This is a genomic window from Weizmannia agrestimuris (assembly GCF_943193165.1).
Classification (GTDB): Bacteria; Bacillota; Bacilli; order Bacillales; family Bacillaceae_C; genus Weizmannia; species Weizmannia faecalis.
Genome location: NZ_CALPDC010000011.1, coordinates 1 through 56,180, shown reverse-complemented (window position 1 = coordinate 56,180; position 56,180 = coordinate 1). Strand labels below are relative to the sequence as shown.

Genomic DNA, 56,180 nt, shown 5'->3' with positions numbered 1-56,180 from the left:
GCAAGACCTTTGCCTGTACTGGCAAAGGTCTTGCTTTTTGTCTTTACAGGAAATTGTCAAAAGTGGCACTTCACTGATCACGCCGGTACGCGTCTTGGACCGGAATGCCGCTTTTGATCTGTAAGGGCAATGGTTCCGGGTGCCGGCAAAGGAGGACTTTGTGGAATGGATTTATCAATGCTATTCGAATATGCATGGGTGTTATGCGTATTGGTCGGACTGGAAGGAATTTTAGCTGCGGATAATGCGGTCGTGATGGCGGTGATGGTCAAACATCTGCCGCACGCGCAGCAAAAAAAAGCGCTCTTTTACGGGCTTCTGGGCGCATTTGTATTCCGGTTCACTGCCCTGTTTCTCATTTCGTTTCTTGCAAACATATGGCAGATTCAGGCTGTCGGGGCCGCTTACTTGTTTTTTATTATGATCCACCATTTTGTAAAAAAGCACCGGGAAAATGGCCCAAAACTTGCCGAAGCCGCATCGAAGCCGGTTTCTTTCTGGATGACCGTTTTTAAAGTGGAACTCGCCGACATTGCGTTTGCCATTGATTCTATGCTTGCAGCTGTGGCCATGGCTGTGACGCTGTCCCCGGCCGGCTCGTTTCAAATTGGGGGAATTAACGGCGGACAGTTCAGCGTTATGTTTTTAGGCGGGGTGATCGGACTGGTGCTAATCCGCTTTGCTGCCAACCGGTTTGTCCGCCTGCTGGAAAAATATCCGGGCCTTGAAGATGCCGCTTTTCTGATTGTCGGCTGGGTCGGGGTGAAATTGCTCGTTTTTACGCTTTCACACCCGGGCGTCGGGCTGATTGATGAACATTTCCCGGAGTCTGCTTTGTGGAAACTGATTTTCTGGGCGGTGATGCTTGCGATCGCAGCGGGCGGCTATTTTTTCTCCGTCCGCAAAAAAAATCGCAATAAAGAGGCGCAATCCGCCGGGAAATCGGGTAAAAAGCAGCAACAGATGTAAAAAAACCGGCAAAGCAGGCGAATCCCGCTTTGCCGGTTTTTCTTTTATTCCGGATTTTGCCCCAAAAGGCGGGACTGGGCCTCGCGCACGAGCCGTTTTGTCATTTCTCCGCCTACCGATCCGTTTGCCCGAGATACGGTATCCGATCCGAGCTGCACGCCAAATTCTTGCGCTATTTCATACTTTACTTGGTCCATGTATGCCTCAATCCCCGGTACCAACAATTTATTGCTGTTTCTCGCCATCATCATTCTCCTTTTTTTAAAAAATTGGCTCCTCTTTCTGCCGCCCGTATTGCGGCTTCAGCCTTTATGAATAGTATCGGCTTGCAGGAAAGAATTATGTTTGGAAACAGTTGTATTTGCATGCACCCTGAGCCGGTTTTGACAGATATTGCAGCCATAAGGGCGGTGGTGCGCGGGCATGCTAATGATGCAGGCAACCTGAAATGGAGGGGACGGCATGGCGAAACGAAAAGCGGAATTTGATGCAGCCGCGAAAAATAACAAAACCCCGAAAGAGAATCTGGCTGAAACAGCTTTCTCCACGGAATTTGCCCGCGGGGAAGAAGCGGTGAAAGGGGCAAACCGGAATTCAAAAAAAGGCAGGAAAGGGCGTTCATGAACCGCAGGAAACAAAATGTCCGGGAAGAAGCGGGGCTGGAATTCGGGGACATCAATGCCGGGAAGATATATGAAATCATGGCTGAAAGCGGAACCGGCAAAAAAAGAAAAAATGCAAAAAAAAATAAAAAATGAGGATGGCAGCCGCCATCCTTTTTTGCGGAAATGGCAGCAGGAATTCCCCCGTTGGACCACGAATTATCACCATATCATCCATCTTGCCAATTTCATTTGACATATCTTCTCAAAAAGAATATGTTCTTAAATAGCAGCTGGAAACCCTTATGCAGCAGACTTTTCCAGACATTTGTTGTGAACAGAAATATCATAAATTCAGGGGCATGCTTCTTATGAAGAAGGGGAGAACAAATTTGGGAACAGATCAGTTTATGAGCCAAAAGAAAAGGGGACTTGTATTAAGAGATCATGAGCAGCTTTACCGAACCCTTTTTTTGGAAGCAATGGATGCAATTGTATTTTGGGATCAAAACGGCCAGATCCTGTTGGCGAACGAAGCCGCTTTAAAAATTTTCGAGTGTACAATGGAAGAGTTTGTCGGGAAAAAGCTGAGCGATTTTGTTTATGTCGAAAACGGTGGGAATTGCCGGAAGTTCGACAGGCTAAACCAAATCCCGGCGGCCCGCGAAGAACTGCTGTTTAAAATGCCGAACGGGCAGCTGAAGCATCTCGAGTTTACATCCCGGTATATTAGCGCGGAAAATTACCATATGACCATTTTTCGCAACGTGAGCAGCCGTTACAAGATGGAACAGACGCTGCGGGACAGCGAGGAACGGTTCCGGAAAGTGTTCGAAGGATCGATCGACGGGATGGTCTTATGGAACTGGGATTTGAAAATTGTCGATATCAACCCTGCAGCTGCAAACTATTTCGACTGCAGCCGGGAAGATGCGATCGGGAAGAGAATCCAGAATTTATTGCTTACCAATGACGAAAAAATGCAAAAAGATTTTCTCCGCCATCTTTTTCAGTTAAAAGAGAACGGGACGGCAGATTATTTGTTTACTGCTTCAAAAGCCAATGAAACGAAATATTATGAGATTACGTCAAAAGGGAACCTGACGTCAAATATGAATTTAACGGTCATCCGGGATATTACTGAAAGAAGGGCGATGCAGGAGCAGCTTCGCAAATCGGATACCCTGAATATTGTCGGGGAGCTCGCGGCCGGCATTGCCCACGAAATCCGCAATCCGATGACGGCTTTAAAAGGTTTTATCCAATTGCTGCAAAACAGCATGAAAGAGGAAGAGCATTCATTATATTTTAATGTGATTACATCAGAACTGGCGCGGATTGAAGCGATTATTACCGACTTTCTGGTGCTGGCAAAGCCGCAGGCCATCCAGTTCCAAAATCACGATGTCCGAAAAATCATGCGCGATACAATTGGTTTGCTGAACGCCCAGGCGCTGATGCACAATATCCAGATTTCCTGCCACTTTGACGAGGGACTTCCGGATGTTTATTGCGAAGGCAACCAGATCAAGCAGGTCTTTATCAATATTATTAAGAATGCAATAGAAGTCATGCCGGATGGGGGAAAAATAGATATCGCGATTTGTTACGAAAAGGAAAAAGGGCTTGTCCATACGAGCATCCGCGATGAAGGGGAAGGTATCCCGGACGATAAAATAGAAAAGCTGGGCGAGCCGTTCTATACGACAAAAGAAAGAGGAACCGGACTTGGTTTGATGATCAGTTATAAAATTATAAAGGAGCATAAAGGCTTCATTCAAGTTCAAAGCAAAGTGCGGGAAGGCACAACTTTTCATATCTTTCTTCCCGTGCACCAGGAAGCAGGTGATGAAAATGGCTTTTATTTGGCTGGAAAGCCCAATCGGACCTTTAACAGTAAGGGCGAATGAAAGAGGCATTACGGCCGTTTCTTTCGGCAAAACAGATGAAGAGGGCATGCCGGAACCCCGCCACCCGCTGCTTCTGCACGCAGCCAGTGAACTGGAAGCGTATTTTGCAAAGAAAAGAACCCATTTTGATGTGCCGGTTTTTGTCTCCGGCACTCCCTTTCAAATGGCGGTTTGGAAAGCGCTGAAACAAATTCCGTATGGAGAAACGTGCTCGTATCAAGACATCGCCGAGGCGGTCGGGAACCCGAAAGCCGTGCGGGCCGTCGGGCAGGCGAACCGGAAAAATCCTGTTCCGATCCTGATCCCCTGCCACCGCGTGATCGGAAAAGACAAGTCGTTAACAGGCTATGCCGGGAGCCGCATCGATCAAAAAGCATTCCTGCTCCGTCTTGAAGGGGCGATTGTCTAAAAGGGGTATCGTTTTTCAAAGTCCCGCGCGGCCTTAAAGTTCAACTTTTCTCTCTTTTGTTTTTCCATTGCAAAAATTTTTCCAAATCCGGGGTCACTTGCGTCAGAAGAAAAGCGAGCACGGCGGTATCGTCAACAAGGCCCGCACCGGCAAGAAAATCAGGGATGATGTCAATGGGAGATACGAAATAAATAAGGCCGATTACAATCATGAGAATCGTCCGGTACGGAACAGTGCGGTATTCGCCTTTTGCCCATGCCCTGATCAGCTGGAAAAGGATGCGGATTTTACTCCACATATTGGCGAGCGTGATTTTGTTGGAGAGCGCTTTTTTCTCCGCACGGTTAACCAGATCGCCGGTTTTTCCCCGGTCATTTAAATACTGTTTTGCTTTTGAACGAAATAACCACCCGGCTGCTTTTGCCAGCAGAAAATTTTTAGCCATCTGCTTCACTTCTTTCATGTCTTTTTCTCTTTTATTTTTCCACTGCATGACCAAAAAAAACATAGAGCTGTAAAAAACGGGTGGTTTTTTCGGGAGATGTGAAAATTTTTGGTGAAAATTTTGTCTAATATTGCGATTGTATTTACATTTCCGTCAAGACCTGCGATACTACTTTAGTAATGGTAAAATAAGCAGGATGGGGGCAGGGCTTTTGCGCCTTTCCGGCTTGCAGCGCAACTTTTGTCACGATGCCATCAAGCGGAAAACCGGCAGTATCATCCGCCATTTTCCATGTGTAACACCTCACATTTTTGAAGCATAATCGGGGGATAACAATCATTCAATAGAAAAAGAGAACTAAAGGAGAATTTTGAAGTGGACACGCACATGTTAGAGGAGAACAAGTATCTGTACAGGATTCAGAAAAAACGCCAGGAAATGATGGAACTTGGGAAAAAACTGGGCCTGACGCATGAGAAAACGGTTCAGTGCAGTCAGCAGCTGGATTCGCTCATGAATGAGTATGAAGCCTATCGGAAGCAGTACAATACCCGGTCATCCGAAATGGTGATTATTCGGGAAATGTCATTCATATTGTATGAAAAAGTGCAGCGGCTCAATTTGGCTGAAGCGAGAAAAACGCATAAAGCCATGCAGATTGTTTAACGAACAGGGGAACTGCTTCCAACCTTTTGCATCTTGATTTTGCTCCTTTGAGTGCGGATGAATCCCTGATCAATATTCCGGATGAATATGTTTCCCGCCTTTTTGTTTGGACTGGTTTTGTGCCGGGGAATAGAACCCGACCTTCTTCCGATTGATTACAACAATCAGGTTTGGACTGCGTTCGATCTATTTACAGGCATAAAAAAATCCGGCAGACGGCCCGTGTTGTCCATCTGCCGGAATGCATAAAACCGGCATGGGCTGTGTCCGCATGCCGGTTTTTGCTTTATTTTTCCGCGATGACAATGTCGCCTTCGCGAACTTCCGCTTTTAAGTTTTTGCTTTCCGGATGGTCGAGGATAAAGTCGGCGATCCGGTCTTCGATTTTTTCCTGGATGACGCGGCGGATCGGGCGTGCCCCAAATGCCGGGTCATAACCGAGTTCGGCGATTTTTTCTTTCGCTTCTGCTGTCACGTCAAGTGTAATCGCTTGTTCGTTCAGCGTTTCATCCAGTTCACCGAGCATCAGGTCAACAATTTTAACCAAATGTTCTTTTTCAAGTGGTTTAAATTCGACAATATTATCGAAACGGTTCAGAAACTCCGGTTTGAAGAAGTCGCCGAGCGAATCGAGAATATTCGATTCTTTGATCGCTTCGCTTTTAGCAAATCCGACTGTTTTATGCTTAAATTGGGTGCCGGCGTTGCTCGTCATAATGATGACGGTATCTTTGAAGCTGACCGTCCGCCCTTGGGCATCGGTTAAGCGCCCGTCATCGAGAATTTGCAGGAACATGTTCAAAACATCCGGGTGCGCTTTTTCAATTTCGTCGAGCAAAATAATGCTGTACGGGTTGTGGCGCACTTTTTCCGTCAGTTGTCCGGCATCTTCATAACCGACATAGCCGGCAGGTGCCCCGATCAGTTTCGAGACGCTGTGTTTTTCCATATATTCGCTCATGTCAAGCCGGATCATTGCATCTTTCGTGCCAAACAGTTCTTCTGCGAGCCGTTTCGTCAGTTCCGTTTTTCCGACACCGGTCGGGCCGACGAACAGGAACGAACCGATCGGGCGACTTTGCGCTTTCAGGCCGGCACGCGAACGGCGGATTGCTTTCGCTACTTTCCGGACGGCTTCTTCCTGGCCGATCACCTTTTTAGCAAGGTTTTCTTCCAGATGCTGCAGTTTTTTCGCTTCATCCGCTTCGAGTTTGCCGACCGGAATACCCGTTTTCTTTTCGACAATTTCCTGAATTTGCGTGACATCGACAACCGGTTTGGCTTCAACTTGGCCGGAAGTAGCCAACTCGTTCAGTTTTTGTTCTTCTTTTTTCAATTCGGCTGCTTTTTCATAGTTTTCTGTTGCAAGCGCAGTTTGTTTTTCCTGTGCAATTTCAGCAAGCCGTTTTTGGATATCTTCTTTGCTCGGAACCGCAATCGTCAGGTTCAATTTCGAACCGGCTTCATCCATCAGGTCGATTGCCTTATCCGGCAGGAAGCGGTCCTGGATGTAGCGGTGCGACAATTTCGCACAAGCTTCAAGCGCTTCATCGGTATAGGCAACGTGATGGTAGTTTTCATACCGGTCTTTTAAGCCGCGCAAAATCATGACGGTTTCTTCAAGGGTCGGTTCATTGACTTGTACCGGTTGAAAACGCCGTTCAAGTGCGGCATCTTTTTCAATTTGCCGGTATTCTTTCAAAGTTGTCGCGCCGATCACCTGGATTTCGCCGCGGGCAAGCGCCGGTTTCAAAATGTTGCCAGCGTCCATCGAACCTTCTGCAGAACCTGCGCCGACAAGCAGGTGAATTTCGTCAATAAACAGAAGTACGTTTTTCCGTTGTTCGAGTTCGGCAATCAATTTTTTCATCCGTTCTTCAAATTGACCACGGATGCCCGTGTTTGCAACAAGTGAAGCTACATCGAGCAAGTAAACTTCTTTATGCCGCAGTTTTGCCGGAACTTGTTTTTCAACAATTTTTAAAGCGAGCCCTTCCGCAATGGCGGTTTTCCCGACGCCAGGTTCGCCGATTAACACCGGGTTGTTTTTATTGCGCCGGTTTAAAATTTCAATGACGCGGGCGATTTCTTCATCACGGCCTATGACAGGGTCGATTTGCCCGGCCCGTGCAGCGGCGGTCAGGTTGCGGCCGAACTGGTCAAGTAGTCCGTTGCCACCGCCTTGTGTTTGCGTTTGTACGGTTTGTTTCGCGCCGTTCGGCTGGAATCCGTTGGCATTCATTTGGTTAAAGAGGTCGTTGAATCCTCCGAATCCGAAGTTTCCAAATCCGTTATTCATAAACATGCCTCCCCAGTTGTTTTCGAATTTTGCACGTTCTTTTTGGTAGCAGGACTGGCATAGGTTCAATGTTTTTTGGTTTCCGTTCACATTTATATGCATTCCGATCGTCGCTTCGTTTTGATGGCATTTGTCACATAACATCAAACATTCCTCCTTTGATCGGTTTGATTTTGACTATCTTTGACTAATGAGATTGAAAAACAATCAAAGCGTTTTGATTTGCTTTGACCTTGATTGGGAATGAGTATAGCTCAAAATTTCACAAGATGCAAATCTTTTGCATGCACCTCTTTGATGCATTTTGGCCTTTCCAGCACAATGGCAAATTTGTCTTATGCTGAAAACAAGTAAATGACATCTGCGTATCACCTTTTGACTATCTTTGACCTTTCTGATATCAGTATACAACAGCGCGGTCCGAAAATCAAAAGATCTGCATTTGCCATTAACGCTTATCAGCCAATGGTGTTATCTTTTCTTTGACCAACTTTGATCTTTGCCTATAGTATAGGACAACTTTTTTTGCTTGTAAAGGGGTTTTTGACTTTTTTTGACCAATTTTTTACCGGCGGAAATGAACCGGCCGGGCTATTTTAAGAAAGCGGGACATAGGATAGTAACGGAGCTGACAGGTTGTCTTATTTTTTCTTAAAGGGGTGCAGGCGTTGAATAAGTGGGGCGGTGCTGTCCAAATCGCAGCCGTTTATATTGGAACGGTCATCGGAGCGGGGTTTGCAACAGGGAAAGAAATTACCGTTTTTTTTACACAGTTTGGGCTGTATGGATTGCTTACCATCTGCCTTTCAGGGTTTTTGTTTATTTTCTTTGGTACGAAAATGATGGAAAAAGCGATCGATTTGCATGCGGATTCCTATGAAACTTTAAACCGGTATTTATTTGGCAAAAAAGCGGCCGGTTTCGTGAATGTGATGATGATGGCCATGCTTTTCGGGGTTTGCGGCGTCATGCTGTCCGGTGCGGGTGCTGTTTTCGAGGAGCAGCTTCATATTGGGAGGGAAATAGGGATTTTATTGACGGTGCTTCTTGCCTTTCTTGTCATGTGTTTTGGCATCAAGGGGCTGCTTGGCGTCAACACATTTGTTGTGCCGTTGATGCTTTTGTTTAATTTTCTGCTTTTGTCGCAGTCCGTCCAGTCACCCGGTTTTTTTCAAGCGCTCATGGCCCGGCCGGAAAGTGTTGATATGCCCCGTGCGCTTCTCCGCGCCCTTTCCTATGCGGCTTTGAATTTGGCGCTCGCGCAGGCGGTGCTTGTCCCGGTTGCGGCGGAAGTGAAAGATAAGGAAGTCGTCCGTGCCGGCGGGATACTGGGCGGGCTGTTTTTAACGCTCATCCTGATTTCCAGCCATTTGTCACTGGTCACGCTGCCGGACGTTGCCCAAGTGGAGATTCCGATGGCGCATATTGTGAAAGCGAGTTTTCCGGGCATTTATTTTATTTATGTTCTGCTGATTTTCGGGGAAATTTTCACTTCTATTATCGGGGATGCCTACGGGCTTGAGCGGCAAATGCAAAAATATATCCCGATGAAAAGCGGTTTGCTGTACGGGTTGATTTTTTCCGCCATTCTGCTGATCAGCAGCTTGCATTACGGCCCGCTATTATCGGTTTTATATCCCTTGTTCGGCTATTTCAGCCTTGTTTTTATGATGGCACTCGGAATAAAGACGATTCGGGGGTGACCGGTAAGGCATTCAAAACAGCTTTGCGCGGTTGTTATGCATTTGTGGCGGGCAAATGCCGAAAAAAGCCGTCCCCCTGCTTAAAAAATCGGCAGGAAGACGACAAGCAGCAAATCAAAGGTAAGATGCGACAAAATTTGTGCAGACAGGCTCCGTTTTTTTGCATACAGCAGCCCCCAGAAAATCGAACCGGCAAAAGCGGCAATGACCATGATTTTTAATCCGCAGTAAAAATAAACGGATGCGTTCAATACGGCGGAAATCAAAATCGCATATTTCGCTTCCATCATTTTCATGAGCCGGGCCTGGACAAATGAACGCCAAAAAATTTCTTCTCCGGGGATGAGAATCAGGACAAGCGCTAAGTAATGCCAGAAGGATTCGGGCGAAAAACGCCTGTATGCGCGGGCGACTTCATTGTCAAGCCCGCCCGGCAAAAAACCGAGTACTGTATTGCCAATTCTGAAAATAATATAGAGGAGAAAACCCGAAAAGATGCCATACAACAGCAATTGAAGGTACGGAAGCTTTTCGTGTTTTTCTGATTTTCCAAGAAAAACCGTGTAACTGATCAAAAACAGCATTGCTCCGGAATATAAATACCAAAAAACGGAGGTATCCCGAAACGTAATATATAGCAGAAGGTGGGCGATCAAGATACTTCCGAGAAGCTTTGTATCCACCATGTTTTTTGCCACCGCCAATGCGCTCCTTTCTTAAGTTCGCAAACCGCCGGCAAAAAACCGGGAAGGGCCAAAAAAAGAGATCCGGCCCCGCAGTCCGGCCTTCGCGGCATTGGGTCAAACAAAAATACAGTGAATATTTTAGCAGAGAAATAGGGAAAAAGGTATCCGGGAAAATAATGTTAAAAAATTCACAATCATAGAAACGGCAGTAAAAAAACCGGCATGTGCCGGTTTCTTACTGCGCGGTAAGCGTTTGAATTAATGTAAAGCCGAGTGGATAACCTGATAGTTTTTATGATTGACCACTGTTTTTTCATCAAGCTCCAGTTCCTGATAGTTTTCCATATAGGTTAAATCCACGATGACCGAGTTCTCGTTCACCTTTTCGACAATTCCTTGAAGCCCATCTTTAAATTCAATAATGTCACCAATTTGTGCTTTTTTCATTGCGGTCCTCCCGTAAGAAAGTATTGTAACCAGTTTGCACTATTTTTCTGAAAAGTTCAAGGCGAAAGGAACAGAAAAATACAAATCGGGCCGGTTTTAAAAAATCGCGAAAGCAAACAAGTAGGCGGCAGGAAGAATGTGGTACAATACCGGGTGGGGTGGTCGTATGTTGGAAGAAGAAATCAGACAGGAAATCAACCGGCTTCGCAACAGGGAAATCGAAGAATTATTCGTCAGCCGTGAAGATTTTATGGACTTCCGGAAAGTGCTTATTGCCGAGGAAGACTTTAAACATTTTAAGGGCATTGCCTTGCGCGGCGGGAATGTCCGCTATATTTATTTGGACGAGCCGGAAATCTGACTGGGGCATGCATAATTTTGTGCATTTTTAAGCAAAATGAAGTCAACTCTGATGATTGTTTTATTTGGAAAGGCATGTTATTCTATTACGGGGATTTTGTTTTTCCCGCACTGTGCAATATTTGTCATTTTTTTGATCCGGCCGGGGACATGCGTGTTCCCGGTTTCGGGCGAGGCGTGTTTTTGGCACGGATGGGCCGCGCGGACTTTGAGGGAGCAGCCTGCTGAATAACCGGGGATGAACGGTGTTTGCAGGTACCCGGCATCGCTGCGGTTTTTTTCAACCCTCGTTTGCAAAATTTGTCATTTGTATGAAGATGGTTGATAAATATTGACGAAAAATGTACAGTGCATTATTTTTAGAACTATATTATAGAAAAGGAGTCGTTCTACCCATGGCTGAAAAACAATTTAAAGTAACAGCAGATACAGGAATCCACGCACGTCCTGCTACATTGCTCGTACAAACGGCAAGCAAATTCGATTCAGATATCCAATTGCAGTACAAGGATAAGAAAGTGAACCTGAAATCGATCATGGGGGTTATGTCCCTTGGAATCGGCAAAGGCGCCGACATTACCATTTCTGCAGAAGGCAACGATGCACAAGATGCATTGAACGCTTTAGCTGAATTAATGAAAAAAGAGGGTCTGGGCGAATAATGTCAACCATTTTAAAAGGTATAGCAGCATCCAACGGGATTGCCATCGCAAAAGCATATCGTCTGGTAGAACCGGATTTGTCTTTTGAAAAAAGGTCTATCCAGAATGTTTCGGATGAATTGAAACGCTTTGATACTGCTGTGTCTGAATCCAAGTCTGAACTGCAGGCGATCAGGGAGCATGCAATGAAGGCGCTGGGGGCGGACAAAGCAGCGATCTTTGATGCCCATTTGCTCGTTTTGGAAGATCCGGAACTGTTGACGCCGGTCCAGGACAAAATCAGGGATGACCAGGTCAATGCGGAATACGCATTGAAAGAAGTTGCGGATATGTTCGTGACCATGTTCGAACAAATGGACAACGAATATATGCGCGAACGTGCAGCGGACATCCGCGACGTGACAAAACGGATTCTGGCTCATCTGCTGAAAGTGGATATTCCGAATCCAAGCATGATCTCGGAAGAAGTCATTGTCATTGCTGAAGACTTGACCCCTTCTGATACGGCGCAGTTGAACCGCCAGTATGTAAAAGGTTTTGCAACAAATGTCGGCGGGCGTACGTCCCACTCTGCGATCATGGCGCGTTCTTTGGAAATTCCGGCAGTCGTCGGGACGAAAACGGCGATCCAGGATATCCAAAACGGCGACCTTGTCATCGTGGACGGCAGCAATGGCGATGTCCATGTGAATCCGACACCTGAAGTGGTCGATGAATACAAACAAAAGCAGGAACAATTTGAACGGCAAAAAGCCGAATGGGCGAAGCTGATCAATGAAAAATCCGTTTCGAAAGACGGCCATACGGTTGAACTGGTTGCCAATATCGGCACCCCGAACGATCTCGACGGCGTAATCCGGAACGGCGGGGAAGGCGTCGGCCTGTACCGTACAGAGTTCCTCTATATGGGCAGGGACGAGCTTCCGTCAGAAGAAGTGCAATTTGAAGCCTATAAAGCGGTGCTTGAAGGCTTAAAAGGCAAGCCGGTTGTGGTCCGTACGCTTGATATCGGCGGCGACAAAAAACTGCCGTACTTGCCGCTTCCGGAAGAAATGAACCCGTTCCTCGGCTTCCGTGCGATCCGCTTGTGCCTGGACAGACAGGATATTTTCCGCACCCAGCTGCGTGCATTGCTCCGCGCGAGCGCATACGGCAACCTGAAAATTATGTTCCCGATGATTTCCAATCTGGATGAATTCCGCAAAGCAAAAGCGATTCTTTTGGAAGAAAAAGAAAAGCTTATCCAGGAAGGCGTGCAGGTTGCAGATCATATCGAAGTCGGCATTATGGTTGAAATTCCTTCCACTGCCGTAATGGCTGATTTGTTTGCAAAAGAAGTTGATTTCTTCAGTGTCGGCACAAACGATCTGATCCAGTACACGATGGCTGCAGACCGTATGAACGAACACATTTCGTATTTGTACCAGCCGTATAACCCGGCCATTTTACGCCTTGTGAAACGCGTCATTGACGCGGCGCACAAAGAAGGCAAATGGGCCGGCATGTGCGGCGAAATGGCCGGAGACGAAATCGCTATTCCGATTCTGCTCGGCCTCGGCCTTGATGAATTTTCAATGAGCGCTTCTTCGATTTTAAGGGCCCGTTCCCAAATCAGGAACCTGAATAAGGCTGATATGGAAAAACTGGCAGAAGACGTTTTGAACCTCACAACGAACGAAGAAGTAAAAGAACACGTGAAAAAAGTTCTTTCAAAGGCATAAAAAAAATTTTTCAAAAACAGGTTTAGGGGCGAAGGAAGCGGGTATATGTAAACCATCCCAGCATTAAGGGTAGTATTATTGGTATCCAGTATTGTTACAATACCGGATGTATATCGTTTCTTTCTCATTTTTCCCCCTATTTTTGCCGAGTGGCTTTGCCATTCGGCTTTTTTTTGGATTGCGCTTTGGCGGAGCGCACATCAAAATGCCGGATATCCATTTTTAACGGAAAAATGGTGGGGAAGCCGGTTTGAAGCTTTATCGTGTATGGATGGGGAAAAATCGTTTATAATGAAGACAGGATTTTGTGAACATAAGATTTCGGGGAGGGATTTTGAATGGATTTAGGGTTGAAAGGAAAAGCCGCCCTTGTTGCCGCTTCCAGCCAGGGGCTTGGGAAAGCGGTAGCCAAACAACTTGTAATGGAAGGCGCGGATGTCCTCATTACAAGCCGGAATGAAGAAAAACTGCAGGCGGCAAAAGAAGAATTATCCGCTTACGGCACCGGAAAAGTAGCGTATATCCGGGCAGATATTACCCATCCGGAAGATATTCGCGCCATGGTACAAAAAGCACGGGATACATTCGGCAGACTGGATATACTGGTCAACAATGCAGGAGGACCGCCGGCCGGAAGTTTTGAAGATATGGCGGATGAAGACTGGCAAAAATCATTCGAACTGAATCTGCTTTCGTACATACGCATCATCAGGGAAGCATTGCCACTTTTAAAGAAAAACGGCGGCCGGATCATCAACATTGCCTCTTCATCCATTAAGGAGCCGATCCCGGGGCTGATTTTGTCGAATACGTTCCGGACGGGCATTGTGGGGCTTTCGAAAACGCTGGCGGAAGAATTTGCCCCGTACCAAATCCTTGTGAATACGGTCGGCCCGGGCAGAATTGCAACGGACCGGATCGTCCATCTTGACAAAGTGACAGCGGAGAAAACCGGAAAATCGATGGAAGAAGTCCAGGCAAAGGAACTGGAGTCGATTCCGCTCGGCAGATACGGCGAACCGGACGAATTCGGGAAGTTTGTTGCGTTTCTGGCTTCGGAAGCCAATTCCTATGTTACCGGAAGCAGCTTCCTGATCGACGGCGGAAAAGTCAAATCGATTTAATTTGCCAGGTTTAAAGCAGATCATGCGGGGTATAAAATAGAGGAAAGATTGTTTTCTTCCTTGTACCCCCATGTTTGCTTTTGGCCTGCTGTGATGCAGGCTTTTTTGTTTATTTGCGAAAAAGGGGGACCCAGGATGAAAAAGATCGGATTTATCGGGCTAGGCGTAATGGGCCGGAGCATGGCGCAAAATTTGCGGAATGCAGGATATCCGCTTTTTGTCTATAACCGGACAAAAGAAAAAGCGGAGCCACTTCTCAAAGCAGGAGCCGAATGGTGCAGCACGCCGGCAGAAACGGCTGCAAAATCAGATATCGTCATTACGATGGTCGGCTATCCGCACGATGTGGAAGAAGTGTATTTCGGGGAAAACGGGCTGCTTGGCGCGGCGAAAGAAGGAACGATCCTGATCGATATGACCACTTCCACGCCGACCCTTGCCAAAAAGATTGATGAAGCGGCTAAAGCGAAACAGGTGAAGGCGCTTGATGCACCGGTTTCCGGTGGCGATATCGGGGCGCAAAAAGGCAATTTGACGATTATGGTAGGCGGCGACGAATCGGTATTTGAAGAAGTAAAACCGGTTTTTTCCGTACTCGGGGAAAATATCGTGCTGCAGGGCGGCCCGGGATCCGGCCAGCATACCAAAATGTGCAACCAGATCGCCATTGCCTCCAATATGATCGGCGTGACAGAGTCGGTTGTGTATGCGAAAAAAGCAGGACTCGATCCGGAAAAAGTGCTCAAATCTATCAGCGCCGGGGCAGCCGGGAGCTGGTCAATGTCCAATCTTGTTCCGCGCATGCTTGCGGGCGATTATTCCCCGGGCTTTTTTATCAAGCATTTTATTAAAGACATGAAAATCGCCCTTGATGAAGCGGAAAAAATGGGGCTCAACCTGCCGGGGCTTGCGCTCAGCAAAAAATTATATGAAGAACTGGCCGCAAAAGGTGAAGAAAATAGCGGCACACAAGCATTGATTAAATATTGGTCCAAGTAAAGTTTGCCCGCCGGCATATGCCGGCGGGCTTATTTTTTATGCTGGCGGGATCATCCTGGCCGGGTCATATGCCCATGTTCCAGCAAATTTTGTTAACACGGGAAGCCGTTATGGTTTAACGCAGGCTTCTCTCTTTATGGCGAACGCGGCGCCAGCAAGCCAGCAAGGAATGAAAATATATTTCATTTTCAGCATAACACCCATTGCCCATGGAATGCGGTACCGGCGGAAAAATGAAAATCAGCCGGCGCATATTTCAGGATAGATTTGCAACAAACTTTTCCATGCGCGCAAGCCCTTTTTCAAGTTGATCCATGCTGCATGCGTAAGACATCCGGAACCAGCCTTCGCCGTACTTCGAAAAAGCGCTGCCCGGGACAACCGCGACTTTTTGCTGTTTTGCCAGATCGAGCGCAAAATCGAAAGAGGACCGCTTCAACGCTTCCGGCACCTTTGCGAATACGTAAAAAGCCCCGTCCGGTTTCACATACCCGATGCCGATCTCATCCAGCCTCCTGCATACATAGTCTCTCCGCTTTTCATATTCCTTTTTCATGGCGTGCGCGTCATCGATGCCGGCTGTCAGCGCTTCAAGCGCCGCCATCTGGGAAATAGAAGGCGCGCACGACACATTATATTGGTGGACTTTTAAAATATGCTTTGTGAGCCATTCCGGCGCAAACACGAAGCCGATCCGCCAGCCGGTCATCGAGTGGGACTTTGAGACGCCGTTAATGACGATGGTCTGCTCCGGCAAAAACGAAGCAATCGAGACGTGCTGCAGATTGTACGTTAGCTCGCTGTAAATTTCATCGGCCAGAATGAAAATATCACGGCCGCGGAGCAGGTCTGCAATTTCCTGCAATTCCGCCTTTTCGAGCGTAACCCCTGTCGGATTGGAAGGGTACGGCAAAATGATGCATTTCGTTTTTGCTGTGATAGCCTGGCGGATGAGATCCGCGGTTAGCTTAAACCGGTTTGCCCTTGTGTCCACGTGCACCGGAACGGCTCCCAACAGGCGGATGGCCGGTTCATACCCCGGGTAAACGGGCCCGGGCAGGATGACTTCGGAACCGGGTGTCAATACGGTTCTGAGCGTAATATCGATCGCCTCGCTGGCGCCGATCGTGACAATGACTTCCGTTTCCGGTTTATAAGACAGATTGTATTTCGTTTTTACAAATTGTGCTGCAGCCTTGCGTAAAGCAAGGTCGCCGGCATTGTGGGTATACGTTGTCTTATTTTCTTCAATGGCGCGGATCCCTGCTTGTTTGACATGTTCCGGCGTTTTAAAATCGGGCTGGCCGATTGTAAATGAGACCATGTCTTCGATTCCGGCAACCATGTTTGAAAACTTGCGGATGCCGGATATTTCAATCTCCCGCACATGCGGGTTCAGTAAATGTTCCAAAACCGGTTTCCTCCTCTTTCACGAATTGCTTTTCATTAAATATGTATGTCCTGTTCTTCTTCATCTTACCACGCTTGCACATTTGTGAAAAAGCAATCTTTTCCGTTTGCCCTTTTAGAGGTGAAACATTCTGGTCCATCTGCCGATATAATTCATGTGGGCAAATATTGAGAATCGGGCAGTCTGCAAAATGCTCCGCGCCGGATTTTCATACGTTTTAGAACGAGGGGGCAAAAAAAATGAGTCTAGAGCACGAGATTTTACTGGAAAGCGGCACAAACGAAGTTGAGATCGTAGAATTTTCTGTCGCACAAAATCATTACGGCATCAATGTCATTAAGGTGAAGGAAATTATCATGCCGGCTGCGGTTACCACCATTCCGCACGCCCATCCAAATATTGAAGGCATTATCCAGCTGCGCGGGGAAATACTGCCGGTTGTTAATTTGCGCAAAGTACTCGGGCATCCGCCGGAAACGGGCGAGGATGACAAATTTATCGTGACGGAGTTCAACCAGCAAAAAATTGTCTTTCATGTGGACAATGTTTCAAAAATCCACCGGTTCTCCTGGGATCAAATTGAAAAACCGTCCGGGATGTATGCGGGCACCGATACACAGGTGATCGGCGTGATCAAGAAAGAAGACATGATGATTTTGCTGCTTGATTTTGAAAAAATGATTGCGGAAATCAACCCGGAAGCCACGATCCGGGTGGAAGAAGTCAAAAAGCTTGGAAAGCGGGAGCGGAACAATAAACGGATTGTGATCGCGGAAGATTCCGGCCTGCTCAGGGAATTGCTCCGCGATACGCTACTTGAAGCCGGGTATGAACAAATTGCGTTTTTTGAAAACGGGAAAGAAGCATTCGAATATTTATCCGGGATTGCAGAAAGCGGAAAAGAGATTAAAAATGAAGTCCAGCTTGTGATTACGGACATTGAAATGCCGCAAATGGATGGACACCATTTAACGAAAAAAATAAAAGAAGATCCTGCATTAAAAGTGCTGCCGGTTATCATCTTTTCGTCGCTGATCACGGACGCATTGAGGCATAAAGGGGAAATGGTCGGCGCCGATGCCCAAATCAGTAAACCTGAAATCAACCAGCTTATCCTTGCGATGGACGAAAAAGTGCTGTAAACGCAGAAAAGCCCCCGGCTAATCGCGGAGGGCTTTCCTGTATGGTTGCGTATCGTGATTCATCTGGAAGGGGTCTTTTACCCGGTTTTGCAAACGGATTTTCCCGTTATTTGGTTTGCGCTTATTGCGGCTTAGAAAAAGGAGTCACCCAATTTTTTAAAAACCGGTTTGCAATTTTTTCTGCCGGTGCGGGGCTGCCCCGGATGCTGTTGTTTTTCCGTGAGCCCAGTATACTGCTCGAGCAACTGCTTAGCCTGGCTTAAAGGCATGCGGCATTTCGGGTTCCTTGTTTTATGGTCCAGGTATCCGAGATGGGGGAGGTTTTTAAAATCGTCTTTTGACGGCGGAATATGGAATGTATAATCACCGCACTTTACAAGCACATCAGACTGCTGCTGGCTGTACTTCGGATGCTCGGAAAAGTGTAGCCCGACTTTCAGTGCTTTCCCTTCCCGGATCATTTTCTCAAGCGCTTTTTTCTTTAAAAGGTAAAGAAATTTTGGATTGGTTGCGGTTTTCGCATGGCGATTGACCGTGAATACAGCATAAGAGAGGTTTTCGATTGTAGGTTGTAATGGAGCAGGTTTATGCGAATTCAAATAGAGAACTCCTTTCATTTTTAATCATATTATTTTTTAGTCAATTATACTACTTTTCGTTTATTTTGGAAAGAAAGCAACATGAAAATGTCCATTTTTTTACATACTTCTGCGGCCGTTTGTTTTATAATGGTTCAAGAGTGACGTGATCACAAGCTTGGGAGGAAACCAGTTCATGAAGCGATTGGTGCAGTTGAAATGGATTGTTGTTTTAGTATGGGCATTGATCAGCATTTTATTGGCATGGAAAGCGCCGGCAATGGAACCATTAGTCAGGGAAAAAGGCCAGATTAAGGTTCCGGAAGGTTATGCCTCGCAACGGGCGGCTGAAATCAAAAGCCGGCACCAGCAGACAGAAAACCACGGTACAAGCGTCATCATCGTGTTCCATGACCGGGTAAAAATATCCGGCCATGAGATGGGGCATATCCGGAGCACACTTGAACGGCTGGAAAAAAATAAAAAGCAATATGCGATTACGGGCTTAACAACCCATTTTCGCGAGCCGGCCCTTAAAAGTGAGCTTGTCTCCAAAGACGGAAAAACGGTGATGGCCATTGCCAGCATGGATCCGGGCAAGAAGTCTTTTAAAACAGTGCGCGCGGCTTTGCAGAAAGCGGTAAAAACGCCGGGCGTCGAGGTGATGATGACCGGCAACAGGCTGATCAATGAAGATGTCACGGACAGCTCACAGGCGGGCTTGAAAAAAACAGAAGCGATTACGATTGTTTTCATCCTGGCCGTCCTTGTGCTCGTGTACCGTTCAATCGTCGCGCCGCTCATCCCGCTATTAACGGTCGGGCTTTCTTATCTTGTCAGCCAGTTTATCGTTGCGATACTCGTCGACAAGCTTGATTTTCCGGTTTCAAATTTTACGCAAATTTTTCTCGTTGCTGTTTTGTTCGGGATTGGTACGGATTATTGTATTTTGCTGCTCAGCCGCTTTAAGGAAGAACTGGCGGATGGCAAAGAAACATTGCCGGCCATTCTTGCGACTTACCGTTCGGCCGGGAAAACGGTGCTGTTCAGCGGCATTGCCGTCCTGATCGGTTTTGCCTCGATCGGGCTTGCCAGTTTTAAGCTGTACCAATCCGCTTCTGCCGTTGCGGTCGGGGTAGCCGTTTTGCTGCTTGCCCTGTTTTCGATTGTGCCGTTTTTTATGGCTGTGTTAAAGAAAGGGCTGTTCTGGCCTGTGCGCGGGGACATTTCCCACCATGAAAGCAAAATTTGGGAACGGGCCGGCCTTTTTGCGCTGGCAAGGCCGTTTCTTTCCCTTGCGATTGTGGCGGTGATCATGGTTCCGCTATTGATCAGCTATAACGGAAAGCTGTCTTTCAATTCTCTCGATGAACTCGGGGACAACTACGATTCCGTAAAAGCGTTCAACATCATTGCCGAAAGTTTCGGCGCCGGGAAAGCAATGCCGGCCGAAGTCGTCCTCGAGAATGATGAGCCTGTTAAATCAAAAGACTATCTCGCTTTAATCGAGAAAATCAGCGCTGATCTGGATAAAGTCCCGCATGTTGCACAAATTCAAAGCGCGACAAGGCCGGACGGTTCGGTAATGAAAGAAATTTATGTCAAAAACCAGGCCAAAACATTGGGTGAAGGGCTGGAAAAAAGCCATAACGGCATTCAGAAAATCAAATCAGGATTAACGGGGGCATCCGGTTCCCTGGAAAACGCCAAATCAAAGTTTAAAGAAGCAACCGACGGGATCGGGGAGCTGGAGGCCGGTTCAGAGAAAATCTCAGCCGGCATGGGGAATCTGTCAAACTCGCTCAGCCGGATTGAAGAAGGCATCCAGAGCGGTTCGGCGGGCGCGGACGAACTGAAAAGCGGGGTAAAAAATGCCCAGCAGCAGGCAAAGGAACTGCAGTCCGGTTTTAACCAGCTGTATGGAAAATACCAGCTCGTCCAGTCTGGCATCCGCCAGTTTATCAGCCAAACGGACCAGTTGCCGGCTGATATTCCGAAGCAGGTCAGCTCCCTGCAAGCGGCTTACCAGGCGTTTTTAAAAGATAATCCGGAAGCAGCGAATGACCCGCAATTCCAAAAAGTGCAGCAGGCGATGAATGAGCTTGGGCTCGGCGCCGGTAATGACAATGATACCATTGTCAGCCTGTACAGCCAGATTGATGCCGTCACAGCAACATTGGAAAGCGTGGACGCAAAACTTTCAGCGATTTCAGCCGGGCTTGGCCGCTTTGCCGATGGGTTTACGCCGATCATCAACGGGCTTGATCAGCTTGAAACCGGTTTGAACCAGACCGCAGCAGGCCAAAACGAAGTGATCCGGAAAATCCCGGCACTGCAAAAGGGGCTTCAGGGGATCGCGGACGGCCAGGCACAGCTGAAAACCGGCCTCACGACGTTTGGAACCCATATGAATCAGCTTTCCGATGGTCTTGATAAAAGCGCAGCAGGACTCGGGAAAATCGAATCCGGGTTGTACGATGCCGGTTCTTATCTGAATGATTTGGCAGATGAAACAAGTATGGAACAGTCCGGCATTTATATTCCGGATGCCCTGCTTTCAAATGCGGATTATCAGAAAGCGCTGGGCCATTATATTTCGAAAGACGGAAAAATGGTGACTTTTCATCTGATATTAAATGAAAACCCGTACTCCAACAGGGCAATGGCTGATATTAGTCATATCAACCGGGCATTAAAAGACGCCGTAAAGGGGACAAAATTAGAAAATGCCCACATCGGGATCGGCGGCGTGTCAAGCATCAACCGCGATTTGGATAAGATGTCGAAAGCGGATTACACGCGTACCGTCACTTTTATGCTGATCGGGGTGGCCGCCGCGCTTTTGATTTTCTTGCGGTCGATCGTCATGCCGCTCTATTTGCTGGCGTCCCTTCTTATCACTTATTTTGCATCTGCCGGTTTAACGGAAATCATTTTTGTCCATCTGCTCGGCTATCCGGGTATCAGCTGGGCGGTGCCGTTCTTCGGTTTTGTCATTTTAATCGCGCTCGGTACCGACTATTCCATCTTTTTAATGGAACGGTTCAATGAATACCAGCATTTGCCTGCAGAAGAGGCGATTTTGCTTGCCATGAAAAAGATGGGGACCGTCATTCTTTCTGCAGCCATCATTCTTTCCGGCACTTTTGCGGCTATGATGCCGTCCGGCGTTTTATCATTGCTGCAAATCGCCACCCTGACACTTACCGGGCTTCTGTTTTATGCCTTGATCATGCTGCCCTTGTTTGTGCCGGTGCTTGTAAAAATGCTTGGGAAGGCAAATTGGTGGCCCTTTATCGCAAATCAGAAGTAAAAAAGGGGCAACAAGTGAGCGACGGGCGGATCACTACCGACGGAAAAAGACAAAAACCGGGAGTGGCGGGACCCGGCAAATGGATGGCCGGCCTAGAAGGAAAGCAACGGCCGCGGATTTCCCGGCCGCACTTTCCGCCCCGGTTTTTTGTATTTTAACTATGCTTTTCGTACATTTCTCTGTAAAATAGAAATATACTTTCACCTGAGTTTTTCAGCGTCAGCAAGCATTTTCTTGATCAGAAAAAGGATGATATTATGGACAAATCGAAAGCTGAAGGACAAACAAAGAAATTCCAGGAACTGCCAATCGATGTTTTTTTCAGCCGCGATTTTCTTTCCAAGCTTTCCGAGACGGTCAGTGTTTTGAAAGTGGAGAACGGGCCGGCGTTTAAGTTTGTTTATGTGAACAAAGAAGAGCAGATGGAAAAAACCGGAAAATTTCTACAGGATGTCCTCGAGGAAGAGGAAGCCGCCCGGTTTGAATATTTTTGCCAAACTGCGCTGGAAGATAACAAAGCTGTCGACTTCATCCATCATTCGGATGCAAGGCGCATCCTCCATACTTCTTTGGCCGGCATGAACGGCGGAGAGTGGGTGATTGCCATTACAAGGGATGTGACAGCACTGCTGGATGGCGAACGGATGCTTCCGGATGCACGTACATATCAGCTTGACCCTTTAACAGGCCTTTGGAACAGGCACGCTTTGCTGGATCGGTTGAACAGGAAAACGGCGGAAGCAAAAAAAGGCGCGCCCCATCCGGCTGTATTATATATCGATCTTGACCGTTTTAAATATTTTAACGATATTCTTGGCCAGCATGTCGGCGATGAAATTTTAAAACGGATAGCCATCCGCCTGAAGCAGCTTCCCTTTTCGGATTACGAAGTGTACCGCCAGGGCGGCGATGAGTTTATCGTGCTTACGGCCGGGTGCTCACGGGAAGAAGTGAAACAAATGGCGGAACAGATCCTGGCGCTCTTTTATGACCCGTTTAAAATTGAAGGGGAAGATTATTTTTTGACGCCGTCCGTTGGCATCAGCCTGTTTCCGGAAGACGGCGAAGACGGGGAAACGTTAATCAAACATGCGGACACGGCTCTTTTTAAAGTGAAGGAACGGGGGAAAGGGCATTTCCTTTTTTACAGCAAAAAAATGGATGCCGACTTCCATAATTATATTTTGATGGAAGCCCATCTCCGCCGCGCCATTGAAAAAAACGAGCTGGCCGTCCATTATCAGCCGCAAGTGCAGCTCGATACGGGCAAAATTAAAAGTTTTGAAGCCTTGTTGAGATGGCGCAACCCGAAATTCGGTAATGTCCCGCCTTTGAAGTTCATTCCGCTTGCAGAAGAAACAGGGCTGATCACTTCAATCGGCGCGTGGGTGATCGATCACGTATGCGCGCAAATTGCACAGTGGCGGCAAAAAGGGTGGGCCGGTTTCCGGGTCGCTGTGAATATATCCCCGAAGCAGTTTCTTGATCCCGGCCTGGCCGGACTTATCGGAAGAACGCTTGAAAAATACAAGCTGCCTGCGTCCGTGCTTGAAATTGAAATTACGGAAGGCGCAATGGAAGATAAAGGCCATATTTTAAAAGTGCTTAGTAGCCTGAAAGAAATGGGGCTGACGATATCGGTCGATGATTTCGGAACCGGGTATTCTTCTTTGAACTATCTTAAAAAATTTCCGGTTGACATTTTAAAAATTGACCAGTCTTTTGTCCGGGAACTGGAAAACAGCCAAAAAGATGCGGCCATTACAAAAACGATCATTCACCTTGCCCACCAGCTCGGGCTTGAAGTCGTCGCGGAAGGGGTCGAGGAACAAGGACAGGTGGAGTTTTTGCAATCGGCCCGCTGCCAGAAAGCACAAGGTTACTTCTTCAGCCGGCCTGTCCCCGCCGAAGAAGTGGAAAAGCAGCTGTTTGTGTAAAATCCGTCCGGTTAAATTGCAAAAACGTATTTTCTTTTCCCCTGACTAATGGTACATTGTATGGTATGGTATAGAAAAAAGAATTTCACCAAGACGGCTCTTTCTATCGTTTTCGGTGCCAGCCGGAATCCGGGCCGCATTTTTGGACACGGAAGGAGCGTTCAAAATGAGCGAAAGAATGGACATGATTTTTATCCCGGCTGAGGCTGGATATATTAAAGTTTACGTTTTCGGTTTTTTGCGTGACAGTGCCTGGGGGCAGGCGTATGCGGAATATAACGGCCTGACGGTTGTGGTAAAAGGCTATAACCGTAAGAAAACGATCATCCGGGCATTAACGAAGCTGCATGAGTCCTTATTAAAAATAAAAAAAGATTCTTAGTTTCATACGCCCTGGAAGCACTTGGGCCGGGGCACTGGGATCGTTTGCGACGGTATCCGGCAGCTTGCCGAATCCGTTGATTTTTTTATATATAATGAATGGCTGTTCATTCATGAAAGGGGAGAAGGTTGATGAAAGAAAAAGTTGTCATCGTAACAGGCGGTTCAAGCGGAATGGGGAAGGCAATGGCGGCCAAATTTGCGCAGTCAGAAGCAAAAGTGGTCATTACAGGAAGGGATGAGGAAAAATTAAAGGCAACAAAAGCGGAACTGCTCCGTTACCATTCTGATATTCTCACGGTGCAAATGGATGTCCGGAATCCGGAAGACGTCCAGCGAATGGTGGAAGAGACAGACAAAAAATTCGGACGCATTGATTTCCTTGTCAATAATGCCGCCGGAAATTTTATCTGCCCGGCGGAAAAATTATCGGTAAACGGCTGGAATGCGGTCATCAATATTGTCTTAAACGGGACATTCTATTGTTCACGGGCGGTTGGAAACTACTGGATAGAAAAAAAGATCAAAGGGAGCATCCTCAATATGGTCGCCACCTATGCCTGGGGGGCAGGAGCCGGCGTTGTCCATTCTGCAGCGGCAAAAGCGGGTGTGTTATCCTTAACACGTACGCTTGCGGTGGAATGGGGCAAAAAATACGGCATCCGCGTCAATGCGATCGCGCCCGGCCCGATTGAAAGAACAGGCGGTGCGGGCAAGCTGTGGGAATCGGAAGAAGCGGCAAAAAGGACATTAGACAGTGTCCCGCTCGGACGGCTCGGAACGCCGGAAGAAATTGCCGAACTTGCTTTTTTCCTGTTCTCGTCCCATGCTGCCTATATCAATGGAGAAGTGATTACAATGGACGGCGGCCAGTGGCTGAATCAGCATCCTTTTTAAACGGCCGCGAAAGGAGCGGATCATGCAGCAACTGAAAAAAGAACATTTTATCACCCATTTTTCAGCGGAAAACAAGCCGGCTTACAAAGTCCGGCTGAACGAAACGTTTGCCGTGGAGACGTTTGATTGCTACGGCGGAAAAATCACATTGGAAACCCAGCTTAGGACGGAAGTGGACATTCCCTTTATCAACCCGGCGACAGGCCCGATTGAGATTGAAGGGGTTAAAAAAGGCGACATCCTTTGTATCAACATTCAAAATATCGAGCTGGATGAAGCCGGTGTCATGGTGCTTTACCCTGGGATGGGGGTGCTCGGCGAGGATGTAAAAGAAACCGATACGCGCATCATCCGTGTGAAAGACGGTCACATCCAGTTTAACAGCCAGCTTCAATTTCCGGCTGCCCCGATGATCGGCGTTATCGGCGTTGCCCCGGAAAAAGGCGCGGTGCTTTGTGAAACACCCGGGGACCATGGCGGCAATATGGATACGAGATGGATCACAACGGGGTCGACATTGTACCTTCCCGTTTTCCATGATGGTGCCCTGCTTGCGCTCGGCGATCTTCACGCCGCAATGGGGGACGGGGAACTGGACGGTTCCGGCGTGGAGATTGGCGGAAAAGTCACCCTGCAATGCACGAAACTGGCCGGCGCGCCCGCTATCGGCATGCCGGCCGTTGAAACCGACCGCGCATGGTTTTTGATTTCATCGGCAGAAACCGTGGAAGCGGCGACGAAAAAAGGGATGCGAGCGGCTGCAAACAGGTTCCGGGCTGCTTTCGGGCTTGGGTTTAATGACGCCTACAGGCTGTTGAGTGCCACATGCTCCCTAGAAATCAGTCAGATTGTAAATCCGCTTGTGACGGTCAGAATAGCTGTGCCGAAAGCTGTTTTGCCCGATTTGTTCGCGCCGGGCCCTCTGCTTTAAAAGCAGGACACTGAAAAAGTATTCAAGAAACGGTGAGACACTCTGGATGAGCGGTGTCTCGCCGTTTTTATGTTTTCTTTTCAATTTTTTGGAGCGGCTTCTTTTAAAACAGGAGTTTTTTCTCCGGGACAAATCGCAAAAATGTTACAAGGTCTTCCCCGATTTCGGATAAAATAAGGACAGAAACGGCACAAAATGAAAAAATTTGCCGCCGCTCCCTTTTCTAAGCGAAGGTTTTACTGTAAAATTCGAATGGGACAGGTTATCATTTGTGTGAATAAAAGGGTGAATGCCGGCATCCAAAACCGGTACTCACGTTCGTTGAAAGGAGTCCATTATGTCTCAATTATTAGGTATTATCCAAAGACTGCAGGCGATGCAGGAAGCAAAAGATACAGGGGAAGTCCAGCAACGGCGTTTTGAAGTGAACGGCAAGGCGCTCTGCCAGGTGAAATTTTTCCCGCAGACCGGAACGTTTGAACTGGAAGTATTCGATGGGCAAAAACACGCCAGCAAGTACCAGTTTGACGATCTGGATATTGCTGCCATCGAAATTTTTGATATCGTCCAGGAAGGCTCTGACAGTTAAAAAATTTTTTCGCCCGGCACAAAGCCGGGCGTTTTTCTTTCGTCAACCAAGTCCTGTTTATGATAAAATAGTAGTGATCCATCATGCATCAACGGCAAACGAAATAAGCATCTCCTCTTGAAGGTTTTTGTACCTGAAAATACGGAAGAAAAGGAGATTTTTGCAAGATGATTTCATTGCAGAGCCAGGAATTTCTTGAACCGAAAATCATGGATTTTATGATCCCGTCTGAAAAAGTGGCCCATGTGCAGGTTGGGAACAGCCTGGAACATGCTTTGCTCGTGCTGACGAAAAGTGGGTATGCCGCTGTTCCGGTTTTGGACGCCAGCTACCGACTGCACGGCCTGATCAGTTCCGCGATGATCACCGATTCCATTTTGGGGTTGGAACGGATTGAGTTTGAAAAACTAGGCGAGATTAAGGTGGAACAGGTCATGAAGGCGGACATTCCACGGCTGAATGTGCATGACAATTTTGAAAAAGCGTTGCGCTGGCTTGTTGACCACAATTTTTTATGTGTTGAAGACGATGAAGGATTTTTTGCCGGCATTTTTACACGGCGTTCGCTTCTGAAGGAATTGAACCATCATATTCATAAATTGAATCATTTTTAGCGGTGGCACCGCGCAAATGGCTGCGCGGTCCTTTTTTCCATAAACCAAAGAAAACGGATTGGGGTTAACATGAATTTTTCGGAGTGTCAGTTACTGTCTGTTTTAGCACAGGAGTTAAATATGCGGAAGGCGGCTGAACGGCTGTTTGTGTCGCAGCCCGCCTTGTCGCAAAGGCTGCAGTCGATTGAAAAGCAGTGGGGAGCGCAATTGTTTCTCCGCACGCAAAAAGGGTTGATCATAACGCCTGAAGGGGAACTGGTCATCCAGCTCGCCAACGAAATGCTCGAAAGGGAAGAAAATGTGCGGGAAGCCATCCGCACGCTCGACTCAAAAGTGTACGGAACATTAAAAATCGCCTGCGCCACGATCGTCGGCCAAAACTGGCTGCCGAAAGTACTGAAAACATTCGTTGAAAAATATCCGGAGGCAAAAATCTCGCTTGTTACGGGCTGGAGCAGTGAAATTTTGCGGTCCATTTACGAAGATGAAGTCCATATCGGCATTGTCCGCGGCTTGAATGAATGGAAAAGTACGAAAATCCATTTGTTTGAAGATCCGCTCTTTCTTGTAGACCAGGAAATTGACACCCTTGAAAAGCTGCCGGCTGCCGACCGGCCGTTTATCCAGTTTAAAAGCGATTCGAATTATTATCAGGAAATGATGGACTGGTGGCACCGCGAGTTTCAAACTTCCCCGAAACAAACAATCGTAGTAGACCAGATCGAAACGTGCAAGCAAATGGTTTTTAACGGTATTGGCTATGCGATTTTGCCTGCGATCACGCTGGACGGGGCGGAAATCCGCCATCTGCACAAAATTCCGCTCGAAGGGGAAGGCGGGGAGCCGCTGAAACGCGACACATGGCTGCTCGGTTATGACGCCGCGTTTCAATTGAAGCAGGTCCGTGCTTTTGTAAAAGTGGTGCGTGAATTTATTGCGGCGCAGCCCCATATCCTTTAAAATGAAACATATGCGCAAATGATCACATTTACGTGCGAATCTGCTGTCAGGAGGCATACATATGGACATGATGGATGCAAATGAAATCATTTCATTCATAGCAAACAGCAAAAAATCAACACCTGTAAAAGTATATGTGAAAGGAAATGTCGAAGGCCTTGATTTCGGTGAATCAGCCCGTGTTTTTGCAGGCGGCGGCATGGCTGTCGTCTTTGGTGAATGGGAAGAGATTTCGGCCGTGCTGGAAGCAAACCGTGGCAAAATCGCGGATTATGTTGTGGAAAATGACCGCCGCAACTCGGCCATTCCGCTTCTCGATTTAAAAGGAATCAACGCCCGCATTGAACCTGGCGTCACGATCCGTGACCGTGTGGAAATCGGCAATAACGCCGTCATTATGATGGGGGCCGTAATCAATATTGGCGCCGTCATTGGAGAAGGCACGATGATCGACATGAACGCCGTTTTAGGCGGCCGTGCAACAGTCGGGAAAAACTGCCATATCGGAGCGGGCACCGTGCTTGCCGGGGTCATTGAACCGCCTTCTGCGAACCCGGTTGTCATTGAGGATGATGTATTAATCGGGGCGAATGCTGTGATTCTGGAAGGCGTACGCGTCGGAAAAGGGGCGGTTGTGGCAGCTGGTGCGGTCGTCACGCAAGATGTGCCGCCACATACCGTTGTTGCGGGCATTCCGGCAAAAGTGATCAAAGAAATTGACGAAAAAACAAAATCCAAAACCGAAATCATGAAAGACCTCAGAAATTTGTAAGCCGGGGACGGGTGCCAAAAAAACGGTGCCCGGCCTTTTTTGCCATACCGGAAAGGAAGGACTGGATATGGAAACGAATTTGATTGCCATCAGGCGGGATCTGCACCGGATTCCCGAACTCGGATACAAGGAGCATAAAACACAGCGGTACATCCTTGATTTTATTTCGCGTTTGCCAAAAGGCCATCTTGAAGTGAAAACATGGAAAACCGGGGTGCTTGTAAAAGTAAAGGGGACCTGCCCCGAAAAAAAGATTGGTTACCGGACGGATATAGACGGCCTGCCGATCAAAGAAGAGACAGGGTTCCCGTTTCAATCGGAACACGAAGGAAACATGCATGCGTGCGGTCACGATTTTCATATGACGATTGCACTCGGGATTTTATCGCATTTTGCAAGCCGGCCCGTTAAGGATGATCTGATCTTTATTTTTCAGCCGGCAGAAGAAGGGCCTGGCGGGGCGAAAGCGATGCTGGAAGAAGTGCTGCACGATGAATGGCAGCCGGACCTTGTGATGGCACTCCATGTTGCGCCGGAATACCCGGCTGGTACGGTGGCGGTAAAAAAAGGGCTGCTGTTTGCCAATACATCTGAACTGTATATTGACCTGGAAGGAAAGGGCGGGCATGCGGCCTATCCGCAGCATACAAAGGATATGGTGGTGGCGGCGGCCCATCTGGTGACCCAGCTCCAGTCTATTATCTCACGCAATATCGACCCGCTCGACAGCGCAGTGGTGACCATCGGGAAAATCACCGGCGGCACGGTTCAAAATGCAATCGCGGAACATGCACGCCTTGAAGGGACGATCCGCACGTTATCGAGCGAAGCGATGGAAAAAGTGAAGCACAGGATTGAAGCACTCACAAACGGGCTTTCGGCCGGTTTTGAGTGCCGGGCGGAAATTGATTACGGCTGTAATTATTACCAGGTGTTCAATCATCCGGAAGAGACCGCCCGCTTTATGGATTTTGTCCGAAGCTACGAGGGGGCGCACCTGCATGAATGCAGGGAGGCTTTAACAGGGGAGGATTTCGGTTATATGTTGAAAGAAATCCCCGGCTTTATGTTCTGGCTCGGTGTCGGGTCACCATACGGGCTGCACCATGCCAAATTTGCGCCGGACGAACGAGCGCTCGAGACAGCTGCCGATTTGATGATAGCCTATATTTTATCGTTGCAATAAAAAAGAAGGGGATTTCCCCTTCTTTTTTATTACGGCGTTATTCTTCTTTTTTGGAAAGGCAATGGTCGCATTCCAGCATGTATGATTCTGCTTGTTCTTCAATCGGCTGACCGCATTCAGGGCATTGTTTCGCAGGCAATGTTTTAAAAAATTCAACTGGGCTCATCATCATTTTTCATCCATCTCCTTTTTCGTGTTTGGATTTTTAGGTTGTTATAAAACCATTCAATGATGCTGCGACAGCCGGGCCCGGGCTGGTGTCAGCAAAAGCATGTTTTATAACAACAAATCATTTATCCTTCTGTTATAATACAGTATATACCCTGAAATTTGTTTTGTACAGTACTTTTTGCAAAAAAAAATAAAAAATTCTTTTCAAGCGGATGGATAAAATTGGAAACGTTTCCTCTGCAAAACGCCGGCCGGATCGGGTACACCGGTTTGGCGCGCCTTTTTCAAACAGACATACAAAAAAGCACTATGCTAACGGGGAGGACACTGAAAAAATGTGTTTTAAATTTATTTATACAATGCAAAAAAACGGCGAGACACGATGAATGGTGGTGTCTCGCCGTTTTTCGTTTTCTTTTGGACTTTTCAAGTGGGCTTCCTGACGGGATCCCCTTTTTTTAAACTTCCATAATAATCGGCATAATCATCGGCCGGCGTTTCGTTTTTTCGTATAAAAACGGCGCCAGCGTATCCGTAATTTCATTTTTGATTTCGGCCCATTGCGTCGTTTTCCGTTCCATCACTTTATTCAAGTGCTTTGTGATGATCGTTTGCGCTTCGTTGATCAAATCGCCGGATTCACGCATGTACACAAAGCCCCTTGAAATAATGTCAGGGCCGGATGCAATTTTAAACTCGTTCATATTGATGGCCACAACGACAATGACGAGCCCTTCTTCAGAAAGGATGCGGCGGTCGCGCAAAACAATATTGCCGATATCGCCAATGCCGCTCCCGTCAATATAGACAGAGCCGGATGGGATTTTGCCAGCAACTTCTGCGGTGTCATGACCGAGCGCCAGCACTTCCCCGTTATCCATGATAAAGCAGTTTTCTTCCGGGACGCCACAGTCGTTGGCAAGCTTGGCATGCATCCTGAGCATCCGGTATTCACCGTGGATTGGCATAAAATATTTCGGTTTGATCAGCCGCAGCATCAATTTCTGTTCTTCCTGACCGCCATGGCCTGATGTGTGCACATTGTTCAAAGACCCGCTGATCACATCGGCGCCGGCGCGGTACAGCAAATTAATCGTCCGGTTGATGCTCGTCGTATTACCCGGAATCGGGGAGGAAGAAAAAACGACGGTGTCGCCCGGTTGGATCTGGATCTGCCGGTGCGTGCCATTTGCAATTCTGGACAGAGCCGCCATCGGTTCGCCCTGGGTACCGGTACAAAGAATGGTAACCCGGTTGGCCGGCAGACGGTTCAATTGTTGTGTGTCAATAAACGTATCTTTCGGGGCACGGATATAGCCGAGATCACGGCCGATTTCAATCGCCGCTTCCATACTACGCCCGAACACGGCAATTTTCCGACCCGCCAAAACAGCCGCTTCCGTCATCTGCTGCAGGCGGTGGATATTGGAGGCAAAGGTTGCAAAAATAATCCGTCCGTCTACTTTCCGGAAAATATCCTGAATGCTTTCCCCGACACGTCGTTCAGACATCGTAAAATGCGGCACTTCGCTGTTTGTGCTGTCGGACAAAAGGCAAAGCACGCCTTCTTTTCCGATTTCGGCCATTTTCGTTAAGTTGGCCGGCTCACCCACTGGTGTAAAGTCAAACTTAAAGTCGCCGGTGTGCACGATATTGCCCGGCGGCGTTTTGACGACGATGCCGTAAGAATCCGGAATGCTGTGCGTCGTCCGGAAAAACGTAACAGATGTTTTCCGGAATTTAATCACATCGTCTTCTTTAATTTCAATCAGCTTTGTCTGCCGGAGAAGGCCGTGCTCTTCCAGCTTGTTCCGGATAAGGCCGAGTGCAAGCTTCCCGCCGTAAATCGGGACATTGATCTGGCGCAGCAAATACGGAATGCCGCCGATATGGTCTTCATGCCCGTGCGTAATAAACAGGCCCTTAATTTTGTCCGCGTTTTTCACGAGGTAGGTATAATCCGGGATGACATAGTCGATTCCGAGCAGTTCATCTTCCGGAAATTTGATGCCTGCATCAATTAAAATGATTTCATCTTGAAATTGTACGCCATAAGTATTTTTTCCGATTTCGCCTAATCCGCCGAGGGCGAAAACCGCTGTCTGGTCATTTTTAACAAATTTCATACAGTTACTCCGTTAATTTAAAATTTTCCTGCTGCTTTTCGTATTCAAGATATTTTCCCTCAAGCAGCTGAATGTATTCAATGTTGATTCGGCGGTCTTTCAACTTTTGGCGTACTTCCCTTTCCGATCCGGCTTCAATATAGAACGTCTTCGTGTTTTCCCGGACAGGAATCTCTTCAGGATTTTCCTGGTAATACACTTTGTAAATCATGATTAATCTCTCCTTGCTCCGTTTTCAATGTAACTTTTTCTATTATATATAAATCATGGTACATATCACAACTTTTTCATGGCCTTTTTTTCATAAAGAAAAGAATAATCCCTCTGGAAAAGAGGGATTCAAAAGTTCAGGCGATTAACTTTTTGCGCAGCATATCTTTCCACTGTTTTAAAAGCTTCTTCCTCAGCTTTTTTAACATTGTGGATCAACTCCCTACTTCTATTGTAATATTTATTTGGATATTGTAAAGGCGTGCGGCTCATCTTGTCCTTTATTATATGTAGGGAAAATGCGGAACCATCACGCCAAAATATGACAATTTCCGGCATGCCGGGAAAGATTGCTGCAAAAAATGGCAGCGTTTGCAACAACGTTTCGGGCCCGCGGAACCGGTTTTCCTGAAAACCTTCTCTCGCAACGTTTCCGCTTTTATAGTACAGTTTAAATTGCATATTGATACAGTTTTCCCGGGGAGAATGATTCGGTATATTAAAAAAATATCGGATAGAAAAAGCGTTTATAATTGACGCTTTTTTATTTTTCATGTACTCTATATATGTTGAATATAGTGTTGTATTAGTCACATCCGCTTTTTTATTGATACAGCGCTTTTTTGGCAGGCCAAAAATGATTGCGGTTACTTGAAAGAATTGTCGGTTTCTGCAGTAAACACACATTTTTTAAAATCGGCGAAATTGTATATCCATATATGCGGATAAAGAAAGGATTGGTGAACGGGATGGCTTCACGCACAAACCTTGATGAAGTAAAGACGCTTCATGATATTGAAGAAAAGTTTGAAACAGTCCAAATCTTAAATGAAGAAGGGAAAATTGTAAACGATTCCCTCATGCCGGATTTAACGGATGAACAGCTTCAGGAAATGATGCGGAGAATGGTGTATACGCGCATTCTTGATCAGCGGTCCATTTCCTTGAACCGCCAAGGCCGCCTCGGGTTTTACGCGCCGACTGCCGGCCAGGAAGCTTCCCAAATTGCTTCCCATTTTGCACTTGAAAAAGAGGACTTCATTCTCCCGGGATACCGCGATGTGCCGCAGCTGATCTGGCATGGCCTTCCGCTTGAACAGGCATTTTTATGGTCGCGTGGACATGTGGACGGGATGAAGGGCATTGAAAAATTGAACATTCTCCCGCCGCAAATCATTATCGGCGCTCAGTATGTGCAGACTGCCGGCGTTGCGCTCGGCATTAAAAAACGCGGCAAAAAGGCCGTTGCCGTGACATATACAGGGGACGGCGGCAGTTCACAAGGGGACTTTTACGAAGGCATCAACTTTGCGGGTGCTTTTAAAGCCCCAGCTGTTTTTATTGTTCAAAACAACCAGTTCGCGATTTCAACGCCGCGTTCCGTGCAAACTGCGGCCAAAACACTGGCGCAAAAAGCGGTGGCTGCAGGCATCCCGGGCATTGTAGTGGACGGCATGGACCCGTTTAGTGTATATGCGGCGGTAAAACGCGCGCGCGAACGGGCGCTCGCCGGAGAAGGTCCTTCTCTGATTGAAACGATCTGCTACCGTTTCGGCCCGCATACGATGAGCGGGGACGACCCGACGCGTTATCGTACGGAAGACCTTGACAATGAATGGGCGAAAAAAGATCCGCTTGTCCGTTTCCGCAAGTTCCTCGAACAGAAAAACCTGTGGAGCGAAGAGCAGGAAAATGAAACGATCGAACAGGCGAAAGAAGATATTAAAGCTGCCATTAAGAAAGCGGACAGCGCACCTAAACAGAAAGTGACGGATCTGATCTCCGTGATGTACGAAGAACTTCCGCAAACTTTAAAGGAACAATACGAATTTTACCAAGCAAAGGAGTCGAAATAAGCCATGGCCCAACTAACGATGATACAGGCAATTACGGATGCGCTCAGGACCGAGTTGAAAAATGATGAAAATGTTTTGGTATTCGGTGAAGACGTCGGCGTAAACGGCGGCGTCTTCCGGGCAACGGAAGGGCTGCAAAAAGAGTTCGGCAAAGACCGCGTCATCGATACGCCGCTCGCCGAATCCGGCATCAACGGGCTTGCCATCGGGCTTGCGCTCCAAGGGTTCCGGCCGGTTCCTGAAATCCAGTTTTTCGGCTTTGTTTTTGAAACGATGGACTCGATCCACGGCCAGATGGCGAGATACCGGTTCCGCACCGGCGGGGATTTGAAAATGCCGATTACGATCCGCGCTCCTTTCGGCGGAGGCGTGCATACGCCGGAAATGCATGCGGACAGCCTCGAAGGACTCATGGCGCAAACACCGGGCATTAAAGTTGTAATTCCGTCCACGCCTTATGATGCGAAAGGGTTGCTTATCTCCGCGATCCGGGACAATGACCCGGTCGTTTTTCTCGAACATATGAAACTGTACCGTTCTTTCCGGGAAGAAGTGCCGGAAGAAGAATATACGATTCCGCTCGGAAAAGCCGATGTAAAACGGGAAGGAAAAGATATTTCGATTATCGCTTACGGCGCAATGGTCCATGAATCATTGAAAGCAGCGGATGAACTTGAAAAAGAAGGGTACTCCGCAGAAGTGGTTGATCTCCGTACAGTCAGCCCGCTTGATGTAGAAACGATTGTGGCGTCTGTGGAAAAAACAAACCGCGCCATTGTCGTCCAGGAAGCACAGCGCCAGGCTGGTGTTGCGGCAAACGTCGTTGCGGAAATCAACGAACGCGCGATTTTGAGCCTGGAAGCACCAGTATTGCGCGTAACAGCGCCGGATACCGTTTATCCGTTCTCGCAGGCGGAAGGCGTTTGGATTCCGACCTATAAAGATATTTTGGAAAAAGCAAAAGAGACATTGACATTCTAAACCGGTTTTTGCCGTAAACGGGTGATGGCGGCGCGTTGAACCGAGATACATTCCAATCAAGTTTTTTGCTGCACCTTGATGGGGGCGCATTTTGAAAAAAGGAGCGTGAACACCTTGTCATTTGAATTCAGGCTGCCGGATATCGGCGAAGGGATCCACGAAGGCGAGATTGTAAAATGGTTTATTAAACCGGGCGATAAAGTTTCGGAAGATGATGTGCTTTGTGAAGTGCAAAATGACAAATCGGTTGTCGAAATTCCGTCCCCTGTGGAAGGGACTGTTGAAGACATTCTTGTTGAAGAAGGGAGCGTCGCAGTTGTCGGCGACGTCCTTGTAAAATTCGATGCGCCCGGATATGAAAATCTTAAATTTAAAGGGGATCATGGGCAAGATCAGAAAGAAGAGGCGGCAGAAAGTGCAAAACCGGAACCGGCCAAACCGGAACCGGCAAAACAGGAAACAGCTGAAACTGCCAAGCCTGCTGAAAAAGAAGCAGAACATGGCTCCGAATCCGCGGATCGCCGCGTGATCGCAATGCCATCCGTACGGAAATATGCCCGGGAAAAAGGCGTCGATATCCAGCTTGTGTCCGGAACCGGAAAAAACGGCCGCGTGCTCCGCGAAGATATCGATGCGTATGTGAACGGGCCGCAGCAGCCGGAAGCGGAAACCGGCAAAACCGAAGCACAGGCACCTGCTTCCCAGAATGCTATTCCTGAAGGGGAATTCCCTGAAACACGTGAACCGATGAGCGGCATCCGCAAAGTGATTGCAAAAGCGATGGTCAACTCGAAACAAACCGCGCCGCATGTTACGCTGATGGATGATGTCGATGTGACGGCACTGGTCGCGCACCGGAAAAAATTCAAAGAGATCGCGGCAGAAAAAGGCATCAAACTGACTTTCCTGCCGTATGTCGTAAAAGCGCTCGTCAGCACGCTGCGGGAATACCCGGTTTTAAATAGTTCGATTGATGATGAAACGAATGAAATCATCCATAAGCATTATTACAATATCGGGATTGCCGCTGATACGGAGCGCGGCTTGCTTGTGCCGGTCGTCAAACACGCCGACCGCAAACCGGTATTTGCGGTTTCCAAAGAAATTAATGAACTGGCTGAAAAAGCAAGAGATGGAAAGCTTGCCCCGAACGAAATGAAAGGCGCTTCCATTACGATTTCCAATATCGGTTCCGCCGGCGGGCAATGGTTTACACCGGTTATCAACCGTCCGGAAGTGGCCATTTTAGGAATCGGCCGGATTGCAGAAAAGCCGGTCGTTAAAAACGGTGAAATTGTTGCAGCGCCTGTACTGGCGTTGTCGCTCAGTTTTGACCACCGTATCATCGATGGTGCCACCGCACAAAATGCGTTAAATCATATCAAACGTTTGTTGCATGATCCAGAACTTTTATTAATGGAGGCGTAATCTGATGGTTGTAGGAGATTTTCCAATTGAAACCGACACAATTGTAATCGGCGCAGGGCCTGGCGGATATGTCGCGGCCATCCGGGCAGCCCAGCTCGGCCAAAAAGTGACGATCGTTGAAAAGCAGTTTATCGGCGGGGTTTGCTTAAATGTAGGATGCATTCCTTCAAAAGCGCTCATTTCGGCGGCGCACCGCTATGAATACGCAACGGAATCCGAGGCGCTCGGCATTGCCGTTGAAAATGCAAAAATTGATTTTGGGAAAGTGCAGGAATGGAAATCCGGCGTCGTGAAAAAACTGACCGGAGGCGTAGAAAGCCTGTTAAAAGGCAACAAAATTGACATCGTCCGCGGGGAAGCCTATTTTGTCGATGACCATACGCTTCGTGTAATGGACGAGAAATCAGCGCAAACCTATACATTTAAAAATGCGATTCTCGCAACCGGTTCGCGACCGATTGAAATCCCTTCCTTCAAATTTTCAGAACGCGTCATTGATTCAACCGGCGCGCTGAGTTTGAAGGAAATTCCGGAAAAACTCGTCATTATCGGCGGCGGCGTCATCGGAATGGAACTCGGGACAGCCTATGCAAAATTCGGGACGAAAGTAACGATTTTGGAAGGGGCAAAAGACATTATCGGCGGCGCGTTTGAAAAACAAATGACTTCCCTCGTTGTCCGCAAGCTGAAAAAACGGGGTGTCGAAATTATCACGGAAGCGATGGCAAAAGGCGTGGAAGAGAAGGAAAACGGCGTAGTTGTCACGTATGAAGCAAAAGGCCAGGAACAAAAAGTGGAAGGCGATTATGTGCTGGTTACGGTCGGGCGCCGTCCAAACACAGATGAACTCGGCCTTGAACAGTTGAATTTAAAGATGACAGACAGGGGCATTATCGAAGTGGATAAACAGTGCCGGACAAGCGTGCCGAATATTTATGCCATCGGCGATATTGTCCCGGGCCCGCAGCTTGCCCACAAAGCCTCCTATGAAGGGAAGATTGCGGCCGAAGCCATTTCCGGGCAGCCGGCCGAAGTGGATTACCTCGGCATTCCGGTCATTGTCTTTTCTGATCCGGAACTTGCAACGGTCGGCTATACAGAACAGCAGGCAAAAGAAGAGGGCATTGATTATGCAGTCGGCAAATTTCCGTACGGCGCGAACGGGCGGGCACTTGCCCTTGAAGCCGGCGAAGGTTTCGTCAAACTGATTACACGCAAAGAAGACGGGCTGTTGATCGGTGGCCAAATCGTCGGGATCAGCGCTTCCGATATTATTTCGGAAATCGGCCTCGCAATCGAGGCGGGCATGACAGCGGAAGATATCGCGCTGACGATCCATGCCCACCCGACATTAGGGGAAATTACGATGGAAGCGGCCGAAGCGGCACTCGGCACCCCAGTCCATATTTTAAAATAATGATTCAAAGGCTTCACACCGGGAAGGCTGCCCCGGCGTGAAGCCTTTTTCCGTTTAAAGGCGCCGCTATAAGGCTATAACAGTAACAACTGCATAGGGGACAGATTTTTTCGTGCTGGCAGGCAAGGTTATAACAACGAAACTGCGTGCATATTTTGAATTATGATGAAAGGTGCAGGTGGGACAATGAAATGTACGGTGGCATTTTTATTCCAGATCATGATATGGAGCGGTTTTAAACTGGCAGAGTGGTTGTCCGATCACGATCCAGCTATTTTTACCGCCGCCCTGTTCATTATTTTTTTATTCATTGCCTTTGCCCTGGCAAAATCAATTGTGCATTCGCTCCGGGCTGCATCTGTGGTAACGGTGCTGAGTCTCGCTGTATACGGGCTTGTGGAAGTGTCATTTTCAAAACTGATTTTCTAAAACAACCGCAAAATGATTACGCTTTCAATTGTATAACATAATTTAAAATATGTTATACAAAATCCTTGATTTTTTCTCCAGTATGACATATTATAATATTACAAGCGATTACAAAAAGCGCAAAGGGGAGGAAAATCGGATGGGAATCATTGTTTGCCAATCATGCGATGCCACGATTGACCACGTTGAGGAAGAAAAAGTATCCGTGCTTTACTCAACGTGTGACCAATGTAAACACGAAGAAGAATAGTCCTGAACTGTAGCACTTGATTTTTCCAATGCATGCGTCCATTTTCTCTCGGCCGGCTTGTTGCCCGGCTTTTTTTGCGTTAGGGAACAAAAAAGCAGGTGGGAAGGCCCCAGCCTGCTTTTTCAAACTTATTGAATGGCATGATGTTCTTTAATGACGCGGATCGTTTGCAATGTTTCGTCTTCAGGCCCCTGTACGGGAAGGCCGGCTTCGATGTTTTTCCGGATATAAGCAATGTTTTCTTCCGTAATAATTTCTCCCGGGATAAAAATCGGAATGCCCGGCGGATAGACCATGACAAACTCGGCAATGATCCTGCCGGCAGAACCGGAAAGCGGAATGGATTCCGTCTCGGCATAAAAGGCATCACGCGGCGAGAGGGCAAGCGATGGAATTTCGGGAAGCATCACTTTCACTCCTATCTTGCCGGACAAATGCGAGAACGTGTCGGACAAGCTGTGTAAAGCCTCAACGAGCAAATCCAGTTCCGTTTCCGTATCCCCGGGCGTCACAATGCAAAGAATATTGTACAAATCAGAGAGTTCCACTTCTATATGGTAGGTTTCACGCAGCCATTTTTCCGCATCATGGCCGGTGATCCCCAAATCTTTTACAGAGATGATCAACTTTGCCGGATCGTAATCATATGTTGCTTTCGTTTGGAGGATCTCGCTTCCGGCGCAATACAAATGATCGATTTCGTTTATACGCTCCCGTGTTTTTTGCGCAAGGCGGGTTGTTTCCTTGATGATCGTACTTCCCTCGGTTGCAAGCCTTTTTCGGGCGACATCGAGCGAAGCCAGTAAAATGTAGGAAGTGGACGTGGTCGTCAGCATGCTGAAAATGCTTTGGACACGTTTTTTCGATACAAGCCCTTCCTTCAGATTCAAGATCGAACTTTGCGTCAGCGAGCCGCCAAGCTTGTGGACGCTCGTTGCGGCCATATCGGCGCCGGCCTGCATGGCGGAAACTGGCAGTTCATCGTCAAAATGAATATGGACACCGTGTGCCTCGTCCACCAGTACCGGGACATGGCAGGCATGGGATATATCCACAATGCTATTCAAATCAGCGGAAATGCCGTAATAGGTCGGATTAATGACCAGAACGGCTTTCGCATCGGGATGCTGCTTGAGCGCTTTGGAAACGGACGCCGGGGTAATGCCGTGTGAGATGCCAAGCAAAGGATCCACTTCCGGGTGGATAAAAACGGGCACGGCGCCGGAAAACACAATCGCAGACATCACCGATTTATGGACATTGCGTGGCACAATAATTTTATCGCCCGGCCCGCAGACGCTCATCACCATGGCCATAATCGCGCCGCTCGTCCCTTGTACGGAAAAAAACGTGGCATCCGCACCGAATGCTTCCGCCGCAAGCTTCTGCGCCTCCTCAATCATGCCATGGGGCTGGTGAAGATCATCGAGCGGCTCGATATTAATTAAATCCAGTTTTAATACATTGTCGCCGATGAATTTGCGAAAATCAGGATCCATCCCGCGCCCGGTTTTATGGCCGGGAATATGGAATTGGACGGGATTTCGTTCAATATGCCGGAGAAGCCCGGTGTATAACGGCGTGTGATATTGTGACAATCATTCCACCTCTTTATCTCATTGCTTGCTTTTGAAGAAAAACAAGATGAATTATAGCATTCCGGACACAGTTTTTAAATAGTTTTTCTTTGCACAGGGAAAAAAAGCCGGATGCGGGCAATGGAAAAAGATAAAGCGCATAAAGCATGGAGAAATGAGGGGAAGCTAGACGGTGAATGTACAAGGCGGGGAGCCATGGGAAACCAAACGGATGGTAGCCCTTGTATTCCGGCAGATGGCGGCATCATTGGCCAGGCGGAAGCGATTCAGGTAAAATAGAACGGGTATACAGAAGAAAAGCGAGGTGGTTTGGATGGAATATCCATATCCGATTTCAGCTGACTGGTCGACACAGGAAGTCATCGACGCCGTTCAATTTTTCGAAGCGGTGGAAGAAGCATATGAAAAAGGGGTCAACCGGGATGTGCTGCTTGCCAGGTACCGCCGTTTTAAAGAAATCGTCCCCGGGAAGGCGGATGAGCGGAATATATGCAATGAATTTGAAGAGGCGAGCGGTTATTCCCCGTACCGGGCCATCAAGAAAATGAAGGAAGAGCAGGGACCGGTCATTAAAATGGATAAAAACGGATCGCGCGATTAGCGGCACGGAAAGAAAGCAGCATCACCCGCTGATGCTGCTTTTAAATTGTCTGCAAATTACGAATCGGCACAGGAGAAAAAGCGCACCGTGTTCCGGCGCGCTTTTTTCCACTCTGCATGCTGTTTAGGCCATTTTGTAGATGGGTAATACATGTACAAAGACGTCCTCGATCGTTTTGGCCAGTTCATCCGGGGACATGCCGGCTGCTTCTTCCCGCGGGATCTCAAGCCCGCAAAGCATTTCGGCTTTTTTAACAACCTGCATCCGTCTGAAAAACGTGTTTAAAGTATGGGGATTCATACGGTCAGTGCGGATGCCACCCGGTTTTGTATGATCATCCGACCAAATGTAATGGCCGGGTATATTTTCTAAAATCGGATCAATTTTCTTTTCGAGTTTTTTTCCGATGGACGCTTTTTGCGGGCACTCATTCATGACGGCCGTGACAATGAAGAGCCGGTCTTCCCACAGCCCGATTTGAAAATGAGGAAGCATTTTGTAGCCGCGCTTGCCAGGGGAAAAGGCCACCCACGTATCTTTCGGCGGATTGACGGTACGGCGGGCGTGTTTGGCAACATGATAAAATATTTCTTCACCGGTCAAAACCGACAAAACCGGCGAAAAATACTCCCCCAATACTTCAAGTTTCGGACGGACGGTTGATTTCAGCTGTTCCATCCGCTGATCGAGGCCTTCGATCCGGAAAACGTCAAAATCCTGTCCAGTAAAAGCAGTGATGCCCATTTGTTCACCTCCGTTCTGTATGAACCATGGGGATATTCATATTTTATCATCCATCAGGGAGGTTTAACAAATAAAAGCCGGTGGGTAAAAATAGGTATACACACAATTTTGTTACATCAATCGAGATTACACATAATATATATAAAGATAATATCAGAAAATTCATATCATTACCCCAGGAGGATGTGAAGAAAAATGAAACAAGTAATCTCTTCGGTGAAAAGAAAACCTTATGAAAGAAAACGGATTGCAGTATTGCGCATGGAACTGGATTACGAACTGGCTACGTTATATGAAGCGATGGAAATGAAAGATGAAGAGCAAAAAGGAAAGTCGATTAAGCGTCTGGAAAAAATCCGTGAAGAACTGCTGAAAATGAAAGCCATGTAATGGAACGAAAAGGCAGGATGTCGTTGAAAGCGGACTCCCTGTATTGGATACAGATGGGGTTCGTTTTTGTGCAGGAGAGGTTCATCTTTACTGACAAAACCGCTATGGGAAAACGATTTCGGACGCATTCTCAAAACTTGATAATTGTCTTTATTTCCTTTACGCTTAAGGGAAATGATTTGCATAGATGGAGGGCCCGACTATGGACAGATGGGAAGAAATCAATACATATGCCGTCCGGTGGATCAGGGAAGCGGGCGAGCGGATTCTTGCTTCGCAAAAACCGCTGCAAATTGAAACAAAATCGGACCGCAATGATCTGGTTACCAATATTGACAAGGAAACAGAACAATTTTTAATCGGCAAAATCCGGACAACCTTTCCGGATCACCACATTTTGGGTGAAGAAGGCTTCGGTGAGGATATTCGTGATACAGAAGGCATCCTCTGGATTGTGGATCCGATTGACGGGACGGTCAATTTTGTCCACCAAAAAGTCAATTTCATGATTTCCATTGGGGTCTACGAGAACGGAGAAGGCAAACTGGGCTATATTTATGATGTCGTCCGGAAAGAATTGTATTTTGCAGAAAAGGGCAAGGGGGCTTATTTTAACGGGGAACGGATTCCGTTACTTGCGCAAAACAGGCTGGAAGATACGATCCTTGCGCTGAATCCGTATTGCATGGTGGAAAACAGGGGTATCGACCCGGCCCGTCTGGCAGCGCTTGTCAGGGATGTGCGCGGCACAAGGAGTTACGGGTCGGCAGCGCTTGAGCTTGCTTATGTGGCAATGGGAAGGCTTGATGCTTATATTACGATGCGCCTGTCGCCGTGGGATTTTGCCGCCGGGAAAGTGATCGTGGAAGAAGTGGGCGGCGTTGTGACGGATGTTTTCGGGCGCCCGCTCGATATGCTCGGGAACAGTTCCGTGTTTGCCGGCAAGCCCGGGCTGCATGAGGAAATTTTAAAGCGGTATCTAAAAGGGCAGGAATAAGAAAAGAGGGGCTCACAGTTTCCCCTCTTCACGCATTTTTTTCTTTGTTTTAAAGCCGAATCCCATAATGACAATGAGAAGCGCGGTGCAACCGAGAATGCCGGCAACGCTTTGGGCGCCGATCGCAACGCCGATGCCGCACATGGAAAGGAATGCAGCCAGTGAAAAGAACACAAATACCCATTTGATTTCCCGCATATGATGAACCTCCCTCTCCCCTTATTTTAGCGAAAATGTTTTAATAAAGCCAGCATTGTGTTATAATATTTTAGTTAAAGGTACAGACTAACATAGATTTGCGTTTAGGCAGGAGGAAATGTTTTTGAAAAGAAGAGAAGATTTACGCAACATTGCCATTATCGCGCACGTAGACCATGGGAAGACGACACTTGTGGACCAGCTGCTGAAGCAGTCCGGTACTTTCCGTGCCAATGAGCATGTTGAAGAACGTGCAATGGATTCCAATGATCTGGAACGGGAAAGAGGCATTACGATCCTTGCCAAAAATACGGCAGTTCATTATAAAGATAAGAAAATCAATATTTTGGATACTCCGGGACATGCTGACTTTGGCGGCGAAGTCGAACGGATTATGAAAATGGTGGACGGGGTCTTGCTTGTGGTGGATGCCTATGAAGGCTGCATGCCGCAGACGCGTTTCGTGCTGAAAAAAGCACTGGAACAAAACTTGACGCCGATTGTGGTCGTAAACAAAATTGACCGCGATTTTGCACGCCCTGAAGAAGTGGTTGATGAAGTGCTTGAATTATTTATTGAGCTGGATGCTAATGATGAACAGCTGGAATTTCCGGTTGTGTATGCTTCCGCCATTAACGGGACGGCAAGCCTCGATCCGGATCCGGCCAAACAGGAAGAAAATATGAAAGTGCTGTTTGATACGATTATCGAACATATTCCGGCACCTATCGACAACCGCGAAGAACCGCTCCAGTTCCAGGTTGCCCTGCTTGATTACAACGATTATGTCGGGCGGATCGGCATCGGCCGCATTTTCCGCGGAAAAATGCATGTCGGCCAGCAGGTGGCATTGATGAAGCTGGACGGCAGCGTCAAGCAGTTCCGTGTCACCAAAATGTTCGGTTTCTTCGGGCTGAAGCGGGAAGAAATTGAGGAAGCATATGCCGGGGATTTAATTGCGGTATCCGGAATGGAAGACATCAATGTCGGGGAAACGGTCTGCCCGGTTGAACACCAGGAAGCACTGACGCCGCTCCGCATTGATGAGCCGACTTTGCAAATGACTTTCCTTGTCAACAACAGCCCGTTTGCCGGCCGTGAAGGAAAATTTGTGACGGCGCGGAAAATTGAAGAACGGCTCCGTTCGCAGCTGCAGACGGATGTCAGCTTGCGTGTTGAAAACACTGACTCTCCGGATGCATGGGTTGTATCTGGACGGGGGGAACTGCATTTATCCATTTTAATTGAAAATATGCGCCGTGAAGGGTTTGAACTGCAGGTTTCAAAACCGAAAGTGATCATTAAAGAAATCGACGGCGTCAAATGCGAACCGGTGGAACGTGTCCAAATCGATACACCGGAAGAACACACCGGTGCGATTATTGAGTCGCTCGGTTCCCGGAAAGGCGAAATGCTCGATATGATCAATAACGGAAATGGACAAGTCCGCCTGATTTTCAATGTCCCGGCCCGCGGATTGATCGGCTATACGACCGAATTTATGACGCTCACGAGGGGTTACGGCATTTTAAACCATACGTTTGATTCCTACCAGCCAATGCAGTCTGGTCGTGTCGGCGGCCGCAGAAACGGCGTTCTCGTCTCCATGGAAACGGGCAAAGCCACGACATACGGCATGATGCAGGTGGAAGACCGTGGCACGCTGTTTGTCGAGCCAGGCACGGACATTTATGAAGGCATGATCGTCGGGGAAAACTCCCGTGAAAATGATATTGCTGTCAATATTACGAAAGCAAAACACGCGACAAACGTCCGCTCGGCAACAAAAGACCAGACGGCGGTCATCAAAAAGCCGCGCATAATGTCGTTAGAACAGGCGCTCGAATACCTGAACGACGACGAATATTGCGAAGTGACGCCAGAATCAATCCGGCTGCGCAAAAAAATCCTGAATAAGAGCGAGCGCGAAAAAGCGCAGAAACGGGCAAAAGCAGCAGAGAATGCATAAGCAAAGAATAGGGCCGGCATGACCCTGTTCTTTCATATATTCAAAGGGGAAAAGGGGAGATAGGATGACAAGCGAGGCGGTTCACCACCAATTGTCATTTTTTGCGGCGTTGTACAAAGTGGATGAAAACCCGGAACCGGGGATGTGGGCCTTGTATCTGACCATCGTCGTTCTTTCGGTCATTGTCTACCGGCTCGGATTTGCGAGAAAGTTGCCAGTTCTGAAATCTGCTGTTATTTATGTACTGCTCCTTTTGGGATGCACGCTGCTCACGTTTTTTGCCATCTTTTTGCCCGTGGGGGAGTCGCTCTGTTTAGCGGCTGTTGTGCTCGGCGTTTACAAAATCCGCCTGTATCAGCATAAAAAAACTGAAAAAAAGGAACGTTTTCCAATGTAGCACGCTTCCGGTTCCGGAAGCTTTTTTTGTGCCGCAAAAGAACTGGACGCGCGCAATGATTCTAACCGGACTTGCCCGTACATATACTTTAGCAGTGCCTGGTCCTTTGTCCAATCCCAGCGATGAACAGGTCACACCGCGCTCACATAAACTAACATAATCCATATGAAGCAGGGGGCATCGATTTGAAGAAAATATACGTCTTGGATACCAATGTATTGCTCCAGGATCCATATGCCATCTTTTCTTTTGAAGATAATGAAATTGTCATACCGGCTGTTGTACTGGAAGAAGTGGATTCTAAAAAACGAAATATGGACGAAATCGGCAGAAATGCGCGCCAGGTATCCAAATTAATGGACGGTTTCCGGCAAGCCGGAAAACTGCATGAGAAAATCCCGCTTGAAAACGGGGGTGTGCTCAGAATTGAGCTGAATCACCGCTCCTTTCACCAGCTGCAGGATATTTTCGTGGAAAAAACAAATGACAACCGGATCCTCGCGGTTGCGAAAAATTTATCGCTGGAAGAAGAGAGAAAAGAAAATGGCCGCCCGGTGATTCTTGTCAGCAAAGATGCGCTCGTCCGGGTAAAAGCGGACGCGCTCGGCCTGTTGGCGGAAGATTTTTTAAACGACCGTGTCGTAAGCCTCGATCATCTTTATACCGGGCAAATGGAAATGTATATCAGCCCCGATTTATTGAAACGGTTTTATGAAAAGCAGGAACTGTCGCTGAGCGAAATTGCCAACCACCCGTTCTACCCGAACCAATTTCTGATTTTGAAAGATGCGCTCGGCAGCTCGGCTTCCGCAATTGCCATTGTGGATCAGGCTGGAAAAACGGCGAAAAAGCTCTTTCATGTGCAGGATGCTGTCTGGGGAATTAAGCCGAGAAACGCCCAGCAGTGGATGGCAATGGAACTTTTGCTGCGCCCCGATATTCCGCTCGTCACCCTGACCGGAAAAGCGGGAACGGGCAAAACATTGCTTGCCCTTGCTGCAGGCCTGATGCAGACGGAAGATTTGCATGATTATAAAAAGCTTTTGGTCGCTCGTCCGATTGTTCCGTTTGGCAAAGATATCGGCTATTTGCCGGGAGAAAAAGAGGAAAAGCTGCGGCCGTGGATGCAGCCCATCTACGATAATCTTGAGTTTTTGTTTAATACGAAAAAAGCGGGAGAAATTGATGGCATATTGTCCGGCATGAGTTCGATTGAGGTGGAGGCGCTGACGTATATCCGCGGGCGCAGCATCCCGGAGCAATATATCATTATTGATGAGGCGCAAAATTTATCCAAGCATGAAGTGAAGACGATTTTAACAAGGGTAGGGGAACAGAGTAAGATCGTGTTAATGGGGGATCCGGAACAAATTGACCACCCGTATTTGGATGCTTACAATAACGGGCTGACGTACGTCGTTGAGAAATTTAAAGATGTGCCGCTCGCCGGGCATGTGCAGCTGCTTAAGGGCGAGCGCTCAAAACTCGCGCAAATCGCGGCAGACCTTTTGTAAGACCACTATATGAAAAAACCGGGAGCAGCTGTCTTAAAACGTTTATGCTGCCCCCGGCATCCGGGATTATTCAATGCGCATACCGGTTACATATTTGACCGGGTTTTCCCGGTTTGAACCGTCATCCAATAAAATGTGAAGCGGGCCGTCTTCTTTCAGCGCCCTTCCTTTAATAGAAAAGGCAGCAATTAAATGGCCAGCCATTTCAAGCGGATAAGCGACAGGCCCGTTCTTTGTTTCAAACACGATTTTTTCCGCATCTTCCAGCGGCTCCGCATTTTGAATGAACAGGCCGACCGGGATGCCAAATGTCCCAGTTTTCAAATGGTGCCGTTTAAACTTTGACTTTGTCCTTACAGCAGCCTGCGGATCGGCCCCTTCTGCCATGGCTTTGTCAAAATATTTGCCGGTTTTCTTTAAGTAGGCTTCTTCCTGGCTGGTTTCCTGCTTTTCTTCGTCGAAATATGTATCAAGATCGACTTTCCGGTCATCAAATATCCAAGTGCCGATATCTAGCGTAATCGGAAACTTCACTTTTCCCTTTATTTGCATAATCATGATTGTGGCCCCTTTCTGTCCGTCTATACAGCATTATACCTTTCACGGCTGCCCGTGTCACTTGAAAGCGTATAAAAACAGTCCGGAAAGCGTTCGCGGTCGGGGAATTGCGGAATTTCAAATTCTGTCTCCCCCGGGTTGTTTACGGGATTCCGGGCGTTTATTGATTTCGTATAACTTGCAAAATCACGGTTTTAAAGGTACAATTTTTAATTAGATTGATATGTGAACGGGGGGATCAATTTGGCGTCTGAAACAAAGGTGAACCACCGGGAGAAAGCATACAGCCTGCTCAAGGCGGACGCAGAAAAGATATTAAAATTAATTCAGGTTCAAATGGATAACTTAACGATGCCCCAATGCCCTTTATATGAGGAAGTATTGGATACACAAATGTTTGGTTTATCCCGTGAAATAGATTTTGCGGTCCGGCTCGGCTTAGTGGATGCCGGTGACGGAAAGCGGCTTCTTGATTCGCTTGAACAGGAACTGTCCCTTTTGCATGATGCATATATAAAAAAATAATGTTGAAAACTCAAACGATGTTCCGGTTGTTTGAGTTTTTTATTTTTTTAAAAGGCAAAGGCAATGGCGGCCGGCGAAAAAGATGTTATAATTTAAAAATAACGGCAGGAGTTTTTTTAAAACGGTAGAATATTTTTTATCATGAATGTTGCAGTTTTTACGGATTGGAAGGTTCCTATGCTGAAAAAAATCTTAAAATCATTCGACTACTCGGTCATCGTTGTCTACCTGCTTCTTTGCTTATTCGGTTTGGTAATGATTTACAGTTCCAGCATGGTGATTGCAGTGCAGCGTTACGGGCTGGACAGCGCCTATTTTTACAACAAGCAGAAAATCAATTTGGCCCTTGCACTCCTTGCGTTTACCGTTACGGCTTTTCTCCCGTATAAACTATACGCAAGCAAAAAATTCCTTGCAGTGCTGATGTGCGGGTCGATGTTCGGGCTTTTGGCACTGTTTATTTTCGGCCATACGTCGAATAACGCGCAAAGCTGGTTCCGGCTCGGTTCCAGTTCCGTGCAGCCGTCGGAATTTGTGAAAGTTGCGATTATTATTTATCTGTCCGCCGTTTATGCCAAGAAACAGGCATACATTGACATCTTTAACAAAGGGGTTGTCCCGCCGCTTATCTTTCTTATCGTTGTTTGTTTCCTGGTTGCGATCCAGCCGGATATCGGGACGGCGACCATCATTTTTGGGATTGGCTGCACGATCATCGTTGCATCCGGCATGCGCCTGAAAACCATGCTGAAGCTGGCAGGGCTCGGGCTTCTATTTGCCGTTCTGTTGTCGCCGTTTCTTTTTCTGGAAAAGGACAAAATCTTTACGCCGGTTAAGATCGCACGGTTTACAGGCTATTTGAATCCTTTTCAGAACGAAGGCGGGGAAGGTCTTCAGCTCGTAAACTCCTATATTGCGATCGGGTCAGGCGGGCTGAAAGGGCAGGGGCTCGGGGAAAGCATTCAAAAGCTCGGTTATCTTCCAGAGCCCCACACCGACTTTATTATGGCCATTATTGCTGAAGAACTCGGGGCTTTTGGCGTCCTGTTTGTGATCGGCGGGCTTTGCTACATTGTGCTGCGCGGCATATATATTGGCATCCATTCAAAAGACCAGTTCGGGAGCCTGCTTGCGATCGGAATTTCCGGCATGATTGCCATCCAGACATTTATCAATCTGGGCGGCGTCTGCGGCCTGATTCCCATTACGGGTGTGACGCTTCCGTTTATCAGCTACGGCGGTTCATCGCTTCTGATTTTGTCTCTTTCCCTCGGCATTCTGGTCAATGTGGGCATGTTTACAAAGTATGAGGAAAAGTATAAACACAAACAGGAAAAGCCGCAGGAAGCGGGCGGAGCAAACCGGAGGCCGTATCAGGTCTACTCAAGGCCGTAACGTTTAAAAACGGGTGCTCGGCAGAGTGAAAGCAGAGGATAAAATAAAAAGGCGCAAGGTTTTATGCCTTGCGCCTTTTCCGCCTATCTTACGTAAGCCCTTTGCTGCCTTATTTTGCACCAAGCCGCAACATGCGGTACCATTGGTTTTTCCAAACTCAGCGAACCCGGGCTTTTTTTAGCGGGAGGCTGTCTTTGCTTTTGGCAAACTGTTTCACTCGCCCGACAACGAGGTTCAAATAACATAGCAGGCCGAACAGGCAGGAAATGAAAAATGCGTGCAGGAGGGTGAAAGTAAGATTCATCCTCGAAAAAACGACCATGGCGCCTGAAACAGCCTGCAGGCAGACAAGCACGAACGCAATGATCCATCCCCAGTAAATAACGCGCTGGTTTTGATAATGTCTTACGGCTCTAAAGGTGATATAAGCAATCCAGACAAAGATAAGGAGTGCCGCCATCCGGTGCCCCATCTGCACCCATTCGAACCGGTTTGCGGGCAGGGAAGGGTCGCTGTTCACACAAAGCGGGAAATCCCGGCAAACAAGGCTTGCATTCATATGGCGGACAAGCGCGCCCGTATAGACGACGATAAAGCTGTAAACGGTCACGCCGATCGTATGCCATTTCATGCTTTTTTCAAGAACAAGCCGGCCTGCGTCAAATTTCTGGTCCCATTCAAAAACCATCAGCGTTAGCATCAGCACGGACGCAAACGAAATGAGCGAAACGCCGAAATGAAGCGCCATCACAAGATCGGATGAACCCCAGACGACTGCCGCCATACCGAGAAATGCCTGCAGAAGCAGAAAAATGACGGAAATAATGGATAAAAATTTCGTTTCTCTTTTATGGCCGATTGCAAACCATGACCAAATGGCAAGCGCAAAGACAAGAAACGATGCGATGCCCGTGCAAAACCTGTGCAGCCACTCGATCAGCGACTCGACAGTGAGCGGATCAGGAAAAATTTTGCCGTTACAAAGCGGCCATTGGCGGCCGCAGCCAAGGCTTGAACCGGTATTGGTGACAAGTGCCCCGCCGATTAAAACCACCATCATCGATAAAGTTGTCACTACTCCGAGCCATTTTAAAGTTGTGCGCAATTGTTCCACCTTCTTTAATCTCATTTGTAAACATGTATCACAAGCCACGAATGCAACATACAGTCCCGCATCATTGCAACCGTTCATATAGTAGAAAATCCGTTCGGCAAGGTGCTTCCAACTATCATCTTATCGTAAAACAGTCTGAAGGAAAAATATTTATTTCCCATGACACAAATTTGCCATAAAAATGTGTCGAAAATATCACACCTTCGCGGTAATTTATGATTAAATATAATATAGGCAGGTATATTTCGGAATTCCGCATATTTACATGTTGGGAAACTTATAAATGATCTTAGTATGACGATATCGTTACATACAGTTTTGATTAATAGCCAAAAAGGAAAAGATGGATTATAGTTGTAGTATACCGTTTTCCTTATTGGCAGCGTAAAAACATTTACAAAAGGAATCCGCCGACAACGTGTCAGGCCATTTTTTTTGAACGGTTTTGAAAAATTGGAAGGAGGGACTATCGTGGCAGATAGTCGGACGATGGATACAACAACAAGGGTAAAAGCTGCAGACGCCTCTGCGTTGAAAGATTTCTTATCCTTGATTAAAATTGGAATTGTAAACTCAAATTTAATTACGGCATTTACCGGAATGTGGCTTGCATTGGAACTGACAAACAGGCATTTTTTGCAGTCGCTGGACATTATGGTCCTTGCGATGGCGGGAACTGCGCTGATTGTCGCCGGGTCGTGCAGCCTGAACAACTGGTATGACCGGGATATTGATGTCATTATGAAAAGCAAAAACTTCAGGCCAACGGTTACAGGCAGATTTTCAAACGCGAAAGTGCTTACAATTGGCCTCGGATTTGTGGCACTCGGCACAATGCTATTGTTTATGACCACTCCAATGGCGGGGTTGATCGGGCTGTTTGGCGTATTCAGCTATGTCGTGCTGTATACAATGTGGTCAAAACGAACTCTTGTCAGCAATACCGTGATCGGCAGTTTTGCCGGCGCTGTTCCCCCGCTGATCGGCTGGGCGGCTGTTGACCCGCATCTCGGGATTGTGCCATGGATGCTATTTTTGCTTATGTTTATCTGGCAACCACCGCATTTTTATGCGATTGCGATGAAAAAATGCGATGAATACAAGGCAGCGGGCATTCCGATGCTTCCGGCTGTCAAAGGGTTTCAAATCACAAAATGGCATATGCTCATATGGGTGGCATTGCTTCTTCCGGTGCCGTTTTTCCTGAAACCGCTCGGCATTGGTTTTATTATCCTTGCGACATTGTTTAATCTGGGCTGGCTGGCATTAAGCCTGTCCGGTTTTAAAATGAAGAATGATTTAAAATGGGCGAAATGGATGTTCATTTATTCGCTGAACTATTTAACGATCTTGTTTGTAGCAATGGTAATCGCTACGCTTTTCTAAAGGGAGTTCTTTCTTGCAAAAGAAATCCAATAGATTGCATCCTTGTTCTGACAGAAAGATACAGGAAAGAGGGGATTGGTAGAGCGATGAAACAGCGGCTGCAAAAGGGGAGTTTGCTTTTTATTGTCACTTTGTTTATGGCCGCGCTTTCGGGCTGTGGCAAGCCATATTTGTCGGCACTTGATCCTGCCGGCGAAGTGGCCCGGAAGCAGTATGATTTGATGATGTGGAGCGTTTGGATTATGGTGTTCGTCATGGTTGTCGTATTCGCCGTTTTCCTTACCGTTCTCATACGGTTCAGGCGGAAAAAAGGGGACGAATCCATTCCAAAACAGGTGCCGGGGAATCATAAGCTTGAAATCTTATGGACCATTATTCCGATTGTTTTATTGATTTTAATTGCCATTCCGACCATCAGCCAGGTCTTCAGCCTCGGAGATACGAAAGCGATGGATAAGAAAAAGGATGCCAAGCAAGGGGCGCTTATCGTTAAAGTTCGCGCCAGCCTTTATTGGTGGGAATTTGAATACCCGGGTTACGGTGTGGTGACAAGCCAGGAACTCGTTGTCCCAACAAACCAGAAAGTTTACTTCCAAGTTAAAGCCTCAGATGTGAAACACTCATTTTGGATACCGTCCGTTGGCGGGAAAATGGATGCCAACACAGATAATATCAACAAATTCTGGCTTGAAATTGATGATCAGAAGGCAGAGGATGCCGGAAATGTGTTTTATGGAAAATGCGCCGAATTATGCGGCCCTTCCCATGCCTTAATGGACTTCCGCGTGAAAGCGGTGCCACGGGATGAGTTTAAGGCGTGGATCAGCAATATGAAAAATGCAAAAGAAACAAAACCGGCGTCCGCTCTCGCACAGGAAGGGCAGGATGTATTCAAAAAAAGCTGCATCAGCTGCCACGCGGTCACGCCGAATGACACACGGCCGGAACAGGCACGGACAGCTCCCAATCTGGCAACCTTTGGCGAAAGGGAAAAAGTCGCCGGCATTTTGGACCATAATGAGGCCAATCTCAAAAACTGGATAAAAGATCCGGAAAAATATAAACCGGGGTCAAAAATGCCCGCCTTCGGGGATAAGCTTTCCGACCGGCAAATCGATGCGCTTGCGGCTTATTTGATGCAATTGAAAGCTGGTGAATAAAACAAAGGGGATATTCGAAAGCAAAGGGGAGGTTAAAGTGAGCGTAGGAACAAAAAAGGCAGGTTTTGGCGCCACTGTCTATGAATATCTCACAACAGTGGATCATAAAAAAATCGGCATTTTGTATTTGATTACAGGGGGATTGTTTTTTGTCATCGGCGGGATTGAAGCGCTGATGATCCGCATACAGCTGGCGGTGCCGAACAATCATTTTGTCGGCGCGGATACGTACAATCAAGTCATGACAATGCACGGCACGACCATGATCTTTCTTGCGGCCATGCCGCTCTTGTTTGGTTTTATGAATGCGATTGTCCCGCTTCAGATCGGTGCCCGTGATGTGGCTTTTCCGTTTTTAAATGCATTGGGGTTCTGGTTGTTTTTCTTTGGCGGTATTTTCTTGAATTTATCCTGGTTTCTTGGGGGCGCGCCCGATGCGGGGTGGACTTCCTATGCTTCACTGTCCCTCGCATCTGGCGGACACGGGATTGATTTTTATTCACTCGGGCTGCAAGTTTCAGGTTTCGGTACGCTCATTGCTGGGGTGAATTTCCTTGTGACGATTATGAACATGCGGGCGCCGGGAATGACGTACATGCGCATGCCGATGTTCACATGGACGACTTTCGTTGTGTCCGCCCTTATTCTGTTTGCGTTTCCACCACTTACAGCCGGTTTGTTCTTGCTAACATTTGATCGGATGTTCGGTGCGAAATTTTTTGACGTGGCCTTCGGAGGAAATACCATCATTTGGGAACATCTTTTCTGGATTTTCGGGCATCCGGAAGTCTACATTTTAATTTTGCCGGCATTTGGCATTTTCTCTGAAATTTTTGCACATTTTTCTAAAAAGCGATTATTCGGATACTCTTCCATGGTATTCGCCGTTATTTTAATTGGGTTTTTAGGCTTTATGGTGTGGGCCCACCATATGTTTACAACCGGCCTGGGCAATGTAGCCAACGCCATTTTTGCCGTGTCTACAATGACCATTGCGGTGCCGACGGGCATTAAAATTTTCAACTGGCTGCTTACGATGTGGGGCGGGAGCATCCGGTTTACAACGCCGATGCTTTATGCGGCTGCTTTCATCCCGTCCTTTACATTGGGCGGTGTTACCGGGGTGATGCTCGCGGCTGCACCTGCTGACTACCAATATCATGACAGCTATTTTGTTGTAGCCCACTTCCACTATGTTATTGTCGGCGGTGTTGTTTTCGGGTTGCTTGCGGCACTGCATTATTACTGGCCGAAAATGTTCGGCACGATGCTGAATGAGACAATGGGGAAAATCACATTCTGGCTATTTTTCATTGGTTTCCATTTAACCTTTATGATCCAGCACTGGCTCGGATTGCTCGGGATGCCGAGAAGGCAGTGGACATATCTGCCGAATCAAGGCTGGGATACGGATAACCTCGTCAGTTCATCCGGCGCGGTGTTGATGGCGGCAGGTGTGCTAATCCTCGTGGCCAATATTGTTGTCACGGCCGTCCAGAACCGGAAAGTCGGAAACGATCCGTGGGAGTTTGGCAGGACGCTCGAATGGTCGATTTCCTCTCCGCCGCCGGAATACAACTTTGCACAAACACCGCTTGTCAGAGGAATTGACACCTGGTGGCTCGAAAAAATGGAAGGGAAAAAACAGGTGACACCAGCAGAGCCGATCAAAGACATCCATATGCCGAACTCGTCCATCTTGCCGTTTTTTATGGCATTCGGCTTATTTATTGCCGCTTTTGGTGCACTTTACCATCCAAACCATACCAAAGCCGGCATCACGATCCTTGTCATCGGCTTGGCGATTACCCTTGGATCGATGCTGATCCGGTCGGTAAAAGATGATACGGGATACCATATTAGGAAGGAAGCCTTAATGGAACGCGAAGAAAGGGGGGCCGGGGCGTAATGGAAATAGAACAAAATTTTACGGCGAAAACATGGCCAGAGTCCCCGGAGCGGGCGACGCTTGAAGGCAGGAATAAATTTCTCGGTTTTTGGCTGTTTTTAGGCGGCGAGACGGTCCTTTTTGCTTCCTTGTTTGCAACCTACCTGGCGCTGAAAGACAAGGGCCCGGCATCAATGGTGCATGCAAAAGACTTATTTGAACTGCCGCTAACCTTTTTGGCCACGGTTTTTCTGTTAACGAGTTCCATTACAAGTGTGTATGCCATTTATCATATGAAAAATTTTGCTTTTAAAAAAATGCAGGCCTGGTTTTTGATTACCGTTTTGCTTGGTGCTTGTTTTCTTGGGCTTGAAGTCTATGAATTCCATCATTATGTGACGGAATACCATCATACATTTACAAGCAGCGCATTCGGTTCCGCGTTTTATACGCTTGTCGGGTTCCACGGCGGCCACGTGGCGTTCGGGCTGTTATGGATTACGACACTGATGGTGCGGAACGCGAAACGGGGATTGAATTTGTACAATGCGCCGAAATTTTACGTGGCAAGCCTGTATTGGCACTTTATTGATGTCGTCTGGGTGTTTATCTTTACGGTTGTATATTTGATGGGGATGGTGGGATAAGATGGAACACAATGCACAAATGGACAGACGCCATGTTGAATACGAATACAGGCGCCGCAAAAGCGCGGAGGAAATGAAGTACCAGGTCGTCAGTTTTATTTTGATGATGTTTTTGACTATTGTTGCATTCTGGGCCGTCCATGCCCATTTGTCCAAATGGTTTACCATTCCGGTTATCCTGCTTTTGGCTGCGATCCAGGTCGTATTTCAGCTGTTTTATTTCATGCATATGAACCATAAGCACCATGAAGGCCCGAAACTTTTCATCTTTGGCGGCACACTCGTCGCATTTGTCACAGTACTGGCATTCCTCACCATCATCTGGTGGTGAAAAGAAAAGCGGAGGGCGTTTGATTATCGGCTGTTAGGAGCCAGAGCTAAAAGTAAAGCGGAGGGCGCTTCTTGGGCGCCCCCGCTTTAAATCGATTTGCAATGGTGCGGAAAGTCCTACGGTGTGATGTCAAGGGTTAAAAACAAGTGAATTGGAAATTTTGTTGGCTCTATGTCGTAAAAATGGC

60 protein-coding genes and 1 riboswitch (1 of these 61 running past the window's edge) are annotated in these 56,180 nt (G+C 47.5%); of the genes, 43 read left to right on the top strand and 17 right to left on the bottom strand.

What is annotated here, in order from left to right; translation table 11 throughout:
• Window positions 1-36: riboswitch (yybP-ykoY riboswitch) on the top strand (it extends 113 nt beyond the left edge of the window).
• Between the two features lie 129 nt (window positions 37-165).
• Window positions 166-969, top strand: coding sequence for a TerC family protein (locus tag NFR98_RS06860; protein WP_014095642.1), 804 nt, complete (start codon window positions 166-168; stop codon window positions 967-969).
• Between the two features lie 44 nt (window positions 970-1,013).
• On the opposite strand, the gene NFR98_RS06855 is transcribed toward NFR98_RS06860, so the two are convergent.
• Window positions 1,014-1,214, bottom strand: coding sequence for an alpha/beta-type small acid-soluble spore protein (locus NFR98_RS06855; protein ID WP_014095641.1), 201 nt, complete (start codon window positions 1,212-1,214; stop codon window positions 1,014-1,016).
• Between the two features lie 217 nt (window positions 1,215-1,431).
• On the opposite strand from NFR98_RS06855, the gene ykzP reads away from it, so the two are divergent.
• The 4 genes from ykzP to NFR98_RS06835 all read left to right on the top strand — a co-directional run bounded on the left by ykzP (window position 1,432) and on the right by NFR98_RS06835 (window position 3,890).
• On the top strand, window positions 1,432-1,593 hold the full coding sequence (ykzP, locus tag NFR98_RS06850) for a protein YkzP (RefSeq protein WP_014095640.1): 162 nt from the start codon (window positions 1,432-1,434) through the stop codon (window positions 1,591-1,593).
• Window positions 1,590-1,727, top strand: a complete 138-nt coding sequence (gene ykzE / locus NFR98_RS06845; protein ID WP_014095639.1) for a protein YkzE — start codon at window positions 1,590-1,592, stop codon at window positions 1,725-1,727. Before ykzP ends, ykzE begins: the two co-directional genes overlap by 4 nt.
• 236 nt (window positions 1,728-1,963) lie before the next feature.
• Window positions 1,964-3,481 carry a PAS domain-containing sensor histidine kinase gene (locus tag NFR98_RS06840; protein ID WP_014095638.1) on the top strand — a complete coding sequence of 506 codons (1,518 nt, stop codon included), beginning with the start codon at window positions 1,964-1,966 and terminating at the stop codon, window positions 3,479-3,481.
• Window positions 3,420-3,890, top strand: coding sequence for a methylated-DNA--[protein]-cysteine S-methyltransferase (locus NFR98_RS06835; RefSeq protein WP_026683817.1), 471 nt, complete (start codon window positions 3,420-3,422; stop codon window positions 3,888-3,890). Before NFR98_RS06840 ends, NFR98_RS06835 begins: the two co-directional genes overlap by 62 nt.
• 40 nt (window positions 3,891-3,930) lie before the next feature.
• Here the strand turns inward: NFR98_RS06835 and NFR98_RS06830 are convergent, their stop codons facing one another.
• Both NFR98_RS06830 and NFR98_RS06825 read right to left on the bottom strand, forming a co-directional pair.
• A complete protein-coding gene (locus NFR98_RS06830) occupies window positions 3,931-4,335 on the bottom strand; it encodes a YkvA family protein (RefSeq protein ID WP_230951775.1) in 405 nt (134 codons plus the stop codon).
• 142 nt (window positions 4,336-4,477) lie between these two features.
• Entirely contained in the window at window positions 4,478-4,621 is a 144-nt protein-coding gene (locus NFR98_RS06825; RefSeq protein WP_187287755.1) for a hypothetical protein, read from the bottom strand.
• Between the two features lie 89 nt (window positions 4,622-4,710).
• Between NFR98_RS06825 and NFR98_RS06820 the strand changes: the two genes are divergently transcribed.
• A complete protein-coding gene (locus tag NFR98_RS06820) occupies window positions 4,711-5,001 on the top strand; it encodes an aspartyl-phosphate phosphatase Spo0E family protein (protein ID WP_014095635.1) in 291 nt (96 codons plus the stop codon).
• A 286-nt stretch (window positions 5,002-5,287) separates the two neighbouring features.
• On the opposite strand, the gene NFR98_RS06815 is transcribed toward NFR98_RS06820, so the two are convergent.
• Complete coding sequence (locus tag NFR98_RS06815) at window positions 5,288-7,444, bottom strand: ATP-dependent Clp protease ATP-binding subunit (protein ID WP_026683818.1); 2,157 nt, start codon at window positions 7,442-7,444, stop codon at window positions 5,288-5,290.
• 524 nt (window positions 7,445-7,968) lie between these two features.
• Here NFR98_RS06815 and NFR98_RS06810 point away from each other — a divergent pair.
• Window positions 7,969-9,003 (top strand): YkvI family membrane protein, encoded by a 1,035-nt coding sequence (locus NFR98_RS06810; RefSeq protein ID WP_014095633.1) that lies wholly within the window; start codon window positions 7,969-7,971, stop codon window positions 9,001-9,003.
• An 80-nt stretch (window positions 9,004-9,083) separates the two neighbouring features.
• Here NFR98_RS06810 and NFR98_RS06805 read toward each other — a convergent pair whose 3' ends face one another.
• Together NFR98_RS06805 and NFR98_RS06800 are read right to left on the bottom strand one after the other, a co-directional pair.
• The gene (locus tag NFR98_RS06805) at window positions 9,084-9,701 is read right to left on the bottom strand and encodes a CPBP family intramembrane glutamic endopeptidase (RefSeq protein WP_014095632.1); all 618 of its coding nucleotides are present in this window, start codon (window positions 9,699-9,701) and stop codon (window positions 9,084-9,086) included.
• Between the two features lie 246 nt (window positions 9,702-9,947).
• Window positions 9,948-10,136, bottom strand: coding sequence for a YkvS family protein (locus tag NFR98_RS06800; protein ID WP_014095631.1), 189 nt, complete (start codon window positions 10,134-10,136; stop codon window positions 9,948-9,950).
• A 166-nt stretch (window positions 10,137-10,302) separates the two neighbouring features.
• Here NFR98_RS06800 and ykzS point away from each other — a divergent pair, with 166 nt between their 5' ends.
• From ykzS to NFR98_RS06775, 5 genes are all read left to right on the top strand, one after another.
• The gene (gene ykzS, locus NFR98_RS06795) at window positions 10,303-10,497 is read left to right on the top strand and encodes a protein YkzS (RefSeq protein WP_026683819.1); all 195 of its coding nucleotides are present in this window, start codon (window positions 10,303-10,305) and stop codon (window positions 10,495-10,497) included.
• Window positions 10,498-10,891: 394 nt separating this feature from the next.
• A complete protein-coding gene (locus tag NFR98_RS06790) occupies window positions 10,892-11,158 on the top strand; it encodes a phosphocarrier protein HPr (protein ID WP_013858895.1) in 267 nt (88 codons plus the stop codon).
• Window positions 11,158-12,879, top strand: a complete 1,722-nt coding sequence (ptsP, locus tag NFR98_RS06785) for a phosphoenolpyruvate--protein phosphotransferase (RefSeq protein ID WP_026683821.1) — start codon at window positions 11,158-11,160, stop codon at window positions 12,877-12,879. Before NFR98_RS06790 ends, ptsP begins: the two co-directional genes overlap by 1 nt.
• A gap of 338 nt (window positions 12,880-13,217) precedes the next feature.
• Window positions 13,218-14,003 (top strand): SDR family oxidoreductase, encoded by a 786-nt coding sequence (locus NFR98_RS06780; RefSeq protein ID WP_014095628.1) that lies wholly within the window; start codon window positions 13,218-13,220, stop codon window positions 14,001-14,003.
• A 135-nt stretch (window positions 14,004-14,138) separates the two neighbouring features.
• Window positions 14,139-15,002 (top strand): NAD(P)-dependent oxidoreductase, encoded by an 864-nt coding sequence (locus NFR98_RS06775; RefSeq protein ID WP_014095627.1) that lies wholly within the window; start codon window positions 14,139-14,141, stop codon window positions 15,000-15,002.
• Window positions 15,003-15,258: 256 nt separating this feature from the next.
• Here the strand turns inward: NFR98_RS06775 and NFR98_RS06770 are convergent, their stop codons facing one another.
• Window positions 15,259-16,413 carry an aminotransferase A gene (locus NFR98_RS06770; RefSeq protein ID WP_026683822.1) on the bottom strand — a complete coding sequence of 385 codons (1,155 nt, stop codon included), beginning with the start codon at window positions 16,411-16,413 and terminating at the stop codon, window positions 15,259-15,261.
• 239 nt (window positions 16,414-16,652) lie between these two features.
• Between NFR98_RS06770 and NFR98_RS06765 the strand changes: the two genes are divergently transcribed.
• A complete protein-coding gene (locus NFR98_RS06765) occupies window positions 16,653-17,555 on the top strand; it encodes a chemotaxis protein (RefSeq protein ID WP_026683823.1) in 903 nt (300 codons plus the stop codon).
• A 131-nt stretch (window positions 17,556-17,686) separates the two neighbouring features.
• On the opposite strand, the gene NFR98_RS06760 is transcribed toward NFR98_RS06765, so the two are convergent.
• Complete coding sequence (locus tag NFR98_RS06760; RefSeq protein ID WP_017552159.1) at window positions 17,687-18,154, bottom strand: YkyB family protein; 468 nt, start codon at window positions 18,152-18,154, stop codon at window positions 17,687-17,689.
• A 175-nt stretch (window positions 18,155-18,329) separates the two neighbouring features.
• Between NFR98_RS06760 and NFR98_RS06755 the strand changes: the two genes are divergently transcribed.
• From NFR98_RS06755 to NFR98_RS06710, 10 genes are all read left to right on the top strand, one after another.
• Window positions 18,330-21,446, top strand: coding sequence for an MMPL family transporter (locus NFR98_RS06755; protein WP_026683824.1), 3,117 nt, complete (start codon window positions 18,330-18,332; stop codon window positions 21,444-21,446).
• Between the two features lie 257 nt (window positions 21,447-21,703).
• Window positions 21,704-23,383 carry a putative bifunctional diguanylate cyclase/phosphodiesterase gene (locus NFR98_RS06750; protein ID WP_014095622.1) on the top strand — a complete coding sequence of 560 codons (1,680 nt, stop codon included), beginning with the start codon at window positions 21,704-21,706 and terminating at the stop codon, window positions 23,381-23,383.
• Between the two features lie 166 nt (window positions 23,384-23,549).
• Complete coding sequence (locus tag NFR98_RS06745; RefSeq protein WP_014095621.1) at window positions 23,550-23,765, top strand: hypothetical protein; 216 nt, start codon at window positions 23,550-23,552, stop codon at window positions 23,763-23,765.
• Window positions 23,766-23,896: 131 nt separating this feature from the next.
• The gene (gene fadH, locus NFR98_RS06740) at window positions 23,897-24,661 is read left to right on the top strand and encodes a 2,4-dienoyl-CoA reductase (RefSeq protein WP_026683825.1); all 765 of its coding nucleotides are present in this window, start codon (window positions 23,897-23,899) and stop codon (window positions 24,659-24,661) included.
• A 22-nt stretch (window positions 24,662-24,683) separates the two neighbouring features.
• Window positions 24,684-25,592, top strand: coding sequence for an acetamidase/formamidase family protein (locus NFR98_RS06735; protein ID WP_026683826.1), 909 nt, complete (start codon window positions 24,684-24,686; stop codon window positions 25,590-25,592).
• Window positions 25,593-25,929: 337 nt separating this feature from the next.
• Entirely contained in the window at window positions 25,930-26,181 is a 252-nt protein-coding gene (locus NFR98_RS06730; protein WP_013858910.1) for a YkuJ family protein, read from the top strand.
• Window positions 26,182-26,348: 167 nt separating this feature from the next.
• The gene (gene cbpB, locus NFR98_RS06725; RefSeq protein ID WP_013858911.1) at window positions 26,349-26,795 is read left to right on the top strand and encodes a cyclic-di-AMP-binding protein CbpB; all 447 of its coding nucleotides are present in this window, start codon (window positions 26,349-26,351) and stop codon (window positions 26,793-26,795) included.
• Window positions 26,796-26,864: 69 nt separating this feature from the next.
• A complete protein-coding gene (gene ccpC / locus NFR98_RS06720) occupies window positions 26,865-27,755 on the top strand; it encodes a transcriptional regulator CcpC (RefSeq protein WP_071646891.1) in 891 nt (296 codons plus the stop codon).
• A gap of 61 nt (window positions 27,756-27,816) precedes the next feature.
• Complete coding sequence (gene dapD / locus NFR98_RS06715; protein ID WP_014095617.1) at window positions 27,817-28,527, top strand: 2,3,4,5-tetrahydropyridine-2,6-dicarboxylate N-acetyltransferase; 711 nt, start codon at window positions 27,817-27,819, stop codon at window positions 28,525-28,527.
• Between the two features lie 67 nt (window positions 28,528-28,594).
• Window positions 28,595-29,713 carry an N-acetyldiaminopimelate deacetylase gene (locus NFR98_RS06710; RefSeq protein WP_014095616.1) on the top strand — a complete coding sequence of 373 codons (1,119 nt, stop codon included), beginning with the start codon at window positions 28,595-28,597 and terminating at the stop codon, window positions 29,711-29,713.
• Window positions 29,714-29,750: 37 nt separating this feature from the next.
• Here the strand turns inward: NFR98_RS06710 and yhfH are convergent, their stop codons facing one another.
• From yhfH to NFR98_RS06690, 4 genes are all read right to left on the bottom strand, one after another.
• Window positions 29,751-29,885, bottom strand: a complete 135-nt coding sequence (yhfH, locus tag NFR98_RS06705; RefSeq protein WP_013858915.1) for a protein YhfH — start codon at window positions 29,883-29,885, stop codon at window positions 29,751-29,753.
• A 457-nt stretch (window positions 29,886-30,342) separates the two neighbouring features.
• Window positions 30,343-32,010 carry a ribonuclease J1 gene (gene rnjA / locus NFR98_RS06700; RefSeq protein ID WP_014095615.1) on the bottom strand — a complete coding sequence of 556 codons (1,668 nt, stop codon included), beginning with the start codon at window positions 32,008-32,010 and terminating at the stop codon, window positions 30,343-30,345.
• Window positions 32,011-32,014: 4 nt separating this feature from the next.
• Window positions 32,015-32,221, bottom strand: a complete 207-nt coding sequence (locus tag NFR98_RS06695; RefSeq protein WP_013858917.1) for a DNA-dependent RNA polymerase subunit epsilon — start codon at window positions 32,219-32,221, stop codon at window positions 32,015-32,017.
• A gap of 128 nt (window positions 32,222-32,349) precedes the next feature.
• Window positions 32,350-32,775, bottom strand: coding sequence for a hypothetical protein (locus tag NFR98_RS06690; protein ID WP_128890946.1), 426 nt, complete (start codon window positions 32,773-32,775; stop codon window positions 32,350-32,352).
• Between the two features lie 194 nt (window positions 32,776-32,969).
• On the opposite strand from NFR98_RS06690, the gene pdhA reads away from it, so the two are divergent.
• From pdhA to NFR98_RS06660, 6 genes are all read left to right on the top strand, one after another.
• Window positions 32,970-34,076 (top strand): pyruvate dehydrogenase (acetyl-transferring) E1 component subunit alpha, encoded by a 1,107-nt coding sequence (gene pdhA, locus NFR98_RS06685; protein ID WP_014095614.1) that lies wholly within the window; start codon window positions 32,970-32,972, stop codon window positions 34,074-34,076.
• 3 nt (window positions 34,077-34,079) lie between these two features.
• A complete protein-coding gene (locus NFR98_RS06680) occupies window positions 34,080-35,057 on the top strand; it encodes an alpha-ketoacid dehydrogenase subunit beta (protein ID WP_014095613.1) in 978 nt (325 codons plus the stop codon).
• 114 nt (window positions 35,058-35,171) lie between these two features.
• Complete coding sequence (locus tag NFR98_RS06675; protein ID WP_014095612.1) at window positions 35,172-36,485, top strand: dihydrolipoamide acetyltransferase family protein; 1,314 nt, start codon at window positions 35,172-35,174, stop codon at window positions 36,483-36,485.
• A gap of 4 nt (window positions 36,486-36,489) precedes the next feature.
• Window positions 36,490-37,902: a dihydrolipoyl dehydrogenase gene (lpdA, locus tag NFR98_RS06670; protein WP_014095611.1), complete on the top strand. Its 1,413-nt coding sequence runs from the start codon at window positions 36,490-36,492 to the stop codon at window positions 37,900-37,902.
• 186 nt (window positions 37,903-38,088) lie between these two features.
• A complete protein-coding gene (locus tag NFR98_RS06665) occupies window positions 38,089-38,331 on the top strand; it encodes a hypothetical protein (protein ID WP_026683831.1) in 243 nt (80 codons plus the stop codon).
• Between the two features lie 139 nt (window positions 38,332-38,470).
• Window positions 38,471-38,581, top strand: a complete 111-nt coding sequence (locus tag NFR98_RS06660) for a GapA-binding peptide SR1P (RefSeq protein WP_014095609.1) — start codon at window positions 38,471-38,473, stop codon at window positions 38,579-38,581.
• A 128-nt stretch (window positions 38,582-38,709) separates the two neighbouring features.
• Here the strand turns inward: NFR98_RS06660 and NFR98_RS06655 are convergent, their stop codons facing one another.
• Window positions 38,710-40,179 carry an aminotransferase class I/II-fold pyridoxal phosphate-dependent enzyme gene (locus NFR98_RS06655; protein ID WP_017552169.1) on the bottom strand — a complete coding sequence of 490 codons (1,470 nt, stop codon included), beginning with the start codon at window positions 40,177-40,179 and terminating at the stop codon, window positions 38,710-38,712.
• A gap of 120 nt (window positions 40,180-40,299) precedes the next feature.
• Here NFR98_RS06655 and NFR98_RS06650 point away from each other — a divergent pair, with 120 nt between their 5' ends.
• Together NFR98_RS06650 and NFR98_RS06645 are read left to right on the top strand one after the other, a co-directional pair.
• Window positions 40,300-40,458 carry a hypothetical protein gene (locus NFR98_RS06650; protein ID WP_014095607.1) on the top strand — a complete coding sequence of 53 codons (159 nt, stop codon included), beginning with the start codon at window positions 40,300-40,302 and terminating at the stop codon, window positions 40,456-40,458.
• Window positions 40,459-40,492: 34 nt separating this feature from the next.
• Window positions 40,493-40,780, top strand: coding sequence for a UPF0223 family protein (locus NFR98_RS06645; RefSeq protein ID WP_014095606.1), 288 nt, complete (start codon window positions 40,493-40,495; stop codon window positions 40,778-40,780).
• A gap of 123 nt (window positions 40,781-40,903) precedes the next feature.
• Here NFR98_RS06645 and NFR98_RS06640 read toward each other — a convergent pair whose 3' ends face one another.
• A complete protein-coding gene (locus tag NFR98_RS06640; RefSeq protein ID WP_014095605.1) occupies window positions 40,904-41,524 on the bottom strand; it encodes a DUF1054 domain-containing protein in 621 nt (206 codons plus the stop codon).
• Window positions 41,525-41,719: 195 nt separating this feature from the next.
• Between NFR98_RS06640 and NFR98_RS06635 the strand changes: the two genes are divergently transcribed.
• Both NFR98_RS06635 and NFR98_RS06630 read left to right on the top strand, forming a co-directional pair.
• The gene (locus tag NFR98_RS06635; protein WP_014095604.1) at window positions 41,720-41,914 is read left to right on the top strand and encodes a YkzI domain-containing protein; all 195 of its coding nucleotides are present in this window, start codon (window positions 41,720-41,722) and stop codon (window positions 41,912-41,914) included.
• Window positions 41,915-42,116: 202 nt separating this feature from the next.
• Window positions 42,117-42,911 carry an inositol monophosphatase family protein gene (locus tag NFR98_RS06630; RefSeq protein WP_014095603.1) on the top strand — a complete coding sequence of 265 codons (795 nt, stop codon included), beginning with the start codon at window positions 42,117-42,119 and terminating at the stop codon, window positions 42,909-42,911.
• Window positions 42,912-42,923: 12 nt separating this feature from the next.
• Here the strand turns inward: NFR98_RS06630 and NFR98_RS06625 are convergent, their stop codons facing one another.
• Window positions 42,924-43,109 (bottom strand): YlaF family protein, encoded by a 186-nt coding sequence (locus tag NFR98_RS06625; RefSeq protein WP_014095602.1) that lies wholly within the window; start codon window positions 43,107-43,109, stop codon window positions 42,924-42,926.
• Between the two features lie 124 nt (window positions 43,110-43,233).
• On the opposite strand from NFR98_RS06625, the gene typA reads away from it, so the two are divergent.
• The 3 genes from typA to NFR98_RS06610 all read left to right on the top strand — a co-directional run bounded on the left by typA (window position 43,234) and on the right by NFR98_RS06610 (window position 46,989).
• Window positions 43,234-45,078, top strand: a complete 1,845-nt coding sequence (gene typA, locus NFR98_RS06620; protein WP_014095601.1) for a translational GTPase TypA — start codon at window positions 43,234-43,236, stop codon at window positions 45,076-45,078.
• A gap of 64 nt (window positions 45,079-45,142) precedes the next feature.
• Window positions 45,143-45,475, top strand: coding sequence for a YlaH-like family protein (locus NFR98_RS06615; protein ID WP_014095600.1), 333 nt, complete (start codon window positions 45,143-45,145; stop codon window positions 45,473-45,475).
• Between the two features lie 185 nt (window positions 45,476-45,660).
• Complete coding sequence (locus tag NFR98_RS06610; protein WP_014095599.1) at window positions 45,661-46,989, top strand: PhoH family protein; 1,329 nt, start codon at window positions 45,661-45,663, stop codon at window positions 46,987-46,989.
• Window positions 46,990-47,055: 66 nt separating this feature from the next.
• Here NFR98_RS06610 and NFR98_RS06605 read toward each other — a convergent pair whose 3' ends face one another.
• Window positions 47,056-47,547, bottom strand: a complete 492-nt coding sequence (locus NFR98_RS06605) for a peptidylprolyl isomerase (protein ID WP_017552174.1) — start codon at window positions 47,545-47,547, stop codon at window positions 47,056-47,058.
• A gap of 243 nt (window positions 47,548-47,790) precedes the next feature.
• Here NFR98_RS06605 and NFR98_RS06600 point away from each other — a divergent pair, with 243 nt between their 5' ends.
• Together NFR98_RS06600 and NFR98_RS06595 are read left to right on the top strand one after the other, a co-directional pair.
• The gene (locus NFR98_RS06600; RefSeq protein WP_013858935.1) at window positions 47,791-48,072 is read left to right on the top strand and encodes an Fpa/YlaN family protein; all 282 of its coding nucleotides are present in this window, start codon (window positions 47,791-47,793) and stop codon (window positions 48,070-48,072) included.
• A gap of 177 nt (window positions 48,073-48,249) precedes the next feature.
• Window positions 48,250-49,467 (top strand): FtsW/RodA/SpoVE family cell cycle protein, encoded by a 1,218-nt coding sequence (locus NFR98_RS06595; RefSeq protein WP_014095597.1) that lies wholly within the window; start codon window positions 48,250-48,252, stop codon window positions 49,465-49,467.
• Window positions 49,468-49,624: 157 nt separating this feature from the next.
• Here the strand turns inward: NFR98_RS06595 and NFR98_RS06590 are convergent, their stop codons facing one another.
• A complete protein-coding gene (locus NFR98_RS06590) occupies window positions 49,625-50,572 on the bottom strand; it encodes a COX15/CtaA family protein (RefSeq protein ID WP_026684624.1) in 948 nt (315 codons plus the stop codon).
• Between the two features lie 480 nt (window positions 50,573-51,052).
• Between NFR98_RS06590 and cyoE the strand changes: the two genes are divergently transcribed.
• From cyoE to ctaF, 5 genes are all read left to right on the top strand, one after another.
• A complete protein-coding gene (gene cyoE, locus NFR98_RS06585) occupies window positions 51,053-51,967 on the top strand; it encodes a heme o synthase (protein ID WP_026684623.1) in 915 nt (304 codons plus the stop codon).
• 86 nt (window positions 51,968-52,053) lie between these two features.
• On the top strand, window positions 52,054-53,127 hold the full coding sequence (gene coxB, locus NFR98_RS06580) for a cytochrome c oxidase subunit II (RefSeq protein WP_026684622.1): 1,074 nt from the start codon (window positions 52,054-52,056) through the stop codon (window positions 53,125-53,127).
• A 37-nt stretch (window positions 53,128-53,164) separates the two neighbouring features.
• Window positions 53,165-55,036, top strand: a complete 1,872-nt coding sequence (gene ctaD / locus NFR98_RS06575) for a cytochrome c oxidase subunit I (protein WP_026684621.1) — start codon at window positions 53,165-53,167, stop codon at window positions 55,034-55,036.
• Window positions 55,036-55,662 (top strand): cytochrome (ubi)quinol oxidase subunit III, encoded by a 627-nt coding sequence (locus NFR98_RS06570; protein WP_014095592.1) that lies wholly within the window; start codon window positions 55,036-55,038, stop codon window positions 55,660-55,662. The genes ctaD and NFR98_RS06570 overlap by 1 nt, the downstream gene beginning before the upstream one ends.
• 1 nt (window position 55,663) lies before the next feature.
• A complete protein-coding gene (ctaF, locus tag NFR98_RS06565; RefSeq protein ID WP_017552180.1) occupies window positions 55,664-55,993 on the top strand; it encodes a cytochrome c oxidase subunit IVB in 330 nt (109 codons plus the stop codon).
• Window positions 55,994-56,180: the final 187 nt, after the last annotated feature.

Excerpts from the sequence above, each read along its gene's own strand:
- NFR98_RS06860 (WP_014095642.1), top strand. The coding sequence starts at position 166 with ATGGATTTATCAATGCTATTCGAATATGCATGGGTGTTATGCGTATTG.
- NFR98_RS06855 (WP_014095641.1), bottom strand. The coding sequence starts at position 1,214 with ATGGCGAGAAACAGCAATAAATTGTTGGTACCGGGGATTGAGGCATAC.
- ykzP (WP_014095640.1), top strand. The coding sequence starts at position 1,432 with ATGGCGAAACGAAAAGCGGAATTTGATGCAGCCGCGAAAAATAACAAA.
- ykzE (WP_014095639.1), top strand. The coding sequence starts at position 1,590 with ATGAACCGCAGGAAACAAAATGTCCGGGAAGAAGCGGGGCTGGAATTC.
- NFR98_RS06835 (WP_026683817.1), top strand. The coding sequence starts at position 3,420 with ATGAAAATGGCTTTTATTTGGCTGGAAAGCCCAATCGGACCTTTAACA.
- NFR98_RS06830 (WP_230951775.1), bottom strand. The coding sequence starts at position 4,335 with ATGGCTAAAAATTTTCTGCTGGCAAAAGCAGCCGGGTGGTTATTTCGT.
- NFR98_RS06825 (WP_187287755.1), bottom strand. The coding sequence starts at position 4,621 with ATGGCGGATGATACTGCCGGTTTTCCGCTTGATGGCATCGTGACAAAA.
- NFR98_RS06815 (WP_026683818.1), bottom strand. The coding sequence starts at position 7,444 with ATGTTATGTGACAAATGCCATCAAAACGAAGCGACGATCGGAATGCAT.
- NFR98_RS06800 (WP_014095631.1), bottom strand. The coding sequence starts at position 10,136 with ATGAAAAAAGCACAAATTGGTGACATTATTGAATTTAAAGATGGGCTT.
- ykzS (WP_026683819.1), top strand. The coding sequence starts at position 10,303 with ATGTTGGAAGAAGAAATCAGACAGGAAATCAACCGGCTTCGCAACAGG.
- NFR98_RS06790 (WP_013858895.1), top strand. The coding sequence starts at position 10,892 with ATGGCTGAAAAACAATTTAAAGTAACAGCAGATACAGGAATCCACGCA.
- ptsP (WP_026683821.1), top strand. The coding sequence starts at position 11,158 with ATGTCAACCATTTTAAAAGGTATAGCAGCATCCAACGGGATTGCCATC.
- NFR98_RS06780 (WP_014095628.1), top strand. The coding sequence starts at position 13,218 with ATGGATTTAGGGTTGAAAGGAAAAGCCGCCCTTGTTGCCGCTTCCAGC.
- NFR98_RS06775 (WP_014095627.1), top strand. The coding sequence starts at position 14,139 with ATGAAAAAGATCGGATTTATCGGGCTAGGCGTAATGGGCCGGAGCATG.
- NFR98_RS06765 (WP_026683823.1), top strand. The coding sequence starts at position 16,653 with ATGAGTCTAGAGCACGAGATTTTACTGGAAAGCGGCACAAACGAAGTT.
- NFR98_RS06755 (WP_026683824.1), top strand. The coding sequence starts at position 18,330 with ATGAAGCGATTGGTGCAGTTGAAATGGATTGTTGTTTTAGTATGGGCA.
- NFR98_RS06750 (WP_014095622.1), top strand. The coding sequence starts at position 21,704 with ATGGACAAATCGAAAGCTGAAGGACAAACAAAGAAATTCCAGGAACTG.
- NFR98_RS06745 (WP_014095621.1), top strand. The coding sequence starts at position 23,550 with ATGAGCGAAAGAATGGACATGATTTTTATCCCGGCTGAGGCTGGATAT.
- fadH (WP_026683825.1), top strand. The coding sequence starts at position 23,897 with ATGAAAGAAAAAGTTGTCATCGTAACAGGCGGTTCAAGCGGAATGGGG.
- NFR98_RS06735 (WP_026683826.1), top strand. The coding sequence starts at position 24,684 with ATGCAGCAACTGAAAAAAGAACATTTTATCACCCATTTTTCAGCGGAA.
- NFR98_RS06730 (WP_013858910.1), top strand. The coding sequence starts at position 25,930 with ATGTCTCAATTATTAGGTATTATCCAAAGACTGCAGGCGATGCAGGAA.
- cbpB (WP_013858911.1), top strand. The coding sequence starts at position 26,349 with ATGATTTCATTGCAGAGCCAGGAATTTCTTGAACCGAAAATCATGGAT.
- ccpC (WP_071646891.1), top strand. The coding sequence starts at position 26,865 with ATGAATTTTTCGGAGTGTCAGTTACTGTCTGTTTTAGCACAGGAGTTA.
- dapD (WP_014095617.1), top strand. The coding sequence starts at position 27,817 with ATGGACATGATGGATGCAAATGAAATCATTTCATTCATAGCAAACAGC.
- NFR98_RS06710 (WP_014095616.1), top strand. The coding sequence starts at position 28,595 with ATGGAAACGAATTTGATTGCCATCAGGCGGGATCTGCACCGGATTCCC.
- yhfH (WP_013858915.1), bottom strand. The coding sequence starts at position 29,885 with ATGATGATGAGCCCAGTTGAATTTTTTAAAACATTGCCTGCGAAACAA.
- rnjA (WP_014095615.1), bottom strand. The coding sequence starts at position 32,010 with ATGAAATTTGTTAAAAATGACCAGACAGCGGTTTTCGCCCTCGGCGGA.
- NFR98_RS06695 (WP_013858917.1), bottom strand. The coding sequence starts at position 32,221 with ATGATTTACAAAGTGTATTACCAGGAAAATCCTGAAGAGATTCCTGTC.
- NFR98_RS06690 (WP_128890946.1), bottom strand. The coding sequence starts at position 32,775 with ATGAAAAATAAAAAAGCGTCAATTATAAACGCTTTTTCTATCCGATAT.
- pdhA (WP_014095614.1), top strand. The coding sequence starts at position 32,970 with ATGGCTTCACGCACAAACCTTGATGAAGTAAAGACGCTTCATGATATT.
- NFR98_RS06680 (WP_014095613.1), top strand. The coding sequence starts at position 34,080 with ATGGCCCAACTAACGATGATACAGGCAATTACGGATGCGCTCAGGACC.
- lpdA (WP_014095611.1), top strand. The coding sequence starts at position 36,490 with ATGGTTGTAGGAGATTTTCCAATTGAAACCGACACAATTGTAATCGGC.
- NFR98_RS06665 (WP_026683831.1), top strand. The coding sequence starts at position 38,089 with ATGAAATGTACGGTGGCATTTTTATTCCAGATCATGATATGGAGCGGT.
- NFR98_RS06660 (WP_014095609.1), top strand. The coding sequence starts at position 38,471 with ATGGGAATCATTGTTTGCCAATCATGCGATGCCACGATTGACCACGTT.
- NFR98_RS06650 (WP_014095607.1), top strand. The coding sequence starts at position 40,300 with ATGGAAAAAGATAAAGCGCATAAAGCATGGAGAAATGAGGGGAAGCTA.
- NFR98_RS06645 (WP_014095606.1), top strand. The coding sequence starts at position 40,493 with ATGGAATATCCATATCCGATTTCAGCTGACTGGTCGACACAGGAAGTC.
- NFR98_RS06640 (WP_014095605.1), bottom strand. The coding sequence starts at position 41,524 with ATGGGCATCACTGCTTTTACTGGACAGGATTTTGACGTTTTCCGGATC.
- NFR98_RS06635 (WP_014095604.1), top strand. The coding sequence starts at position 41,720 with ATGAAACAAGTAATCTCTTCGGTGAAAAGAAAACCTTATGAAAGAAAA.
- NFR98_RS06630 (WP_014095603.1), top strand. The coding sequence starts at position 42,117 with ATGGACAGATGGGAAGAAATCAATACATATGCCGTCCGGTGGATCAGG.
- NFR98_RS06625 (WP_014095602.1), bottom strand. The coding sequence starts at position 43,109 with ATGCGGGAAATCAAATGGGTATTTGTGTTCTTTTCACTGGCTGCATTC.
- NFR98_RS06615 (WP_014095600.1), top strand. The coding sequence starts at position 45,143 with ATGACAAGCGAGGCGGTTCACCACCAATTGTCATTTTTTGCGGCGTTG.
- NFR98_RS06605 (WP_017552174.1), bottom strand. The coding sequence starts at position 47,547 with ATGATTATGCAAATAAAGGGAAAAGTGAAGTTTCCGATTACGCTAGAT.
- NFR98_RS06595 (WP_014095597.1), top strand. The coding sequence starts at position 48,250 with ATGCTGAAAAAAATCTTAAAATCATTCGACTACTCGGTCATCGTTGTC.
- coxB (WP_026684622.1), top strand. The coding sequence starts at position 52,054 with ATGAAACAGCGGCTGCAAAAGGGGAGTTTGCTTTTTATTGTCACTTTG.
- NFR98_RS06570 (WP_014095592.1), top strand. The coding sequence starts at position 55,036 with ATGGAAATAGAACAAAATTTTACGGCGAAAACATGGCCAGAGTCCCCG.
- ctaF (WP_017552180.1), top strand. The coding sequence starts at position 55,664 with ATGGAACACAATGCACAAATGGACAGACGCCATGTTGAATACGAATAC.